The following is a 56519-nucleotide window of genomic DNA, read 5'->3' on the forward strand; positions in this document are numbered from 1 at the left end:
CCCCACCGCCACCTCACACCCCCACCCACACCGGGGGTGTGGGTGCGGGGCGGGGGGGGGGGGGGGGGGGGGTTGCGCGGGGGACGCCGTGAATCCGTCCGTGGAGGCTTAGCCGCGCCATCCATGGCGCGGATACCCCCGCGAACCCAACGCGCCCCACCTCTGACAGATTCCCGGTGACGGATCGAAGAGCATTGGGTTATCGGGACGGAATTTGAAAGAGGGACGCGGCTTCGCCGCGTCCCTCTTTGTTTGAGGGTCTTTTGTAAAGCCGAGCAAGCGCAGCGCGCGACCCGCTGTTGCCTTTGATTTTCTTCTTCCATTCCGTGGCGGGCCGCGCAGGAAACTGTCAGGGGCCGGGCGGGGGGGGGGGGCGCGGGGGGCGGGGGGGGGGGGCCCCCCCCCCCCCCGGGCCGGGGTCCCGGGGGGCCCCCCCCACCCCACCCGGCCGGCCCCAACTCAGCAGCCCAGTCGACTAACAGTCGACTCTACCCACCCACCCGCCACGAGGGGCTCCGCCGTTGGCCGGAACCCCGCGACAATCCCGCGCACGTGCGCAATTCCCACGAACGGCGGACAATGGAGATCTCAGGCGGCCCGCCGCGCCGCCCCTCCCGCTTTCCGCTGCAAGGATCTCCCCCATGGCCGCCCGCAAGTCCTCCCCCCCCCTCATCGAAGTTGCCGCCCGCCCCGGCCAGCCGCTGGGCATGGCGCCGGCCACCTTCCTGCGCGACTTCTGGCAGAAACGCCCGCTGCTGATCCGCAACGCCTTCCCCAACTTCCAGACCCCGGTGCAGCCGGAAGACCTGGCCGGGCTGGCCTGCGAGGAAGGCGTGCTGGCGCGCCTGATCGAGCACGACAAGACCCAGGACGGCTGGCGCGTGCGCACCGGTCCATTCCAGGAAGACGTGTTCCCCGCCCTGCCCGACCACGACTGGACCCTGCTGGTGCAGGACGTGGACAAGTGGGACCCGGACGTGCGCGCCCTGATCGAGCATTTCAGTTTCCTGCCGCGCTGGCGCATGGATGACGTGATGATCAGCTTCGCCGCCACCGGCGGCTCGGTCGGCGCCCACGTCGACCAGTACGACGTGTTCCTGCTGCAGGCCCATGGCCACCGCCGCTGGCAGATCGATGCCAGCGAATCGATCAAGGGCAAGCAGCCGCCGCTGGGCTTCCGCCCGGACGTGGAACTGAAGCTGCTGAAGGTGTTCAAGCCGACCCACGACTGGGTGCTGGCGCCGGGCGACATGCTGTACCTGCCGCCGAATGTACCCCACCACGGCGTGGCCGAAGACCCGTGCCTGACCTTCTCGTTCGGCATGCGCGCGCCGTCTTCGGCCGAGCTGATCAGCGACTACCTGGACACCCTGATCGCCGATGCCGACGAGAACATCCGCTACCAGGACGCCGACCTGAAGGTGCCGTCCGACCCGAACGAAATCGACACGGTGGCGATGGCGCGGGTGATCACCGCGCTCAACGCAATCCGCATGAACGACCCGGACAAGCTGGGTGACTGGTTTGGCCGCTTCATCACCACCTACCGCGCGGCCGGCGAAGTGATTGCCCACCAGGCCGCACCGGCACAGGAAGAAGTGGTCCAGGCCCTGGCCTCGGGCCTGCTGCTGCAGCGCCACCCGTGGGCACGCCTGGCCTGGCGCCGGGCCAAGCGCGGCGCCAGCCTGTACGTCAGCGGCCAGGACTTCGCGCTGCCGGTGAAGGACGCGCAGCGCCTGGCTGGCACCGAACAGCTGGACGCCGCCGCCTATCGCGGCCTGTCCGACAAGGGCCGTGCCGTGGTCCAGCAGCTGCTGGTCGGCGGTGTGTTCCAGCTGATCGACCCGAACGAGATTCATGACGCCGAAGAAGAGGATGACGGTGAGGACGCCGTGGTGCTCGGCGAAGTCGTCGAAGGCCGTGACCGCGTGGATGCGATCGACGCTGACGCGGTGTCCGACAATGTCCACTCCGTGACCGTGCACGACGACGGCATCGAGGTCATCGTCAACTTCGAGGACGACGAGGAAGACGACAGTGGTGCTGGCCGAGCCTGAGTCGCCACCATGATCCGGGTCCAGCAGGTCAGCCACGCCGATGCCCACGTTGCGATCCACGAGGTGCGCCAACGCGTGTTCGTGCAGGAACAGGGTATCGCCGCCGAACTGGAACGCGATGCGCTGGACCCGGTCAGTGCCCATGTGCTGGCGCTGGACAGTGACAACCAGCCGGTCGGCACGGGCCGGCTGGCCCCGGATGGCCGCATCGGCCGCATGGCCGTGCTGGCCAGCCATCGCAGCCGCGGGGTTGGCGAAGCCCTGCTGGAGGCATTGGTCGAGGCCGGGCGCCGGCTCGGCCTGGCCGAGCTGCATCTGCACGCCCAGCTGCCCGCCCGTGACTTCTATGCCCGCCAGGGTTTCCTGCCCGAAGGCGAGGTGTTCGAGGAGGCCGGCATCGGCCACCAGCAGATGCGCCGCCGGCTGGGCGCGGCCAGCGCCATCGACAGCCGCGCCGAGGCAATGGCCATCACCACGGCCATCATCCACCGCGCCCGTCGCCAGCTGTGGCTGCACAGCCGCCAGCTGGACCCCGGGCTGCTCGATGCGCCCCCGGTACAGGCCGCCCTGCGCCGCTTCGTCACCGCCCGCCACGACAAGCAGCTGCGGGTGATCGTGCACGACGCCGCCGCGATCGCCTCCAGCGCGGCGCCGCTGCTGGCGCTGGCCCAGCGCCTGCCCAGCGTGATCCAGTTCCGCGAGGTCACCGACCCGGTCGACCGTGCGCTGGCCTCGGCCTGCCTGCTCAACGATGCCGGCGACTTCTACTTTCGTCCGATCGGCCATCGCCTCGACGGCGAAGCCGGCATCGCGCTGCCAGCACGTTCGCAGCCGTTCGAGCAGCAATTGCAGCGCGTCTGGGACCGTTCGCGCGATTGCAGCGAACTGCGCGCGCTCGGCATCTGAGCGCGCACAGCGGACTCAACCTGTCTGGAACCGGCACCGGGGGACGCGGGATACCTCTGGCGGTGCCCCTTCGTGTCCGGTTGGGGGTACAATTTGGCTGTTTGAACGCGCCCGCGCAGGGCTATTCATCTTCCTGCCGGGTCCTTCTGAAGCCATACCCCACAAAGCGAATCAACACCCTCCATCGTGGACAATCAACTGAAGCAGTTTGCGCAATCTTCGCAACTCGCCGGCGGCAACGCCTCCTATGTCGAGGACCTGTACGAGCAGTACCTGGTCTCCCCGGATAGTGTCGATCCCAAATGGAAAACCTACTTCGACGGCTTCAAGGGCCGTGAAGCAGGTGACATTCCGCACTCGGCCGTCATCTCCCACATTGCGGACGCGGCCAAGGATGCGCTGAAGGCCGGTACCGGTAACGGTGCAGGCGACGAGCGCGAGCGCAATGTCGGTCGTCTGATCACTGCCTACCGTTCGCGCGGCCACCTGGACGCCCGCCTCGATCCGCTGGGCCTGGCCGCACCGGTCAACACCCCGGACCTGGGCCTGCCGTTCCACAGCCTGTCCGATGGCGACCTCAACACTGAGTTCAGCACCGGTGGCGTGGGCGGCCAGCCGCGCATGAAGCTGCGTGACCTGCTGGCACGCCTGAAGGCGACCTACACCGGCTCGATCGGTGCGGAGTTCATGCACATCTCCGAGGTCGAGCAGCGCCAGTGGATCTACAAGAAGCTCGAACTGGCCGGTGGCAACTACCAGCTGGATGCTGATACCCAGCGCCGCACCCTGGAGCGCCTGACTGCGGCTGAAGGCCTGGAGCGCTACCTGCACACCAAGTACGTCGGCCAGAAGCGCTTCTCGCTGGAAGGCGGCGACTCGCTGATCCCGATGATGGACACCATCATCCGCAGCGCCGGCAAGGATGGCGTCAAGGACGTGGTGATCGGCATGGCCCACCGCGGCCGCCTGAACGTGCTGGTCAACACCCTGGGCAAGAACCCGCGCAAGCTGTTCGACGAATTCGAAGGCAAGTTCGAGCACGACGAGCACGCCTCGGCCGGTGACGTGAAGTACCACATGGGCTTCTCCGCCGACGTCGCCACCGACGGCGGCCCGGTTCACCTGGCGCTGGCGTTCAACCCGTCGCACCTGGAAATCGCCGACCCGGTCGTGGCCGGTTCCGTGCGTTCGCGCCAGGAGCGCCGCAAGGACACCGCACGCAAGCAGGTCATGCCCATCCTGATCCACGGCGACGCGGCCTTCTCCGGCCAGGGCGTGGTCATGGAACTGTTCCAGATGTCGCAGGCCCGCGGCTTCGCCGTCGGCGGCACCGTGCACATCGTGGTCAACAACCAGGTCGGCTTCACCACCTCCAACCCGCTGGATACGCGTTCCACGCGCTATGCCACCGACGTGGCGAAGATGATCGCCGCCCCGGTGCTGCACGTGAACGGCGATGATCCGGAAGCCGTTGTGTTCGCCGCGCAGCTGGCCTTCGAGTTCCGCCAGAAGTTCGCCAAGGACGTGGTCATCGACCTGATGTGCTACCGCCGTTGGGGCCACAACGAGGCCGACGAACCGGCGATCACCCAGCCGCTGATGTACCAGGTGATCCGCAAGCATGCCACCACCCGCGAGATGTACGCCGAGCAGCTGGAAAAGGCGGGCGTGATCGCCGCCGGTGCCGGCAAGGCGATGGTCGATGCGTACCGCGAGAAGCTGGATGCCGGTGAAGTGACCACCGAGCTGGCCAAGGTCGAGAAGACCCCGCCGAGCAGCCCGCTGTTCGTCGATTGGCCGAAGCTGCTGGAAGGCAAGCTGTCCGACCCGGTCTCGACCAAGGTCGAGAAGAACAAGCTGGTCGAGCTGGCCAAGCTGATCAACACCATCCCGGACGAAGTGCAGCTGCACTCGCGCGTGGCCAAGGTCTACGACGACCGCCGCAAGATGGCCGCCGGCGAGATCCCGGGCGACTGGGGCTTTGCCGAGAACCTGGCCTACGCCACCCTGCTCGACGAAGGCAATGCACTGCGCCTGGTCGGCCAGGACGTGGGCCGCGGTACGTTCACCCACCGCCACGCGATCCTGCACGACCAGAAGACCGACAACTACTACATGCCGCTGCGGCAGCTGGTGGATTCGCCGGAGAAGGCCACCGTCATCGATTCGCTGCTGAGCGAAGAAGCGGTGATGGCCTACGAGTACGGCTTCTCCACCACCGATCCGAACACGCTGTGCATCTGGGAAGGCCAGTTCGGCGACTTCGCCAACGGCGCCCAGGTCGTCATCGACCAGTTCATCGCCGCCGGTGAAGCCAAGTGGGGCCGCATTTCCGGCCTGACCCTGCTGCTGCCGCACGGCTATGAAGGTCAGGGCCCGGAACACAGCTCGGCGCGCCTGGAGCGCTTCCTGCAGCTGTGCGCGCTGGAGAACATGCTGGTCGTGGTTCCGTCCACCCCGGCGCAGGCCTTCCACATGCTGCGTCGCCAGCAGCACCTGACCACCCGCAAGCCGCTGGTGGTGATGTCGCCGAAGTCGCTGCTGCGCCACAAGCTGGCCGTGTCGACCCTGGACGAACTGGCCAACGGCGAGTTCCAGCACCTGATCGGCGACGCCAATGCGGACGCCAAGAAGGTCAAGCGCGTGGTGCTGTGCTCGGGCAAGGTTTACTACGACCTGCTGGAAGACCAGACCAAGCGTGGCCAGGACGACGTGGCGATCATCCGCGTGGAGCAGCTGTACCCGTTCCCGCGTGCGCTGCTGGCTGCCGAACTGAAGAAGTACGGCAAGGCCACCGACGTGGTGTGGACGCAGGAAGAACCGCAGAACCAGGGTGCGTGGTACCAGATCCGCCACCACCTGCAGTTCTGCCTGGCCGATGGCCAGAACCTGCACTACGCCGGTCGCGCACGTTCGGCTTCGCCGGCTGCCGGTCACATGGCTGACCACGTCCGCGAACAGCAGCAGCTGGTTGCCGACGCACTGGTCAACCCGTTCAACGACACGTTCGCTGAATAATCCTCCCCCTATTTAGAAGACAAACCAGGAAGCTCCCGCAATGGCCACCGAAGTCAAAGCCCCGGTACTGCCCGAATCCGTCGCCGACGGCACCATCGCCACCTGGCACAAGAAGGTGGGCGACGCCGTCAAGCGCGACGAAAACCTGCTTGACCTGGAAACCGACAAGGTCGTCCTGGAAGTGCCGTCGCCGGTCGACGGCGTGCTCAAGGAGATCAAGTTCAAGGAAGGCGACACCGTGACCTCCAGCCAGGTCGTGGCGATCATCGAAGAAGGCGCCGTGGCTGCTGCCCCGGCCCCGGCCGCTGAAGAGAAGAAGGCCGAGGCCGCTCCGGCCGCTGCCGCTCCGGCCGCCGCTGCTGCTCCGGCCCCGGCTGCCAAGTCGGCCGCCGACACCCTGCCGCCGGGCGCCCGCTTCACCGCCATCACCGAAGGCGTGAACCCGGCCGACGTCGACGGCACCGGCCGCCGCGGCGCGGTGACCAAGGAAGACATCGTCAACTTCGCCCGCAACGGCGGCGCCGGCAAGGCCGGTGGCGCACGTCCGGAAGAGCGTGTGCCGATGACCCGCATCCGCAAGCGCATCGCCGAGCGCCTGATGGAGTCGAAGAACTCCACCGCCATGCTGACCACCTTCAACGAAGTCGACCTGTCCAAGGTCTCGGCTGCGCGCAAGGACCTGCAGGACGAGTTCGTCAAGGCACACGGCATCAAGCTGGGCTTTATGAGCTTCTTCGTGAAGGCCGCTGCCAATGCCCTGCAGCGCTTCCCGCTGGTCAACGCCTCGATCGACGGCGACGACATCATCTACCACGGCTACTCGGACATCTCGATCGCCGTCTCGACCGAGAAGGGCCTGGTCACGCCGGTGCTGCGCAACGTCGAGCGCATGTCGTTCGCCGACATCGAGAAGACCATCGCCGACTACGCCAAGAAGGCCCGTGACGGCAAGCTGAGCCTGGAGGAACTGCAGGGCGGCACCTTCACCGTGACCAACGGCGGCACCTTCGGTTCGCTGCTGTCGACCCCGATCATCAACCCGCCGCAGAGCGCCATCCTGGGCATGCACGCCATCAAGGAGCGTCCGATCGCCCAGAACGGCCAGGTCGTGATCGCGCCGATGATGTACCTGGCGCTGTCGTACGACCACCGCATCATCGACGGCAAGGATTCGGTGCAGTTCCTGGTGGACATCAAGAACCAGCTGGAAAACCCGGGCCGCATGCTGTTCGGCCTGTAAGACACCTCCCGCCCCTCCGCGCCTGCGCGGAGGGGTTCTGGTAATGCATCAAGGAATAATTCAATGGCTGAACAATTCGACGTCGTCGTCATCGGTGCCGGCCCGGCCGGTTACCACGCTGCCATCCGCGCGGCCCAGCTGGGCCTGAAGACCGCCTGCATCGACGCAGCGCTGGGCAAGGACGGCAAGCCGGCCCTCGGCGGCACCTGCCTGCGCGTGGGCTGCATCCCGTCCAAGGCGCTGCTGGATTCCTCGCGCCAGTTCTGGAACATGGGCCACATCTTTGGCGACCACGGCATCAGCTTCAAGGATGCCAAGATCGACGTCGAGGCGATGGTTGGCCGCAAGGACAAGATCGTCAAGCAGTTCACCGGCGGCATCGGCATGCTGTTCAAGGCCAACAAGGTCGCCGCCTACTACGGCTTCGGCGAACTGCAGCCGGGCAACGTGGTCAAGGTCACCCAGCATGACGGTTCCATCGTCGAGCTGAAGGGCACCAACGTCATCATCGCGGCCGGTTCGGATTCGATCGAACTGCCGTTCGCCAAGTTCGACGGCGAGACCATCGTCGACAACGTCGGCGGCCTGGACTTCACCGAAGTGCCGAACCGCCTGGCCGTGATCGGCGCCGGCGTGATCGGCCTGGAACTGGGCAGCGTGTGGAAGCGCCTGGGCGCTGAAGTCACCATCCTGGAAGCACTGCCGGAGTTCCTGGCCGTGGCCGACGCCGAAGTGGCCAAGACCGCTGCCAAGGAATTCAAGAAGCAGGGCCTGGACATCCGCCTCGGCGCCAAGGTCTCCAAGACCGAGATCACCGGCAAGGGCAAGAAGAAGGAAGTCGTTGTCACCTATACCGACAGCGAAGGCGAAAAGACCCTGACCGTGGACAAGCTGCTGGTGGCCGTTGGCCGTCGCGCCGCGACCAAGGGCCTGCTGGCCGAAGGCACCGGCGTCAAGATCAACGAGCGCGGCCAGATCGAAGTCGACGCGCACTGCCACACCGGCGTCAACGGCGTGTGGGCGGTCGGCGACTGCGTGCGCGGCCCGATGCTCGCGCACAAGGGCTTCGAGGAAGGCATCGCGGTGGCTGAGCTGATCGCCGGCCTGCCGGGCCACGTCAACTTCGACACCATCCCGTGGGTCATCTACACCGAGCCGGAACTGGCGTGGGTCGGCAAGACCGAAGCCCAGCTGAAGGCCGAAGGCATTCCGTACAAGGCCGGCAGCTTCCCGTTCGCCGCCAACGGCCGTGCCGTGGCGATGATCGAGCCGGCGGGCTTCGTGAAGATCCTGGCCCATGCCGAAACCGATCGCATCCTCGGCATGCACCTGGTCGGCGCCAACGTGTCCGAGCTGGTGCACGAAGGCGTGCTGACCATGGAGTTCAGCGGTTCGGCTGATGACCTGGCCCGTATCTGCCACGCCCACCCGTCGCTGTCGGAAGTGATCCACGACGCGGCGATGGCGGTCAGCAAGCGCGCCATCCACAAGGCGAACTGATCTGCATCCGGGTGGGTGCCGACCGTTGGTCGGCACACCTCTGCCAATAGAAAACCCCGCCTCGGCGGGGTTTTCTATTGGCCTTTATCATATAGAGCCGAGCATCCGCTCGGCGCTACACATTTCCAGCAGGCTTCTTCGGTGGATCCTCACAGACCCTGTGCTGCACCACCGTCTCGCCGACCTTCCATTCCTTCACCACCCTGCAGCGCTCCTTGGCTTTCGGCGCAGAGACCGCTGCAGCGTTCGCCTCGTCAGCACCGGCTGCCTGCTGGCGCTCCAGCCAGGCCGACGGTGGCGCCGGAGGTGCGGCCAGCACCGAGCCTGACAACAAGACCAGACCCACCAGCAGCACCGTCCTCATGCAGCCACCGCTCGGCCACCGAGCAGGCGCGCCGGCAGCATGAACAGCGCGTGCAGGAACGCGAACAGGGCCGAGAAGGTGATGCCGACCAGGCGGAATGGCAGGCTCAGCAGCCACACGAACGGCCAGGCGATCAGGGCGAGGATCGCCAGCGGCCAGCACATCACGAACAGCAGGCACCACACACCGAGCGCGAACAGGGTCTTCATCACGGTCTCCTTGGGGCGGCAACTTGCCGCCTGCGGACACCTTGGCGCCCCGCTCTGGCCGCCCGCAAACGGTTTGCGACGAAACCCGGGCTGGGGGCGATGAAACCGATTGTGGGGAAACCGGAGATTCAGGAGGTTGCCGGCCAGCGGCCGGCACTACCGCAGGAATTTACACCGGGACTGCGCCCGGGCGGCCATGGGTCACCTGGAAACGCGCCGCTGTACGCACCGCCGCTTCCGGGCGCAGCACGCTGTCGGCGAAGCGCAGCTCGGCGTCCACGGTCTGCCGGTTCAGCTGCAGCTTCCACCAGCCACGGCGGTCACCGTCGAAATAGCGGATATGCGGATTCTGCGGAATCGACGGCCCGTAGTACGGCCCGTACGGCGTGTCGTCGCCACCACTGCTGATCGCCGGGGCGATGAATTCGGTGGCCACGACCGGCGCACTGGCCACGTCGAAATCCAGCTTCAGATCGTTGACGAAAGAGGAATGCCAGTCACCGCCCAGCACGATGGCATTGCCCTGCCCGCCCGCCTGCATCGCCTGCAGCAACCGGTTGCGTGCGGCGGGATAGCCATCCCAGGCGTCATTCCAGAAGCGCTCGCGTGGCGTGCCGCCGTCCAGCCGCAGCTGCGCCATCAGCAACTGCTGCACCACCACGTTCCAGCGCGTGCCCTGCGCGGCCGCCATCGACTGCGCGAACCAGGCTTCCTGGCCCACGCCCAGCATGCTCATGCGTGGATCCAGTGCAGCATCACAGCGTGGCGACTCGCCCACGCCACAGGGATTAGCCGGGCGGAACTGGCGGCAATCGAGCAGGGTCAGATGTGCCAGATCGCCGTAACGCAGGCGCCGATGCACGCGCAGGCCGCCATTGCCCGCGGGCGTACTGCGCATCGGCAGGTGTTCGTAGAACGCGCGATAAGCTGCCGCACGACGCACGATGAAATCTTCGGTCGATACGCCGGGCTTTTCCGAGTGGACGCCGGAGTAGTCGTTCTGCACCTCGTGGTCGTCCCAGATCACCGCAAACGCGTGTGCGGCGTGCGCGGCCTGCAGGTCGGGATCGAGTTTGTACAGCGCGTACTGGTCGCGGCAGCGCTCCAGGCTGACGGTCTCGCCGCTGAAGCGCTCGGCATCCAGCGTGCGGCCACGCGCGTTCTGCAGCGGGCTGTACTCGTACAGGTAGTCACCGGCATGCAGCACCAGGTCGACATCGCTCTGCGCGATATCGCGCAGCACCGGGTAGTAGCCACTGTTCCAGGCCTGGCAGGTACACAGCGCCAGCCGCAGCTGCTGCAGCTGCGTGCCGGGCAGTGGCGCGGTGCGGAAGTGGCCGACCGCGCTTTCCTCATCGCCGTCGCAGGCGAAACGATAGTAGTAGTTACGGCCCGGGCGCAGGCCGTTGACTTCCACATGCACCGAGTGGGCCAGCTCGGGCACCGCGGCAGCAACGCCGCGCTGCACCAGCCGGCGCATGCCCGGGTCTTCGGCCACGAACCAGCGCACCGGCACCGCCCGCGATGGCATGCCGCCGCCGTTGAGCGGGTCCGGGGCCAGCCGCGTCCACAACACCGCGCCCTGCGGATCCGGATCACCGGCGGCGACACCGAGGGTGAAGGGATCACGCCCCAGCCGCGGCCGTGGGCCAGCCGTGGCCAGCCCCGGCATCGCCGCCAGTGCGATCGCCGCCCCCGTGCCCTGCCACGCCATGCGCAGCAGGCGACGACGGTTTTCCGGATCGACAGGCCCGCGCATCAGAAACGCACGGTAGCGGTGGCCATCACCTGGCGCGGCGCACCGACCTGCATGGTCGCCAGGCTGCGGGTCGGGTCGGCGGCGTAGGTACCGTTGGTGTTGATCGAGGACAGGTAGCGCTTGTCGGTCACGTTGGTCAGGTTCAGCGCTACGGTCAGGTTCTGCGCCGGGCCGAGCTTGCCGAAGTCATAGGCCGCCGAGGCGTTGACCAGCCAGTAGCTCGGCACCGACACATCGTTGGTATAGGTCACATAGCGCTTGCCGACATGGTTGGCGGCCAGGCGCAGGTCCCACGGGCCCGAGGTCCACGCCAGGGTGCTGGCGAACATCCATTCCGGGGTGTCGACGGTCGTCTTGCCGCGGGTCGGCACCACGCCGTTGTTCACGTAGTCGTTGTCGTAGGTGCTGTCATTCCAGGACAGCGCATTGGACCAGATCAGGTCCTGCATCGGCTTCAGCTGCAGGGTCGCCTCGGCGCCGCGGCTGGTCACCGAACCGACGTTGGAGAACAGCGCCGGGCAACCGAGGATGCCCACGCACTGCGCGATGGCCAGCAGGCGGTTGTCGAACTTGACGTCGTACACCGCCACCGAGGCTTCATAGCCGCGGCCGTAGCCACGCCAACCCAGCTCGATGGTGCGAGACTGTTCCGGCTTCAGGTTCTTCGCGCTGGCATCGAAGGCGGCCTGCGGCACATTGAACGGGCTACCCACGCCCAGCGCATAGGCGGCGATGTTCTTGGCGAACGAACCGAAGATCTCGTTGCCTTCGTTGAGCTTGAAGTTGAAGCCTGCCTGCGGCAGCAGGCCCTTCTTCGAGGTCAGGCTGCTGTTGTTGGCGTAGCTGCCCAGCGGCGTGTGCACACTGGTGCGGGTGTGCGGCGACTTCGCACCGATGTCGATGGTCAGGCGGTCGTCGAACAGGCGGAAGCGGTCCTGCACGTAGAACTGGCGGGTGATGGTGGTGTAGCGCTGGTGCCACACGCGCTGGTCCGGGTTGCGCAGGAAGAAGTCGTCGGTGATCGGGCCGTCGATGTAGTAGAAGTTGCGCTGCACGCTGTGGCCGTTGTCCTCGTACCAGAGGCCGGCTTCCAGTTCGTGGCCACCGACGTTCCAGGTGAACGCCGAGGTCACGCCGGTACGGTCGATCGCGTACTCGGTGGTGCGGATCGAGATCGGAATCTCGCGGCTGGTACCCGGGTTCGACGGATTGGACGGGCTGAACCAATGACCCTGGCCACGGTTGCTGTGGTTGTAGACGTTGGCCTTCAAGCGCATCGACTCGTTCAGGCCGAAATCGCCGGCAATGCTGGATAGGTCGTCATTGCGCAGGCCGTGACCGGAGTAATACGCGTCCCACGGGCTGTTGACACCGCCGCTGAATCTGCCGCGTGCGGCGGCGACGGCGCGATCCCAGTCCGGCGCGTAGTTGTCCCAGTCCCAGCCGAGGCGATCGATCATCTCCAGCGACAGATCCTGGTAATCGGCCTCGACGCGGCGCGAGGCATTGAACAGCGCGGTGATCCTGCTGTCCGTTCCGAAGTTGTAGGTGGCCTTGCCGTTGAACTGCTTCAGCTCCTGCGAGCCCTTGCCCTTCCACTTGTCACCTTCCGAGTATGCGCCGGACAGGTAGGCCGCAAAGCCCTGGTGATCGCCGCTATCGAGGCGCGCATAGCTGCGGCGCGCGTTGTCGCTGCCAAAGCCCTGTGCCAGAACCACGCCGTATTCGGTGGACGGATCGATCGAGTAGAACTGGAACACGCCGCCAAGGTTGCTGGTGGACGGTGTACCGAGTGCGCCAATGCCGGTGGAGACCTCCGCACCGCCCAGGTTCTCGCTGATCACCGCACGGCTGATGTGCAGGCCGTTGCTGTTGCCATAGGCCATGTTGCCCAACGGGATACCATCAAGGGTGTAGCCCAGGCGGTTCTGGTTGAAGCCACGCAGGCTGATGGTGGTGGACCATTCGTAGGCGCCGGTGGCATCGGCCGATTCGAAATGCACACCCGGTTTGGTTGCAAGCAGCTTCAGCGGATTGGCACCCGGCGGCAGCACCTTCATGTCCTCGGCGGTCACGCGCTGCACCTGGCGCGCTTCGCCGCGGCCGATCACCGAGATCGAGTCAAGGGTGGTGGCCGACTGCGTGTCGGGGGCGGGGGCGGTTTCAGCGGCGGCAAGCGACGGCAGCGAAGCACAGACCAGCAGGGCCAGCAGATTGCGGCGGAGCGGAGCGCGGGACGGCATGGGGGGCGGATTCCTTGGGCACGCTGGACGCCGAAGGGCGGCGTCGAAGGGCAGCAGCGGCGGAATCGTAGAAGCGTCGCGTTACATGTCATTTACACGCTACGTACGGACGTTTGGCGTTTCGAATGGTTTGCCGGCCGTTGGGTGGTTGCCGGCCAGCGGCCGGCACTACGGTTATTCGAAGGAACCGACCGAGTCGTGGGCCAGGTTGTCGAAGCGGGTGTATTCGCCGAAGAACTTCAGCTTGCACGAACCGGTCGGGCCACCACGGTGTTTGCCGATGATGATCTCGGCCAGGCCCTTGTCCGGCGAATTTTCCTTGTTGTAGTAATCGTCGCGGTAGATGAAGACAATCATGTCCGCATCCTGCTCGATTGCGCCCGATTCGCGAAGATCGGCCATCACCGGGCGCTTGTCGGTACGCGTTTCCAGCGAGCGGTTGAGCTGCGACAGCGCGATCACCGGCACGTGCAGTTCCTTGGCCAGGCCCTTCAGCGAACGCGAGATCTCCGAGATTTCCGTCGCGCGGTTTTCGCTGTTGCCCGGCACGCTCATCAGCTGCAGGTAGTCGATCACCACCAGGCCCAGGTCATGCTCGCGCTTGAGGCGGCGGCACTTGGAGCGCAGCACTTCCGGCGACACGCCGGGCGTGTCGTCGATGAAGATCTTGGTTTCCTTCAGCATCTTGATCGCGCTGGTGACGCGGCTCCAGTCCTCGTCTTCCAGCTGGCCGGTACGCAGGCGCTGCGCGTTGATGCGGCCGTTGGAGGAAATCAGGCGCATCGCCAGCTGCGATGCCGACATTTCCATCGAGAACACCGCCACGCCCTTCTTCGACTTGATCGCCGCGTACTCGGCGATGTTCAGTGCGAAAGTGGTCTTGCCCATGGCCGGGCGCGCGGCAAGGATGATCAGGTCGGTCGGCTGCAGGCCGGAGGTCATCGCATCGAAGTCGTTGTAGCCGGTCGGCAGGCCGGTGATGTTGCCGCCGTTCTCGAAGCGGCTGCGCAGCTCTTCGAAGGCATCCTTCAGAGCGCCGGGCATCGCCACGAAATCGGTACGGCCGCGTGCGCCCTGTTCGGCGATGGCGAACACGCTCTTTTCCGCCGATGCAAGCAGCTCGCTGCTCTCTCGTCCCTCGGGCTGGAAGCCGTCGTTGACGATGTCGGTACCCACCTGGATCAGCTGCCGCAGCACCGCCTTGTCACGCACGATTTCGGCATAGGCCACGATGTTGGCCGCCGACGGCGTGGTACTGGCCAGTTCGATCAGATAGGCACCATCGCCCACCAGTTCCATCTTGCCCTGCGATTCGAACCACTCGCCCAGGGTCACCGCATCGAACGGCCGCTCACGCTCGGACAGCTCACGGATCGCGCGATAGATCATCTGGTGGTCGCGGCGGTAGAAATCGCCTTCGGTCAGCTGGTCATTGACCCGGTCATAGGCCTCCGGGGCCAGCATCAGGCCACCCAGCACCGCCTGCTCGGCTTCCACCGAATGGGGCGGCACCCGCAACTGGTCGATGCGCGACTCGTCGCGATCACGATCGCGATCGAAGCCATCACCGCGCTCTCTGCGGTTGGAACGGAAGCCGGGGCGAGCGGACATGCTGCGGTGTTTCCTGCAAAAGTGGGCCAGACGAGTGTAGGCATGCGCCGACCCCGGCGGCCATGGACAAGCCTGTGGATAAGCCGTGGAGAAACGGGGGATATCCGCCGGTGCCTGGCCAGACTGGCGTGGGGGCGTCGCACTGCCTGCGACGGGCGCCGTTGCGGCACCCGAGCAGGCATTATCGCAGATGGGGGTGGCAACCGCTGGCGTCAATCGCCCTTGACGTGAACCGCGATCAGCGCCAGGAACCGGTCCACGTAGCCCTGCAGGAATTTCTGCGTGCCTTCATTGTGGACCGTGCCATCGGCATCGATCAGGCCGTCCTTGAAATGAATGAACGCCTCGGGCTGGCCGAGCACGTGCATGTCCAGGAAGGCCAGGCTGTTGCGCAGGTGCTGCTGGGCCACGGCGGTGCCGATCTGGCCGATGGAGGCGCCGATCACCGCCGCCGGTTTGCCGGCAAACGCGCTGTCACCGTACGGGCGCGAGCCGATATCGATGGCGTTCTTCAGCACGCCCGGCACCGACCGGTTGTATTCCGGGGTCACGAACAGCACCGCATCGGCGGCACGGACCTGGTCCTTCAGCCGGGTACCCTGCGCCGGATAGTGGCCATCGAAGTCCTGGTCGTACAGCGGCAGATCACCGATCTGCACGTACTGGAAGCGCGCACGGTCACCGGCAATCTTCTCCAGCGCATGGGCCAGTTTGCGGTTGCAGGAATCCTTGCGCAGGCTGCCGACGAACACGGCGATGGTGGGGACGGACATCGGGTTATACTCCTCACGGTGCGGGAGGCCCAGCCTAGTCGCCGGGCCCTTGCATGCCGGTGAAGATCAGCCGCCGGTCACACCCGCGCGCACCTGCCGCCAATGCGCCTGCCAGGCCTGGAACATCAGCACGTTCCACAGATGGGTATGCCACTTGCGTTGGCCGCCGAGGAACTGCTGCCACAGCGGCTGTACCGCGGCCGCCGACAACACGCCCTCCCGCTCCAGCCGCGCGGGCTGCAGCAGCTCTTCGGCCCACGGCCGCAGGTCGCCCTTCAGCCAGTCGCTCACCGGCGCGCCGAAGCCTCGCTTGGGCCGGTGCACCATCGACTGCGGCACATAACGGCCCAGCACGCGCTTGAGCAGCACCTTGCTGGTGGTTTCACTGCGCTTGAAGCCCAGCGGCAGCGACCAGGCGAACTCGGCCACGCGAGAATCCAACAGCGGTGCGCGGGCTTCCAGGCTGACCGCCATCGAGGTGCGGTCGACTTTGCACAGCAGGTCATCCGGCAGGTAGGTCACGTAATCGGCCAGCATCATCGCGTCGGCCGGAGTGCCGGCGCCGTGCAACGGGTCGGCCAGGTCGTAGAAGCTGCCCGCCGCCTGCGCCCCGGGCACTGCCGCCGCCGGGTCGCGCCAGCGCGAGATGCGGTTGCGGTACACGTCGCCGATGCCACGCGCGCCGGACTCGGCCAACAGCGCGGCCAGGCCGCCGGTACGCGAGGCTTCGCCCTGCTGCTGGGAGCGCGCGCCCATCCAGCGCCGCAGCGGCCCCGGCACACGGCCCAGCATCTGCCAGTTGCGCAGCGCGCGCACATAGCGGGTATAGCCGAAGAACAGCTCGTCGCCACCATCGCCGGACAGCGCCACGGTCACGCCCTGCCGCGCCAGGCGGGCGACCAGCGCGGTCGGTACCTGCGAGGCATCGGCGAAAGGTTCGTCGAACATCGCCGGCAACTGCGGCACCACCGCCAACGCATCGGCACCGCTGACGTAGAGTTCCGTGTGGTCACAGCCCAGATGCGCGGCCAGTTCCTTGGCCAGCGGCGCCTCGTCGTGGCCCGAACCGGTGAACCCGATACTGAAGCTGTGCACCGGCTGCCCACTTTGTGCCTGCATCAGCGCGGCCACCAGCGACGAATCGGTGCCGCCGGACAGGAACACGCCCACCGGCACGTCAGCCACCATGCGCAGCGCGACAGCGTCGCGCAGCAGCCCATCCAGCTGCTCCTCGGCTTCCTCGATGCGGCCCTGGAACGGCGCGGCCAGCGCCGCCTGCATGCGAGCACGCGCATCCCAGTACGGGCGCTGCGCCTGTTCCGGCCGGTGCGCTGCCGCACCCGCCGCTACGGCTTCCGCATCCAGGCGCAGCACGCGCCCGGGCATCAATTTGTAGCAGCGCTGGTGGATGCTGTGCGGCGCCGGAATGTAATCCAGCCGCAGCAACAGGGTCAGGGCGTCACGGTCGATGTCGTTGTCGAAGGCCGGGTGCTGCCACAGCGCCTTCAGTTCCGAACCGAACACCAGGGTGTCGCCGGCCCAGCCGTAGTACAGCGGCTTCTTGCCAACGCGGTCGCGGGCCAGCCACAGGCACTGCTCCTGGCGGTCCCATAGCGCGATGGCGAACATGCCGTTGCAGCGCTGCAGGGTGTCCTCGATGCCCCATTGCAGGATCGCTGCCAGCAGCACCTCGGTGTCGGAGTGGCCACGGAAGGCGTGCCCCAGCGGCTCCAGTTCGGCACGCAGGGCGGCGAAGTTGTAGACCTCGCCGTTGTAGGCCATCACGTAGCGACCATCGGACGAGGCCATCGGCTGGTGGCCCAGCGGCGACAGGTCGAGAATGCTCAGCCGACGGTGCGCCAGCGCGATGCCGGCCTCGGCATCGACCCAGCTGCCGCCATCATCCGGCCCGCGGTGGTGCAGCGCCTCGCCCATGGCCAGGACCTGCGCCTGCAGCACCTCGGCCGACGCCACCGGCGCCGGCAACAACATTCCCGCCAATCCACACATGCATCAAGGTTCCTGCGCCAGTTCAAGGGCGGCGCCAATCACCGCATTGTCGCTTGGAAGCCCGAACATTGCTGCCCCCGCCAGCGGCGTATAGGTATCGGCACCGCAGACCCGGCGCAATGGCAGGTGGCCGAAACCGGCCTCGACCAGGGCGGTGACCACGCCCTCGCCCACCCCGCCGCTATGGCGGCCCTCGTCCAGCACCAGCACGCGCCGGGCGCTGGCGGCCTGTGCGGCGATGAAACCGGCATCCAGCGGCACCAGCCAGCGCAGGTCGACCACCCGCACCTGCCAGCCCAGCTGCTGTTCGATAGCACGCGCCGCGCGCAGCGCCATCGGCACGCCGTTGCCATAGGTGTAGACGACCAGGTCGCCTGCCTCCGGCGCATAGATCCGCCCTTCACCCGGTACCAGCGCCTGGCCCTGCGCCGGGTAGTCGAACAGCCACTGGCCATCGCCCGCTTCGTGCAGGTCCTTGCTCATGTACAGCGCGATCGGCTCAAGGAACACGGCCACCCGCCCATCCACCCGCGCCAGCGCGGCCAGCGTGCGTAGCATCATCACCGCATCGTCGCCGCGCGACGGGCAACCGACCACCAGGCCGGGGATGTCGCGCAGCGCAGTGATCGAGTTGTCGTTGTGGAAATGGCCACCGAAGCCCTTCTGGTAGCCCAGCCCGGCCACCCGCACCAGCATCGGGTTGCGGTACTGGTCATTGGAGAAGAACTGCAGCGAGCACGCTTCGCCGCGCACCTGGTCGATGGCATTGTGCAGGTAGGCCAGATACTGGATTTCCGGGATCGGCAGCATGCCCATGTTGGCCAGGCCCTGCGCCATGCCCAGGATCATGGTCTCGTCCAGCAGGGTGTTGAATACCCGGCGTGGGCCGAAGCGGCGCAGCAGGTCCTTGGTGACGGTATAGACACCGCCCTTCTGCGCGACGTCCTCGCCGAACAGCAGGCTCTGCGGATACTTCGCCAGCAGTTCCTGCAGCCCGTGGTTGATCTGGATGGCGAGGTGCCGTGGTGGCTGCCGCTCAGGCAGGGTCTCCGCACCGCCATACAGCGCTTCGCGCGCATCGGCGGGCACCTCGCGCCGCGCCTCGGCCTGCACCGCTGCCGGCGTGTACGGCGCCAGCGGCGCCATCACCTCCTGCAGCGACTGCAGCGTCGGGCGGCCTTCGGCATCCGCCGCCGCGGCCATGCAGCGCGCGCGCATCGTCTCGTAGGCCACTTCGATGGCGGCCGCATCCATCCAGCCCGACTCCATCGCAATCTGCGCCGAACGCAGCAGCGGATCCTGCGCCTCGGCCGCGCACAGCTCCGGCAGCGCGCGCCATTCCACTTCGAAGTCGGTGCCGGCGTGGCCCATCAGGCGGGTGGTGCGCAGATGCAGGAAGGTGGGCCGCCGCGTGCGCCGGCAGTGCTCCACCGCCGCCTGCACCTGGGCGTGCCCGGTGGCCAGGTCGAGACCATCAGCGAAGAAATAGTCGAGCCCCGGCTGGCGGCTGAAGCGCTCGGCAATCCAGCCTTCCGGCGTCTTCACTGAAATGCCCAGCCCGTTGTCCTCGCAGACGAACAGGATCGGCGCCGGCAGCTTCTGGTAGGCCGACCACATCGCGGTGTTGAACGCGGTCTGCGCGGTGGCATGGTTGGCCGAGGCATCGCCGAACGAGCACAGCACAATGCTGTCGGCGGGAATCGGCAGCGCCTGCCCCAGCCGCTTGCCACTTTCGATGGCCAGCGCGGTGCCCAGCGCCTTCGGCAGGTGCGAAGCAATCGTCGAGGTCTGCGGCAGCACCCACAACGGCTTGCTGCCCCACACCTTATGGCGGCCCCCGCTGGCCGGGTCATCGGCGCTGGCGGCGAAGGACAGTGCGGCATCGCGCAGCGGATCGATGCCCGGCACCTGGCGCGAACGCTCGGCCATGAAGGCACCGGAGCGATAGTGCAGGAAGGCTGGATCGGTATGCCGGCAGGCCCGCGCCAGCAGCGCGTTGCCCTCGTGGCCGGAGGAACCGATGGTGTAGAAGACCTTGTTCTGCACGCGCAGCACGCGTGCCATCAGGTCCAGCTGGCGGCTGGCCAGCTGCGAATCGAACAGTTCGCCAAACGCTGCGGCAGTGAGCGTACTGCCCGGCTGGATCGGCGCATCCGGCGCCGGGCGCGGACGCGGGATTCCACGCCAACCCCGCACCGCATCGAGAAAGTTGACGTCGCACACTTCGGCGCGGTTGAGCACGCGCATGCGTGCGGGAATCGGATCTGGAACCACAGCGAACATCGAACACCCTCCGTGTCGTTGTTGCATTCCGCCCGGCGTTGGCCAGGCGCTACCCTGTGGGGGTCACCCTGGTGAGAGTCACGCGGCCTCGAATCGCGAGCGCACTTCGGCAGTCACGGCCGGCATCGGCAGGAAGCGCGGTTGTTCACGCACGCGCTGCAGCCAGCCGCGAACTTCCGGGAACGGCTCCAGGCTGATGCCGCCCTCGCCGGCCACGTCGGTATAGGCAAACAGCGCGATATCGGCGATGCCATATCCGTTGCCGGTGAACCACTGCGCCTGGCGCAGGTGCTGCTCCATCACCGCCAGCGCGATGGCGGCGCGCTCGTGCAGGCGCGGCAGTTCGGCACGGCGCGGCGAATCGGGTGCGGTCCAGCCGCGGATGAAGCGGGCCACTGCCACGCACGGCTCGTGCGTGTACTGCTCGAAGAACATCCAGCTCAACGCCTGCGCGCGCTCCCAGCCATCGGTGGGCAGGTACGGCGTGCCTTCGGCCAGCCAGAACAGGATCGCGTTGGATTCGGTCAGCACGCGGCCATCGTCGCGGACGATCAGCGGCACCTTGGCATTCGGATTCAACGCCAGGAATTCGGGGGTATGGGTCTGGCCATGGGCGCTGTCCACCTCCACCCAGCGGTAGCGGCTGCCGAGCTGCTCCAGCAGCAGGCGCACCTTGTGGCAATTGCCCGAGACCGACATGCCATGCACCGTCAACGGGACGCGCTCTTCCACCATCGCCTGCTCCATCGGATCCGGCCGGCGGCCGGCTGCGTGCAGTCTGGCAAGCGCGCCGGTGAATGCCAAGCGCGGGTGCAGCATGGCAACACGGTTGCCGGCCAGCGGCCGGCACTACCGGGCAACGCTCAGCGCGCGCGCTGCCGCCACTGCTCGCGCGACTGGCCCCAGATCTGCATCGGCTTGTCGTTGTACGGCGCTGGCAACTCCCCCATGCGCAGCAACGTGCTGCCGAGCTTGCGCGCGACCGCCCGTGAGTTGTCGTTGTTCTCGGCGATGGTGTGGATCACCTCGTCCCATCCGAGCGTGTCGAATGCCCAGTCGATCGCGGCGACCGCCGCTTCCGGCGCATAGCCCCGGCCCCAGCTGGCATGACGGATGCCCCAGCCGACCTCGGTACCCGGCCAATCCTGCGGCTGCCACGGACCCATCCGCCCGATCCAGTCACCACTGGACTTCTCGATCACGCTGAACATCGAGAAACCGAACAGCTGCCAGGCACCGGCCAAGCTGCAGAAGCCACGCCAGGCCACCGAAGGCGGCTGCACGCCACCAAGGGTGCGCATCGTCTCCTCGTCGGCGCAGAACGCCAGATACGGCTCGTAGTCCTCGCGCAGCAGGGGCCGCAGGATCAGCCGTTCGGTTTCGATGCGCAGGTCGAAGATGCTCATGCCGGTTCCATGTCGAAGGAAGCGTCCATGATGGTGGATTCGCGCCGTGCGTGGATGAATTCCGCCGGCTGCAACGAAACGGGCCGGCATGAGCCGGCCCGTCAGGTACTGCGTGCTGCGTCTGGATTACTGGCGCGTGCTGGCCGCAGTGGCACCGGCAGCAGCGGTCTGCGTGACCAGCTGGCCATCGACCACCGGCAGGCGATCGCTGGCCGGCTTGTTGTCCATGCGCACGGTCTTCTCGGCGCCGTCATAACGATAGGTCACGTTGTACCCCTTCACAACATCATTGGTACCCATGGCGATGCGGTTACCCGGCTTGCTGGCCATGCGCATGGTGCCGGTGGTGCCGTCTTCGTTGCGGTAGGTCACGTTGTAGCCGGTGACGCGGCTCGACTGGGAGGTCGCGGTCTCGGTGTGGCACTGGCGCTCGGTACGGTTGACCACGCGGCCACCCACATGGCGCTTGTCGACCTGGTTGCCGATGAAGCCACCGGCCACCGCGCCAGCCGCAGTGGCGGCCTTCTTGCCATTGCCGCCGCCGACCTGGTTGCCGAGCAGGCCACCCACCACAGCACCGACCACGGTGCCGCCGACGTTGCCGTCACGTTCCGGCAGGCGCTCCTGCACCGTCACGTCCTGGCAGACCTCATGCGGGGTCTGGGTGGTGGAGGTCTCACGCACCGCATCGGTGCCGATCACGGTGGCGTAGGCCTTCTGCTTCTCGGTGATCGGGTCGACCTTCAGCACGTCGGCGTATTCCAGGCCGCGCGGCGCAGACGGATCGAGCCTGTCACCACGTGCGCCATCGTCGGCGGCGATGCCATCGACCAAGCGCGATTCACCATTGGGGGTTCCGGCGCTGATGGAATCGGGCGATTTGTCGCCACTCTTCATGAAGGCGGCAGTGGCGATGCCACCGACCAGCAGCGCGCCCGCTGCGACCAGGACAGTTGTAGTTGTGCTTTTCATGACCTGCTCCTTGCGGACCATCCGCAACGTTCTCGAACCAGATTGCAGCATGCGCTGCCTGAACGGAATCTCCACATTTCCTGCTCATTCCCGTAACCCATTCAGCATCGGGAAATGCTGGGCCCGTGGTAGCGTTTGCATATTCCCCAGGAGGACCCCCGCCATGGCCAACCCGATGCTGCTGCCGGTACTGCAATGGGCGCGCCGGCTGCGCTACCCCACCCTCTTCAAGCTCACCGCGGGCCTGTTCGCGCTGACCCTGTTCATCCCGGACCCGATTCCGTTCGTCGATGAGCTGGTGCTCGGCTTCGGCACCCTGCTGCTGGCCAATTGGAAGCGCCGCAACGCCACCACGCCTCCGCCGCTGGAGCAGCATTGAGCCTGCTGGTCGACAGCCACTGCCATCTGGACGCCAGCGAGTTCGACCGCGACCGCGCCGCGGTGGTCGAGCGTGCGCAGGCCGCTGGCGTGCACCAGCAGGTGGTGCCGGCGGTGACCGCAGCAAGCTGGCCGAAGCTGCGCGAGGTCTGCCGGCAGGCGCCGGGGCTGTATCCGGCCTACGGCCTGCATCCGATGTTCCTGGCCGAGCACCAGCCTGGGCACCTGCCGTTGCTGCGCGAGTGGATCGAACGCGAACGCCCCTGCGCGATCGGCGAATGTGGTCTGGACTTCTTCGTTGAAGGCCTGGATGCCGAGGCGCAACAGGCATATTTCATCGGTCAGCTGGAACTGGCCCGTGAATTCGAGCTGCCGGTGATCGTGCATGCGCGACGCGCGGTGGATGCGGTGATCGCCGCGATCCGCCGCATCGGCGGCCTGCGCGGCGTGGTGCACAGCTTCTCCGGCAGCCCGGAGCAGGCTGCGCAGCTGCACAGGCAAGGCTTCCTGCTCGGCCTGGGCGGCCCGTTGACCTACGAACGCGCACAGCGCCTGCAGCGGCTGGTGCGCGAGATGCCGCTGGAACAACTGCTGCTGGAGACCGACGCGCCCGACCAGCCTGACGCCGGCATCCGCGGCCAGCGCAACGAACCGGCACGGCTGGCGATCATCGCCCGCCACGTGGCGGCGCTACGCGGGATGGAGCTGGACGCGGTGGCCCAGGCCACGACGGAGAACGCGCGGCGGCTGTTCGCGCTGCCCGCGATGCAACGGTAGGTGCCGGCCGCTGTCCGGCATCTGCACTGATTCAATCATTCCGGAATTGCCGGCCAGCGGCCGGCATTACGATCACGCGTCGGCGTGATCCTCGACCACTTCGGCCTTCACCTTCTTCGGCTCCAGCAGCATTTCCAGCGCCTTGCCTACCGCCGCGAACGCGAACGCACCGATGATGTGGGTCGCCGCACCCAGGCCCGCGCCGCAGTCCAGCTTCAATGCCGCATCAGCGCCCAGGTTCGGGCGGATGCCACAGACGCTGCCATCGGCCTGCGGGTACTTCACATTCTCCAGCGAATACACCGCCGGCACGCCGAAGTAGCGCTTGGCATTCTTCGGAAAGTTGAACTCGCTGCGCAGCTTCTTGCGGATCAGCGCCAGCATGGCGTCGTGCTCGGTGCGCGAGACATCGCGGATGCGCACCAGAGTGGGATCGGTACGGCCACCGGCGGCACCCACGGTCAGCAGCGGCAGCTTGCGGCGGCGGCACCAGGCAATCGTCTCGACCTTGACCCGGAAGCTGTCGCAGGCATCGATCACCAGATCAAAGCCACGGTCCAGCAGTTCGGCCATGTTCGACACCGTCAGGAACGCCTGTACGGCATCGACCTCGATGTCCGGGTTGATCGCGCGGCAGCGTTCGGCCATCGCCTCGGCCTTGTTGCGGCCGTAGTTGCCTTCCATCGCCGGTAGCTGCCGGTTGGTGTTGGAAACGCAGATGTCATCGGCATCGATCAGGGTCAGGTGACCGACCGCCGAACGGGCCAATGCCTCCACAACCCACGAGCCAACGCCACCCATGCCCACCACCGCCACGCGGCTGCCCTGCAGGCGCTCGAGTGCGCCCGCGCCATACAGCCGTTCGATGCCGGCGAAGCGTTGTTTGACCTGTTCGTTCATCCGGCTATTTTAACGTGCAGGCGCCAGCGCCTGCAGCGCGCCGGCATCGAATCCACCGTTGCACGTCCGGAGAGCCCGCCATGAACGCCAGCCCGCCCCGCCGCCCGTCCACCGCCTACCGCTATCTGTTCGTGCTCGGCCTGGGCCTGTTGATCGGCCTGATCGCCACGGTGATGGTCGGCCGCGCCCTGCAGGCCCGCCGCGATCCGTTCCCGGACAGCCTGATGCAGGTGATGCAACGGCAATCGCAGCTGCTGCAGCAGGCCCAGCAGCAGAACCGCTGCAGCCTGGCCGACAGCGTGCCGCGGTTGCAGGCGATGCGCCTGCTCTCCAACGACCTGGATCTGGCCTTTCCCGGGCTGAAGGACAGCGCGCAGTTCCAGCAGCATGCCAGCCAACTGCGCGGCAACCTCAATGCCGCTCTGGCTGCGCCGCCCAGCGACTGCACGGCCCTGGCCCAGGTGGTGGAAACGGTGCAGGCCGACTGCCGCGCCTGCCACCAGGACTTCCGCTGAGCCGCATTCATCCTGCAGCCGGACAAGGCCTGCGCGGTTGGCGCCTTGTTCACGTTCAAAAGGGGACGATTCGTCCACCCTGCTGCATGACGCAGTACCACCCCAGACACCCGCCTTCACGGCCAGGAGACGCCCCATGAAGATCCAGCTCATCGCCGCCAGCGCCATCGCCACCCTTGCCCTGGCTGGCTGTGCCACCTCGCCCGGCTACGGCGGTGGTGGTTACAACAACGGCTACAACAATGGCGGCTACGGCAACAATGGTGGCTACAACCAGGGCCGCTGCGCCGACTGCGGCATCGTGACCCGCATCAACACCGTGCAGTCCGGCCGTACCGCGCCCAGCGCGACCGGCGCGATCCTGGGCGGCATCGTCGGCGCCGTGGCCGGCCACGAGATCTCCGACCACACCGGCGGCAGCCGTGGCAACAAGAACATCGCCGCTGCTGCAGGCGCGGTCGGTGGCGCACTGGCCGGCAACCAGATCCAGAAGAACGTGACCAGCGATACCTACGACATCAGCGTGCGCATGGACGATGGCCGCACCATCGTGGTCAACCAGCGCGACCTCGGCGGCATCCGCGAGAACACCTACGTGCGCGTAGTCAACGGCAAGGTCATCCTGCGCTGACCTGCATCGGGCCGACGGCAAAGAAAAGGCCCGCTTACGCGGGCCTTTTCATTTGACGGCATGCAGCGCGATCAGGTCGGCTGAACGGCGTCTGCCTGCAGGCCCTTCTGGCCCTGCACGACGGTGAAGGTGACCTTCTGGCCTTCCTTCAGGCTCTTGAAGCCCTGGGTCTGGATGGCACGGAAGTGCACGAACACGTCTTCGCCGTTTTCACGGCTGATGAAGCCGAAGCCCTTTGCATCGTTGAACCACTTGACGGTACCGGTCTCGCGATCAGACATCTCACTAACTCCCTGGTGACTCTCTCTTGTTGTAGGAAACGCCTGGTGGGCGGCTGACAAGCAAGGGGGAAGCGAGGTGCATCGATGCAGCGGATCGGGAAGATCTTGCTTCATCAGGCCACGATCCACGGTGACCTTGCCAAGCTCAGCGACTGCAACTTAACCCGCCCAAAACGAAAAAGCAACTGGCAAAATCTTTCACTGTCAACCCCAAAACGACCACCATACGGGACAGCATGGGACTCTCATTCATCTTATATCTGCTAGCGGTCATTTTTGTCCTCGTCGGCATCGCCGGAATCATCCTTCCGGCCCTCCCCGGCATCCCGCTGGTGTTCATCGGACTGCTGCTGGCGGCGTGGGCCGACGGCTTCGCCCACGTCGGCTGGCCGACCCTGGTCGCGCTGGGCGTACTGACCCTGCTCTCGCTGCTGGTGGACGCGCTGGCCACAGTGGTGGGTGCGCAGCGGGTCGGTGCCAGCCGCAAGGCGCTGTGGGGCACGTTCGTCGGCAGCATCGTCGGGCTGTTCTTCATGCCGATCGGCCTCTTTGCCGGGCCCCTGATCGGCGCCTTGGCCGGCGAGTACTGGCACACCCGTGAACTGGGCCGCTCGACCAAGGTGGGTCTGGCCACTTGGCTCGGCATCCTGCTCGGCCTGGCGCTGAAACTGGCGGTGGTGATCGCGATGCTCGGCCTGTTCGCCTTCGCCTGGTTCCTGTAACCCGCACCGTCTTCACGCCGCGCGCACGCGGTGGCCGTGCATAAACCGTGGGGGCTGGCCGCGATGCGGTACAGCCGCCACACTGTGCGATTCCCGTATTCACCGAAGGGCCTGCTGGAATGACCCTCCCCTCGCTGCTTCCCCGCCTTGCGCCGCTGGCGCTGGCCCTGGCCAGTGCCCCATTGGCCGCGCAGGAATTCGTGCCCAGCACCGATACCTCGCCGGCGGCGTGTGCCGCCATCACCACTGACGCGGCGCGCCTGGCCTGCTATGACCGGCTGTTCGCACACACGCCGCAGGCCACGGCGGCGGCCGACGCCGCTGCCGAGGCAGCCGCGCAGGCCCGCCGCGAAGAGCGCCAGACCGCACGCGTAAGCCAGGGCGAAGAGAAGCTGCGCGAGCGGGTCAGCGACCTGTTCCGCCCCGCTGCGCCGGACAGCGCGCTGGCCAATGCCGGCCGCGGTTCGCTGCTGGACAGCCGCTGGGAACTGGCCGAGGACTCCAAGCTCGGCCCATTCCAGCTGCGTGCCTACAAGCCGGTGTACCTGCTGCCGGCGTTCTGGACCAGCGACCGCAACACCACGCCGCACTCGCCGAACCCGGCCAACACGGTCACCACGCCGCAGGTGCTGGACAGCGCCGAACTGAAGTTCCAGATCAGCTTCAAGACCAAGATCGCCGAGAACCTGTTCGGCGACAACGGCGACATCTGGGCCGGCTATACCCAGAGCTCGCGCTGGCAGGCCTACAACGGCGAGGATTCGCGCCCGTTCCGCGAAACCAATTACGAGCCGGAAGTGATGATGGTGTTCCGCAACGGCTACTCGATCGGTGGCTGGCGCGGCCGCATGACCGGCATCGCGCTGAACCACCAGTCCAACGGCCGCGCCGATCCGCTGTCGCGCAGCTGGAACCGGGTCATGCTCAACATCGGCCTGGACCGCGAGAACTGGGCGCTGGTGCTGCGCCCCTGGTACCGCATTCCCGAGTCCCGCAGCGATGACAACAACCCGGACATCGAGGACTACATGGGCCGCGGTGATGCGACCCTGACCTGGAACCGCAACGGCCACGAAGTCTCGTTGATGGCACGCCATTCGCTGCGCACCGGCAGCCGCTCACACGGTGCCCTGCAGCTGGATTACGGCTTCCCGATCAGCAACCTGCTGCGCGGCCACGTGCAGATCTTCGACGGCTACGGCGAAAGCCTGATCGACTACAACCACAAAGCCACCTACGTGGGCGTGGGCGTGTCGCTGCTGGAGTGGTTCTGATGGACGTGACGATCTGGCACAACCCGGCCTGCAGCAATTCGCGCGGCGCATTGAAGCTGATCCGCGATGCGGGCTTCGATCCGGAGGTGATCGAGTACCTGGGCAATCCACCCGATGTGACCACACTGCGCCAGGTGCTGGCCGAATCCGGCCTGGACGCGCAGGCGCTGGTGCGCAGCAAGGAAGCACAGTTCACCGAACTGGGCCTGGAGGATGCGGACGAGGCCACGCTGCTGGCCGCGATGGCCGCACACCCGCGCCTGATCAACCGCCCCGTGGTGCGCACGCCCAAGGGCACCCGGCTGTGCCGTCCACCGGAAACGGTGCTGGAGATCCTGTAACCCGCCCCGCCGCCGCGTAGCGGAGCCTGTTGGTAGAGTCGACTGTTAGTCGACTCCCCCATCCTTCATATGCTTCTGCGGAACGGCCCGCACTGCGTGCGATAGTCGACTGACAGTCGACTCTACCCGGACGCCTCTCCCCCGGCTGGCTTACCGCCAGTCGGTGATGCCTTCGCGGCGGTAGACCTCGGCGAATGCAGGGCGCTCCTTCATTGTTGACGCGTGCGCCTTCAGCAGAGGCCAGGTGTCGCTGGGCTTCGGCATGTTGCGCGACCAGCGCATCAGCATCACCAGCATGTAGTCGACCACGCAGGGCGTGGTGCCCAGCAGGTACGGGCCATGCGCCTGCAGGTGCGTGGCGACATGCTGCCAGGCCGCTTCAAGGCGCTGACGGGCCATCTCGCGGCTCGCTTCGATATTTGCCTCGCCCGCCATTTCATGCGGATAGAACCAGGCACGATAGGCCGGCTGCAGCGTATTGGCACACCAGAACATCCAGCGGTAGGCGTCGGCGCGCTGCGGCGTGCCCAGTGCGGGCAGCAGGTTGGCCTCCGGATGGCGGTCAGCCAGATACAGTGCGATCGCCGCCGCTTCGGTCAGTACCAAGCCATCGATCAGCAGTGTCGGCACCACACCGGCCGGATTCAGCGCCAGGTACTCCGCCGACTTGTGCTCGCGCGCGTCGAAATCCAGCAGCACCAGTTCGTGCTCGATGCCCAGCTCGATCAGCAGCCAGTGCACCACCAGCGCGGCGGTACTGGTTGAACCATACAGCGTGGTGCTCATGCGGAAGATCCTGTGCAGGTGGATCAGCCGATTATGCGCCCACGCGCGCAATCGTTGCTCAGCTGCAGCTGCTCATGCAGGAATCCCGGCTTTCGCCACAGGACATGATCGGCGTGCGTATCGCGCAGTCGTGCGTCTTCAGTTCACAGGAACGGCGCAGCTCGGGGTTGGCAACGTCCTTGCAGCGTTTGTCCGGCGCCGGCACCATCTGTTGTTCGCAGCTGAAGTCGTTGCTGCCGATACTGCCCCGCGCCATGCAACTGCGATAGCTGGCCTGGCATTGCATGCGGCACTGCGAAGAGGCGGAGAAATCCGCACCTTCATAGGATGACGTTGTGCTGCAGCCGGCCAGGACCAGCAGGAACACAGCCGCGAGGGATCGATGCAGGCGCATGGGCACATCCAGTGCAGGGGTGTGCCGACCCTAGCAGACTACGGTTACTCGTGCAGGCCCCGACGCGCGCCCCCGATCAGTACACGGGAATACCGGTGTCGGTACGGACTTCATTCACGGTGCCGCCGCAGGAGAGCAGGCATTGGGCGTACGGAGCACTGCATGAAGGAAGCGCTGGGGAACCGCAGTAGTTGCCGGCACCGTTGCCCCCTTCGCAATTGTGCCGCTGCTTGTCGTCGGCGATACCACTGCAACGGCTGATGATCCGGCTCTTCTCGCTTTCGCAGCTGCGCTGATCCGATTCGGCACGGGCGCGGTTGTGGAAGTCGCACGTCGCCTTCTGGCTCTCGCAGACCGACGCGCAGATCCTCCCCGCTTCGTGGGTTGGCGGCTCGACGAAGTAACGAGGACCACAGGCACTGCACGCCAGCGCAGCGACCAGCAACACGAAAACACGCGACCACTGCAGCACGATGGACTCCCTTCCAATACTTCAGACAGCGCACGTTAGCAGAGCACACCATCCACGGGCAGGCTGCATGCAACAACGGCGCCACACGGGCGCCGTTGTCTGGACCGGAACGGGAGGAATTACTCCACCACCACCGGAATCTTGCCGATGCGGGCCTGCCATTCGCGCGGGCCGGTCTTGTGCACCGATTCGCCGGTGGAGTCGACCGCCACGGTCACCGGCATGTCCTGCACGGTGAACTCGTAGATCGCTTCCATGCCGAGGTCGGCGAAACCAACCACCTTGGCCGCCTTGATCGCCTTGGACACCAGGTAGGCCGAACCGCCGACCGCCATCAGGTAGGCCGACTTGTTGTCACGGATCGCCTCGATCGCCGCCGGGCCGCGTTCGGCCTTGCCGACCATGCCCAGCAGGCCGGTCTGTTCCAGCACCTGACGGGTGAACTTGTCCATGCGGGTCGCCGTGGTCGGACCAGCCGGGCCCACCACTTCGTCGCGCACCGGATCGACCGGGCCGACGTAGTAGATGAAGCGGCCCTTCAGATCGACCGGCAGTTCCTCGCCCTTGTTGAGCATGTCGACCATGCGCTTGTGCGCGGCATCGCGGCCGGTCAGCAGCTTGCCGTTGAGCAGCAGGGTCTGGCCCGGCTTCCAGCTCGCCACGTCTTCCGGAGTGATCGTATCCAGGTCCACGCGGGTGCCCTTGGAGGCGTCGTAGGTCAGCTTCGGCCAGTCTTCCAGCGACGGCGGGTCCAGCATCACCGGGCCGCTGCCATCCAGGGTGAAGTGCGCATGGCGGGTGGCCGCGCAGTTCGGGATCATCGCCACCGGCAGGTTGGCCGCATGGGTCGGGTAATCCTTGATCTTGATGTCGAGCACGGTGGTCAGGCCACCCAGGCCCTGCGCGCCGATGCCCAGCGCATTGACCTTGTCGTACAGCTCCAGGCGCAGCTCTTCGATGCGGTTGGACGCACCGCGGGCCTGCAGCTCGGTGATGTCGATCGGCTCCATCAGCGCTTCCTTGGCCAGCAGCATCGCCTTCTCGGCGGTGCCACCGATGCCGATGCCGAGCATGCCCGGCGGGCACCAGCCGGCGCCCATGGTCGGCACGGTCTTCAGCACCCAGTCGACGATGGAGTCGGACGGGTTGAGCATGGCGAACTTGGTCTTGGCTTCCGAACCACCGCCCTTGGCGGCGACGATGACCTCGACGGTGTTGCCCGGCACCACCTTCACGTTGACCACGCCCGGAGTGTTGTCCCTGGTGTTGATGCGCTTGCCGGCTGGATCAGCCAGCACCGAAGCGCGCAGCTTGTTGTCCGGGTGCATGTAGGCGCGGCGCACGCCTTCATTGGCCATGTCCTCCACGCCCATGGTGGCGTCTTCCCAGCGCACGTCCATGCCGATTTCCAGGAACACGGTGACGATGCCGGTGTCCTGGCAGATTGGACGGTGGCCTTCGGCGCACATCCGCGAGTTGATCAGGATCTGGGCCATCGCTTCCTTCGCGGCCGGCGACTCCTCGCGCTCGTAGGCGGCGGCAAGGTTCTTGATGTAGTCGACCGGGTGGTAGTACGAGATGTACTGCAGCGCGTCGGCGATGGACTGGATGAGGTCTTCCTGCTTGATCGATGTCACGGCTTGCTCGCTTGCTCGAGGCTGGCGGGGGTAATCCGCCCATTTTAACCCCTCCCCCGGCCGCAGGGTGGTAGTGCCGGCCGCTGGCCTGCACTATCCACGCACACCCTCTGTCACGCCACGCGCCACTGCGGCGTCCTTGCCCACATGAACGCTGAAACCGCTTTCCAGACCCACCGTCCGCGCCTGATGGCGCTGGCCTACCGCCTGCTCGGCAGTCGCGCCGACGCCGAAGATGTGGTCCAGGATGCCTGGTTGCGCTGGTCCGGCGCCGACCCGGCGGCCGTCCGCGACCCCGAAGCCTGGCTGGTCACCACCACCACCCGGCTCGGCCTGGACCGGCTGCGCGCCGCCAAGCGCGAGCGCGTGCACTACGTCGGCCCGTGGCTGGCCGAGCCGCTGGCGGTCACCCTGGAACCGGATCCGGCACCCGGCCCGGCACAGCTGCATGCGCTGGCCGACGATGTCTCGGTGGCCTTCCTGACCCTGCTTGAACAGCTCGGTCCCGAGGAACGCGCTGCGTTCCTGCTGAAGGAAGCATTCGACCACGATTACCGCGAGATCGCCGAGCTGATCGGGCAGAGCGAGGCCAACTGCCGGCAGCTTGTGCATCGTGCCCGGCAGCGCCTGCAGGCCGGGCGGCCGCGCTTCAACGCCGACGCCAGCCAGCACCGGCAACTGCTCACGCGCTTCATGGACGCTTCCCAGCGCGGCGACAGCGAAGCGATCCAGGCCCTGCTGCACGCCAACGCGGTACTGGTTTCCGACGGCGGTGGCGTGGTTACCGCGGCGGTGCGGCCCCTGCTGGGCGCCGAGCGCATCGGCCGCCTGTTCTGGGCCATCGCCCGCCGTGGCGCGGCGCATCCGGCGCAGTTGGGCTATGTCAACGGCGAGCCGGCGATCCTGCGCTTCCAAGGCGATCGCCTGCACTCGATCACCACCATCGAAGTGGTCGATGGCCGCATCGCCAACGTGTACAGCGTGTTGAATCCGGAAAAATTGCCTGGAGTTGTCACGAACGCAAACGACGCGGCGTCCTGGTAATGAAAGGCGGCCACCGTGGCCGCCCTGGAGCCGAAAATGTCCGACCACGCCTCTCCCCGCGTTCCCTATACCCGCCTCGCCGCCGAAGCCTTCAAGGGCCTGCTGGCCACCAGCCGGGCCGTGCATGACAGCTCGATCGATCCGACCCTGATGGAACTGGTGTTCCTGCGCGTATCGCAGCTCAACGGCTGCGGCTACTGCATGGACATGCACGGCACGGCACTGCGCAAGGGCGGCATCGAGCCGCGCAAGCTCGATACCCTTCCTGCCTGGCACGAAAGCCGCTTCTTCGATGCACGCGAGCGTGCGGCGCTGGGCTGGGCCGAGGCGCTGACCCGGCTGACCGACGGCGCGCCGTCGCAGGCGGCGTTCGATGCGCTGGCACCGCATTTCGACGAGAAGGGCATCAGCGACCTGAGCATGGGCATCGCGGTCATCAATGCCTGGAACCGGCTGGGCGCCGGGCTGCTGCCGCCGCTGCCCTGAGCGCTTCGTTGACAGTGCCTGGACCGCCGGGCACTGTACCTGCCCCGCAGGAAGCATTCGAGCGTCATGGCCGACGAAGCCCCCGGCACGCCCAGCAAGGAGGCGCTGAAGGCGCTGACCCAGTACCGGGAGCGGGACACCGCGTCGCCCGAACTGCTGTCGACGCTTGAACGGCATGGACTCTTGTGGCCCGTCGAACATCCGGGCCATGAGGCCCTGCAGATGCGGATGTTCGCCGCCTATGCCCGCGCCGACCGCCAGCATGTGGCAGACAACTTCATCCTCGGTGTGCAGGAGAACCGCAGCGACCTGCGCGCCGGGCTGTCGGCGTATGCGTTCATGGTGCACTTCCCCAGGCATCAGGAGCAGCCACATCCCAACCTCGCCTGTGCGGTCTGCGGCCAGGTCCGCGAAGGGAGATTCGACCCGACCACCTGGGCGCGCGTCCGCCACAACATCGGGGTCGTGCTCGGCGGAAGCGTAAACGCCATCACCTTCCTGTTGGAACAACACAATCTGACGCCCAGGCGGGCGCCCGGCGACATGAGCACACTGGTGGCACTGCTGCGGCTGCTGCACCACGAGAGCGACGCCAAGGACACTCCGTCGACCATCGTCAAACGCGTCCGCGCGCTGCCGGGCCTGAAACTGTCCGTTGAGCAGGCGCGTCACCTGCTGGATGCCCTGGGCCATGCCGGGCTGCTGCAGACCCCCGAGCATCCTGGCTTGGCGCAACGCTTCACCCGGGTCGGTCTGGCACCGCGCACGTCGCGCTCTTCGGACTGGGGCTATCCCGTCGATTTCTGGAAAGGCGCCTACGGCATCGACAGCGGGGCCCTGCGTTTCTGGTTCGCTCACCATCCCGCGCTGCTGGCTGCGCTGGACTGAGCGCGCAGGCGGCGCCCGCGCTGCCTTGCCGGCGCATGGCAGGCATGCGTCCCGTTCATGCCTCCGCCACGCGCAGGGCGCGCACAATACGCGCATGCCTGCTTCCCCCAACGCTGGCGCAGCCAGCGCAAAGAAACCCAGCCTGCGCCAGCGCTTCAAGGCGATGCGCAACCTGCCGCCGTTCCTGCGCCAGGTGTGGCAGACCAGCCCGGCCCTGACCCTGGCCAGCCTCGGGCTGCGCCTGATCCGTGCGCTGCTGCCGGTGGCGATGCTCTACGTCGGCAAGCTGATCATCGACAGCGCCCTGCACCTGAGCCAGCACGACGCTGGCTTCCCGCCGCTGGGCGAAGCGCTGTCCAGCGGCATACTGAATCCGCTGCTGGGCCTGCTGGCGCTGGAATTCGGCCTGGCCATCGCCTCGGATCTGCTCGGCCGGCTGGTCAGCTACGCCGATGCCCTGCTCTCGGAACTGTTCGCCAACGTCACCAGCATCCGGTTGATGGAACACGCGGCAACGCTGGATCTGGAGGACTTCGAGGACCCGGACCTGCAGGACAAGCTGGACCGTGCGCGGCGCCAGACCATGGGCCGGATGAACCTGATGAGCCAGTTGTTCGGCCAGGTGCAGGACGCGATCACCGTGGCCAGCCTCGCCGTCGGCCTGCTGGTCTACGCGCCGTGGCTGATCCTGCTGCTGGCGCTGGCACTGGTGCCGGCCTTCATCGGCGAATCGCACTTCAACGCGGCCGGCTACAGCCTCAACTTCCAGTGGACGCCCGAGCGCCGCCAGCTCGACTACCTGCGCCAGCTCGGCGCCAGCGTGGAAACGGCCAAGGAAGTAAAGATCTACAACCTGCACCGCTTTCTGGTGGAGCGCTACCGGCGGCTGTCGGTGGCGCTGTTCCAGGCCAACCGCGCCCTGGCCCGGCGCCGCGCGTTCTGGGGCACGCTGCTGGCCGCACTGGGCACGCTGGGCTACTACACCGCCTACGCCTACATCGCCTGGCGCACGGTGCGCGGCGACTTTTCGATCGGCGACCTGACCTTCCTCGCCGGCAGCTTCCTGCGCCTGCGCCAACTGCTGGAGGGCCTGCTGATCGGGTTCTCGCAGGTGGCCAGCCAGGCGCTGTACCTGGATGACCTGTTCTCGTTCTTCCAGATCCAGCCGGAAATCCACTCGCGCGAAGGTGCAGTGCGCGTGCCGCAGCCGATCCGGCAGGGCTTCGTGTTCGAGAACGTCGGCTTCCGCTATCCCGATGCCGAGCAATGGGCCGTGCGCCACCTTGATTTCCAGCTGCAGGCCGGCGAAGTACTGGCCCTTGTCGGTGAAAACGGCGCCGGCAAGACCACCCTGGTGAAGCTGCTGGCGCGGCTGTACGAACCGGACGAGGGCCGTATCCTGCTCGATGGCCGCGACCTGCGCGACTACGACCTGGATGACCTGCGCGCCAATCTCGGGGTGATCTTCCAGGACTTCGTGCGCTACAACCTCAGCGCCGGCGAGAACATCGGCGTCGGCCAGGTCGAGGCGATGGACGACCAGGCACGCATTGCCGACGCCGCCCGCCGAGGCATGGCCGAGGAAGTGATCGACGACCTGCCCGGCGGCTACGACCAGCTGATCGGCCGCCGCTTCAAGCAGGGCGTGGACCTGTCCGGCGGCCAATGGCAGAAGATCGCCATCGCCCGCGCATGGATGCGCAATGCGCAGGTGATGATCCTGGATGAGCCAACGGCGGCGCTGGATGCGCGAAGTGAGTTCGAGGTGTTCCAGCGGTTCAGGGAACTGGCGGATAATCGCACCGCAGTGCTGATTTCCCACCGTTTCTCCTCGGTACGCATGGCCGATCGCATCCTGGTGCTGGCCGATGGCCGGATCGAGGCCAGCGGCACCCATGAAGAGCTGATGGCCCAGGGCGGCCGCTACGCCGAGCTGTTCGAGCTGCAGGCGGCCGGTTACCGCTGAGAACGCCTCTCGTTCCGCCTAATGAGAACCTGTCTCATTTGAGATAGAATCACCCCGACGACTTCCGATAGATACGCCCATGTCCTCCGCTTTTGGCGCCGAAACGGTGCTTGAGGTCCGTCACTGGACCGATGCCTACTTCAGCTTCACCCTCACCCGCGACAGCGGTTTCCGCTTCGAGAACGGCCAGTTCGTGATGATCGGCCTGGAAACCGAGGCGCGGCCGCTGCTGCGTGCGTATTCCATCGCCAGCGCCAACTGGGAAGAGCACCTGGAGTTCTTCAGCATCAAGGTGCAGGACGGCCCGCTGACCTCGCGCCTGCAGCACATCAAGCCGGGTGACAAGGTGCTGGTCGGCAAGAAGCCCACCGGCACCCTGCTGATCAGCGATCTGCACCCCGGCAAGAACCTGTATCTGCTGGGCACCGGCACCGGCATGGCGCCGTGGCTGTCGGTCATCAAGGACCCGGAAACCTACGAGCGCTTCGAGAAGGTGATCCTCTGCCACGGCGTGCGCTACGAGAAGGACCTGGCCTACCGCGACTACTTCGAGAAGGAACTGCGCGAGCATGAGTTCCTGGGCGAGATGATCGGCGACAAGCTGCTGTACTACCCGGCCGTCACCCGCGAGCCGTTCGCCAACCAAGGCCGCCTGACCCAGCTGATGGAAAGCGGCGAGATGCAGCGCACCCTCGGCCTGCCGGAGCTGAGCCCGGAGAACGACCGCGCGATGATCTGCGGCAGCCCGCAGATGCTGGCCGACCTGCGCAGCGTGCTCGATGCCCGTGGCTTCCAGGTCTCGCCGCGTATCGGCCAGCCGGGCCATTACGTGTTCGAGCGCGCGTTCGTCGAGAAATAAGCAAAAAAGGGGGCGGAGGGGATCAAGTCGTTTGTGCACAAACGACTTGATCCCCTCCGCCCCCATTTTGGGTTCATCTCACAGCAGCGCTTCGATCTCGCCGCGCAGCTGCTCCGGCCTGGTGGTGGGCGCGTGGCGCGACACCACCTGCCCCTGGCGGTCGACCAGGAACTTGCTGAAATTCCACTTGATGCGGGCGCTACCCAGCAGGCCGCGCTTTTCGCGTGACAGCCATGCCCACAACGGATCAGCCCCCTCGCCATTGACCTCGATCTTCTCCGACAGCGGGAAGCTGACCGGGTAGTCCAGCGAACAGAACTGGCGGATCTGCGCGGCGTCGCCCGGTTCCTGCGCACCGAACTGGTTGCATGGGAACCCGATCACCACCAGGCCACGCTCGCGATACTCCTGCCACAGCTGTTCCAGCCCAGTGTACTGCGGGGTGAAGCCACAGCGGCTGGCGACATTGACCAGCAGCAACGGATGCCCCTGGTACCGGGCCAGGGCCTGCGGCTGGCCGTCGAGGTCGCGGAAGCTGAAATCGTAGGCAGTGGTCATGGCAGCGGGCCGTAGGCGGTGAATGCATGGTACTCGCGCCCGGCCCCGGCAACATGCCTTTTGACACAAGTGCGGGCGCCGCCGGCCGGGTTACCCTCGGGCCCTTGTTTGCCTTACCGGAGTTCCTACCTTGACCACTCGCCTTGCCCTTGCCGTGGCCATGTCCCTCGGCCTTGCCCTGCCCGCCTTCTCGGCCGGCGCCGCCACCCCGGCTGCCAGTACCAATGCCCAGCAGGCCAATCCGTTCTTCGCCGAAAGCCCGCTGCCGCTGCATTTCCCGCAGTTCGACAAGATCAAGGACAGCGACTTCGCCCCGGCCTTCGACGCCGGCATGGCGCAGCAGCTGAAGGAAGTGGAGGCGATCGCCAACAACAAGGCCAAGCCGACCTTCGACAACACCATCATCGCCCTGGAAAAGAGCGGTGACATCCTCGACCGTGCGACCACCGTGTTCTTCAGCCTGGTCGGCGCCGACACCAACGACACCCGCAAGAAGCTGCAGGCCGACTACTCGGCGAAGTTCGCCGCGCATAGCGATGCGATCGCGCTGAACGGCAAGCTGTTCGCCCGCATCCAGGCGCTGTATGACTCCCGCAGCCAGCTGGGCCTGGACGCCGAAGGCGTGCGCCTGGTCGAGAAGTACTACGACAACTACGTGCGCGCCGGCGCCAAGCTGTCCGAGGCCGACAAGGCCACGCTGAAGGAGATGAACGCCGAGCTGGCCAACCTGGGCACCAAGTTCAGCCAGAACGTGCAGTCGGAAGTGAACGCTTCGGCGATCACCGTTGACGACGTCAAGGAGCTGGACGGCCTGTCCAAGGAACAGATCGCTGCCGCCGCCGAAGCCGCCAAGGCCCGTGGCCTGGAAGGCAAGTACGTGATCACCCTGCTCAACACCACCGGCCAGCCGCCGCTGACCAACCTGGCCAACCGCGCCCTGCGCCAGAAGATCTACGAAGCCTCGACCACCCGCGGCAGCCGCGGCGGTGAGTTCGACAACACCGCGCTGGTCTCGCGCATCATGCAGCTGCGTGCCGACAAGGCCAAGCTGATGGGCTTCCCGAACTTCGCCGCCTACAACCTGACCAACCAGACCGCCAAGACCCCGGAAGCGGTCAACGCGATGCTGGGTAAACTGGCTCCGGCCGCCGTGGCCAACGCCAAGCGCGAAGCCGCAGACCTGCAGGCGATGATCGACAAGGAACAGAAGGCCGCCGGCAAGCCGACCTTCAAGCTGGAGCCGTGGGACTGGGCCTTCTACAGCGAGAAGGTGCGCCAGGCCAAGTACAACTTCGACGAGTCGCAGCTGAAGCCGTACTTCGAGATGAAGAACGTGCTGGAGAACGGCGTGTTCTATGCGGCTGGCCAGGAATTCGGCCTGACCTTCAAGCAGCGCACCGACCTGCCGGTCTACCACGATGACGTCACCGTCTACGACGTGTTCGACGCCGACGGCAGCCAGCTGGCGATCTTCATCTTCGACCCGTACGCACGTGCCTCCAAGCGCGGTGGCGCGTGGATGAACTCCTACGTCTCGCAGTCCAAGCTGACCGGCTTCAAGCCGGTGGTCGCCAACCACCTGAACATCCCGAAGCCGCCGGCCGGCCAGCCGACCCTGCTGACCTGGGATGAGGTGAACACCACCTTCCACGAGTTCGGCCACGCCCTGCACGGCATGTTCTCCAACGTGAAGTACCCGTACTTCTCGGGCACCTCGGTGCCGCGTGACTTCGTCGAGTTCCCCTCGCAGGTCAACGAGATGTGGTCGGACAACCCGGTCATCCTGAAGAACTACGCCAAGCACTACCAGAATGGTTCGGCGATGCCGCAGGCACTGCTGGACAAGGTGCTGGCAGCGGCCAAGTTCAACCAGGGCTTCGCCACCACCGAGTACCTGGGCGCGGCCATGCTCGACCAGCGCTGGCACCAGATCGGCGCCGACCAGGTGCCGGCCGCCAAGGACGTGATGGCCTTCGAGCGCGCCGCGCTGGAAAAGGACGGCATCTACTACGCGCCGGTTCCGCCGCGCTACAAGACCCCGTACTTCAGCCACATCATGGGCGGCTACTCGGCCGGCTACTACGCCTACATCTGGTCGGAAGTGCTCGACGCCAACACCCAGAAGTGGTTCAAGGACAACGGTGGCCTGAGCCGCAAGAACGGTGACCACTTCCGCGCCACCCTGCTGTCCAAGGGCGGCAGCGTGGATGCCATGCAGCTGTTCCGCGATTTCGCCGGCCACGAGCCGCAGATCGAGCCGCTGCTTGAAAAGCGTGGCCTGACCGGCGCCGGCAACTGATCGCCCGCGCGGTAGCCTGAAACGAAAACCGCCCGGGTGACCGGGCGGTTTTTTGTGGGGGCATCCAGATCAACGCGGCGCCACGTACCCACCCGGCACGCCTTCCGGCGACAGCACCAGCTGCCACAGCTGCGCGTGCCGGCAACGGAAGGTGGCCATCGACCCGGCCAGGTAGAAGCGCCACATGCGCCGGAAGTGCTCGTCGTAGCGCGCATCCAGCCGCGGCCACGCCGCTTCCACATTGCGCCGCCAGGCCTGCAGGGTCAGGTCGTAGTCGGTGCCGAAGTTGTGCCAGTCCTCCAGCACGAAGCGGCCCTCGAACGCCTTGGTGATCTGTACCGCCGACGGCAGCATTGAATTGGGGAAGATGTAGCGCGCGATCCACGGATCGGTACGATGCCGCGAGATGTTGGTGCCGATGCTGTGCAACAGCAGCAGGCCGCGCGGCGACAGGCAACGCCTGGCCACCTCGAAGAAGCTGGCGTAGTTCTTGTCGCCGACATGCTCGAACATGCCGATCGAGAAGATCGCATCGAACGGTTCGTGCAGTTCGCGGTAGTCCTGCAGGCGGATCTCGATCGGCAGGCCAGCACACAGTTCGCGGGCGAACCCGGCCTGCTCCTGCGAAATGGTCACGCCGACGCCACTGACACCGTAGCGCTCGGCGGCGAACTTCAGGGCTTCGCCCCAGCCACAGCCGATATCCAGCACACGCTGCCCCGGGCGCAGGCCCAGCTTGCGGCAGACCAGGTCAAGCTTGGCTTCCTGCGCGGCGTCGAGATCGCCGGCATTGCGCCAGTAGCCACAGCTGTAGACCAGGCGCTGGCCCAGCATGACCTGGTAGAGATCATTGCCGAGGTCGTAGTGGCGGCGGCCCACCTCGTAGCTGCCCTGCCCCACCTGCAGGTTGAACAGGCGCGCCTTCAGTGCATCGGCCACTTCGCGCCAACCGTGCACCCGTTCGTCCAGGTGCGCCTGCATCAGGTGGACAAGGAAGTCGTCCAGGACGTTGGCATCCCACCAACCGTCCATGTAGCTCTCGCCGAGGCCAAGCGAGCCGTGCGCCATGACCCGCGCGAAGAAGCGCGGGTCATGCACCTGGATATCCTGTGGCTGGGTACCGCCGATGCGGACCCCGGCTTCCTGCAGCAGGCCGGCGACCCGCTCCTGCAACCCTGTATCCACGCCACCTCCTCGACTGCGGTCAACCGCGTGCGAACAGCTCCACGTAGTCCTTGGCCACGTGCGGCAACAGCACCGCCGCCGGTACGTCGGCGGTCTGGGTGCCGTCCGAGTATGGACCCACCTGGTACGGCGGGAAAACAAAGCGCAGCGCGGTGATCTGCCCCTTGTCGTCGGTCAGCGGCTGGAACTGGCTGAAATTGTCGGCCTGCGGGCCGGTGCCGTCGGCGATCATGCGCGATGCGTTGCGCAGCGATTCCTGCAGCTGGGCCGGGTCCATGTCTTCCCCACTGAGGCGGGTCGCCACGCGTTCGCGCAGCTGGTCGGCGACGAAATCGCTGATCGCCTTCCAGCCCTTGGCATCGGCCACCAGCTTCTCGGCGCTGAGCATCTGCTGCTGCTGCGGCAGCCACACGAATCGGGCCACCAGCGGTTCGCCATGGGCGCCACCGGTGTAGCGGCTGCCATCGGCACTGACCACCACCAGCTGCGGGGTTTCCAGCAGCTTCTCGAAGCTCAGCGACAGCTCGTAGGGCATGGTCGGCTTGTCATTGCCCAGCCCGTCCAGCGCCTGTTGCAGGTCACTGCGCGCACTCGTCGCATAGCTCTGCAGCGCGCGGGCCAGGCCCGGGTAGCGGTCGATGCCAGCCGGGTAGCTGATACCCACCACTTCGCGCTCGTTGTTCTCGATCACGTCGCGCAGGTCCAGCGGCGCTTCCGTGGCCGGCGTCTCGACTGCGGCGGTGGCCTCGGCGGCAGGCGCCGCGTCGGTCGCCGGTGCCGGCTCGCTTTCACGCTGGCAGCCGGCCAGCAACAGCACGCCCACCACGCCGGCCAGCACACTGCCGTGCAATGGCCGGTTGTTTCCAATCTTCATCGGGATCCCCTGTTCATGTTTGTACATCATCGCCTGCCATGGCTGAAGCGTGGCCCGCTGGCATTCAGCCAACGAGCAGGTCGTGATACTCCTCATGCCGCTGCAGGAAGGCCTCGGCGTAGGAACACGCCGGCACCACCTTGTACTTCTGCTCACGGGCAAAACGCAGCGCCACACGGGTCAGCTCACCGGCGATGCCTCGGCCGGCAATCGGCTCGGGCACCTCGGTATGCGTGATGACCATGCGCCTGCGTTTGATCTGGTAATCCAGCACCGCCAGCTGTCCGCGCACACGGGCGGTGAAGCGATGGTTGGCCAGGTCGTGTTCGACCTCGTAGGCCAGACCGGGGGGCGTGACCGAAGCCATGGAACTGTCTCCTGCGGCGACTGCGTGGATGGTGCGCAGCCGGGCGCCATGATCGCGTGAAGCCTGAACAGGGGCAAGTCCGATCCATTCACGTCAGTTTGCGACCCTCAAGCTGGAGCGCTGGCGGCCGCTATCGCCTGTGGAGGGGTACGGCCAGGCTGGCACGGCCCTTGCGACCGTTGATCATGCGCACCACCGCGGAGGCTCCGATGCACCCCAGCGATTCCCATTCAGATACCGACCGCGCCCTGCTGGAGGGCCTGCTGCAACTGGCGGTGGAGGGGCAGACCCAGGACCAGGATTTCCAGCGCATCGGCGAAGAAGTGTTCGCCCGCCTGCTGGATACCTACGGTCAGCAGCCCACGCTCTGAAACAGCGGGGGCGGATCGCTGCCGATCCGCCCCGCTCCCGTCATCAACCGCCGCCGAGGCGGAAGGTCGGGTTGGAGAGTTCGCGCAGGAAGTGAGTGAAGATGCTCGGCTGCATGGCCAGCATGAAGATCACGCCGAACGCCGCGCCTGCCAGGTGCGCGCTGTGGTTGATGCGGTCACCGCCGCGCCTGTCCATCCAGATGCTGTAGCCGACGTAGAACGCGGCGTAGACGATGGCCGGCGCCGGGATGAAGAACACCAGGATGATCGACCACGGCTTGATCAGGATGAAGGCGAACAGCACCGCCGACACCGCACCGGACGCACCCAGGCTGAGGTAGTTCGGGTTCTTCTGGTTCTTCAGGTAGCTGGGCAGGATCGAGACCAGCAGCGCACCGATGTAGAACGCCGGGTAGGTCAGGTAGCTGCCGGTCAGCTGCACCATCACGCTTTCGATGAATCCCCCGAAGAAGAACAGGGTGATCATGTTGAAGATCAGGTGCGACCAGTCGGCGTGGATGAAGCCATAGGTCACCAGCCGGTCGTACTGGCGGTGACGGTCGATGGCCGGCGGCCACAGGATCAGGCGGTCGGCCAGCTTGCGGTTGTTGAACGCCATCCACGACAGGATGGCGGTGATGGCGATCAACAGCAGATTGACGGGGGTCATGTCAGGCTCAGGCGCTACGGTAGTTGTCGACCATACGATAGCGTTTCGCATACCAACCGAAGGCCAACGCCGCGACGAAGGCGAAACCGGCGAAGAAGAACATCAGGAACGCCGCTTCACTCAGGCCCGTACTGGCGATCTTGTGGGTCACCGCATCGTTGCGCACAGCAGCGTTGGACAGCAGCACCCACAGGTTGCCGATGGTGGTGGTCAGGTTCCAGAAGCTCATCACCACGCCCTTCATCGCCTGCGGCGCCTGGCTGTAGGCGAACTCCAGGCCGGTGGCCGAGACCAGCACCTCACCGAAGGTCAGCAGCGCGTACGGCAGCATCTGCCAGAAGATCGACATGGCGTTGCCCCCGTCCATCACCACCTGGATGCCGCCGACCACGATCCAGGCCAGGCCGCTGAAGGCGATGCCGGCGGTCATGCGGCGCAGCGCGGTCGGCTCGAAGCCGAAGCGGCGCAGGGCCGGGTACAGCACCAGGTTGTTGAACGGAATCAGGATCATCACCAGCAGCGGGTTCAATGCCTGCATCTGCGAGGCAGTGAACCAGCTCGGCATCTGCATCTGCTGGCCCTGCAGGACCCAGGTCGAGGCCTTCTGGTCGAACAGCGAGAAGAACGGCGTGGTCAGCGCGAAGATCACCAGCACCCGCAGCACCGAGCGCACGCCTTCCACGGCTTCGGCCGGATGCTGGCCACGGGCGCGATCGAGCTGCAGCCAGGTGCCACCGCCGATACCGGCCAGGATCGATACCAGCGCCAGGCACAGGCAGATGACAATGCCCAACGAGCCGACCAGACCGAACGAGGCCACTGCCAGCACCAGGCCGAGCACGGCGATCACCAGGCCCGGACGGCCTTGGCCGGCTACGCGCGTGGTCAGTGCGGTACGCACCACGTTGGCGAACGAATGCGGATCCTTCGGCGGCAGCGGCACCAGCACGTAGCGCTTGCGGCCCAGCCAGAACACGAAGGTGGCGATGAACATCAGGATGCCCGGGATGCCGAACGCCCACTGCGGGCCCCAGTTCTTCAGCACCAGCGGGATCAGCAGCGAGGCGAACAGCGAGCCGAAGTTGATGATCCAGTAGAAAGCGTCGAAGACGATCTTGGCCAGGTGCTTGTTGCTCTGGTCGAACTGGTCGCCCATGAACGAGGCCACCAGCGGCTTGATGCCACCGGCACCCAACGCGATCAGGCCCAGGCCGAGGAAGAAGCCCTCGCGGCTGTTCTCGAACAACGCCAGGCACAGGTGGCCGGCGCAGTAGACCAGGCTGAACCAGAGGATGGTGTGGTACTTGCCGAAGAACCTGTCGGCCAGCCAGCCACCGAGCAGCGGGAAGAAATACACGCCGATCATGAAGCTGTGCATGATGTCCTTGGCTTCACCGGCACGGCCTTCCGCCGTGATTTCCTGCAGCAGCAGCGAGGTGATCAGGAACTGCACCAGGATGTTGCGCATCCCGTAGAAACTGAACCGCTCGCAGGCCTCATTGCCGATGATGTACGGGATCTGGCGCGGCATCTTTCCCTGGCCGGCGATGGGGGCAACTGCGTCGTGGCTCATCCTGTAAGGCAATCCTGCAAAGCGAAAGGCGCAAGATTACCGGAACCAGGGCTTGCGAAGCACGCTGCAGGGCTGCATGACAACGGTGCCAATCCATGGCAGGCAGCGACACTCCGTGTCGGAAGTCACGGCACCTGCACGACAAAAGCGTAAACTTATCGTTATGCGCCCCCTCGCCCCCGCCCGCCTCCTGCTCAGCTGTCTTGCGCTGTTGCTGGCGTTGCAGGCCCAGGCGCGGCCGCAGGCGCCGGCGTCCGCCACTGGCGGGGACGAGCCCCGGCAGCTGACCGTGGCCGCGCTGGAACTGCCCAGCCGCGATGATACGCAATGGAAACAGCGCCGCGAGCAGGTCGCGCAGCTGCTGACCGACCTGCAGCCGGACGTGATCTCGGTGCAGCAGGTGCTGCAGCAACAGGGCCGCAATCCGGCCTGCTGGCTGGCCAGCCGGCTGCGCTACAGCTGCGACTTCGTTACCGCCGATCCGCCCAGCCAGCCGCTGCGGCATGGCAACGCGATGCTGACCCGGCTGCCGGTCAGCGAGGATGGCGTGACCCTGCTGCACCCACCCGGCACCTTCAGCGCCGCCGGCATGATGCGGCTGAAGCTGGGCGAGGCACTGGTCAACATCTATGTGGCACGGCTGCGCCCGGACCCGGACGAGGCCACCGCCCGCCAGCATCAGACCAGCGACCTGATGACCTGGATCGGCGCCACCGCCGAGGGCATGCCCAGCCTGATCGCCGGCGATTTCTCCGCCAACACGGTGGAACTGGTGCGCAGCACGCCCGGCTTCCAGCCGGCCCGGCGCAATCCCGGCGGCCGCGCCGAGGCGCCTGCGGCCAGTGGCGGTGGCAGCAGCGGCCACGGCCTGGATGTGCTGTTCCAGGTCAAGCACTTCGGCGGCATCCGCCAGCAGCCGATCCTGCTGCCAGCCGACGGCGACCTGCCCGGCCTGCGCCTGGGCGTGATGGCCACCCTGCGCCTGCAGGGCGAAACGGCCACCGCGGAATAGGTAGTGCCGGCCGCTGGCCGGCCCTCCTGGCACCCCCCGGGTGCCCGCCCCCGGGCGCCCCAACCCCAGAGCAACACGCCCCCCAAAGGCCGGGTCTCCCCGGCCTTCTCATTTCATTCCGTCACGCAATCAGGCGATCGCTTCCTGGTAACGGCGCTCGACTTCATTCCAGTCGATGACGTTGAAGAACGCGCCGATGTATTCCGGACGACGGTTCTGGTACTTCAGGTAGTACGCGTGTTCCCACACGTCCAGGCCGAGGATGGGGGTGTTGCCTTCCATCAGCGGGCTGTCCTGGTTGCCGGTGCTCTCGACCACGACCTTCTTGTCCGGGGTCACGCTCAGCCACGCCCAACCGCTGCCGAAACGGGTCAGCGCCGCCTTGGTGAAGGCGTCCTTGAACTTGTCGAAGCCGCCCAGGTCCTTGTCGATGGCCTTGGCCACGTCGCCCACCGGGTTGCCGCCAGCATTCGGAGCCATCACGGTCCAGAACAGCGAGTGGTTGGCATGGCCGCCACCGTTGTTGCGCACCGGACCCTGCAGGTTCTCCGGCAGCGACTTGAGCTTCTTCACCAGTTCTTCGACCGGCAGGTCAGCGTACTCGGTGCCTTCCAGAGCCGCGTTGACGTTGTTGATGTAGGTCTGGTGATGCTTGGTGTGATGGATTTCCATCGTCGCCGCATCGATATGCGGTTCCAGCGCGTCGTAGGCGTAGGACAGCTTGGGCAGGGTATAGGCCATGATGCATCTCCTGATTGCGAGGGCACCCGACGGTGTCGGGCGTGCGCGGTGAATGATGGGGACAGACCGCCAGATTACCAAGGGGGATGTAAAGGAAATTGCGTCCTGCCAGTGAGCACGACGGCAATTGTTACGCAGCAGTGACGCGACGCCGTCCTCATGCACCGTGCAGCGCACAGGCGCTACAGTGCCCGCACCACCCTCGCCCGCCCCTGCCCATGCGCAACCCCCGGCTGCTGATCACCGCCATCGCCCTGCTGCTGCTCGGCCTGGTCGCCAACCATTTCATGCAGCGCCCGCCGGCGCCGCAGTTCGCGCCGGCCCTGCAGGGTGCGCCTGCCGCGCGCGCGCCGGCCACGACCGCAACCGGTAACGACAGCGGCCTGCCCGCGTTCCTGCCCGCCGAAGCCCGGCAGACCATCGCCCTGATCCAGCGTGGCGGCCCGTTCCCGCACCGCCAGGACGGCAGCACCTTCGGCAACCGCGAACAGCAGCTGCCGCAGCGCCCGCGCGGCTACTACCGCGAATACACCGTCGACACCCCCGGTGCGCGCACCCGTGGCGCTCGCCGCATCGTCACTGGCGGCGATCCGCCAGAAGCGTGGTACTACACCGACGACCACTACGAATCGTTCCGCAGCTTCACCGTACCGGCCCAGGGAGCGCAGTGATGAGCCACGATGATTTCGGCCTCGGCCTGCATGACATCAACAACGCTGGCGTCTACGCCATCGACAGCGACGACATCAGCGCATTGGCCGCCGCGATGCGCGACGCCGGGCTGAAGGTGGTCCGCATCGATCTGGAAGGCGTGGCCGACAAGCGCACTCTGCTGGCCCGGCTGGCCGCGCAACTGGATTTCCCGGCGGGCTTCGGCGGCAACTGGGATGCGCTGTCGGACAACCTGCGCGACCTGCAGTGGCTGCCGGCCAACGGCTACGCGCTGTTCCTGGCCGACGTGGACACGTTGCGCGCCTCCACCCAGAAGGATTTCGACACGTTGCTGGACGTGATGGACGAAGCCAGCCGCGACTGGGTTGGCCGCGACGTGCCGTTCTGGGTGTTTCTGTCGCAGAGCGCGTGAAGTCACCGCCCAGGTAGATGCCGACCCTGGCCGGCGCACGTGCTCTGGTAGATGCCGACCTTGGTCGGCGCACGTGCTCCGGTAGATGCCGACCTTGGTCGGCGCTTCTGTGCCAACCAAGGTTGGCACCTACCAAAGCGCGAGCCGGCCAACGTGTGGGGCGCGCGCCCTGCCTAGCGGCTGCCGTTATCTTCCTGCAGCTCTTTCTTGAACGGGATGTCCGGCGGGGGCCGTGCCACCGCCGGCTGGTCCTGCATGTTGGGATTGGTCAGTCCACAGCCACCGCCGGCCTGCAGGATCGAGATCACGCAGGAAATCTTCGTGCTGGTGCCCGGCAACGGAATCTCCATGGCCTTGACGCCCTTGCGCACCCACTCGGCCAGCAGCGATTCCTGCGGCACCCAGTACTTGTCGAACGAGGTAGGCGTGTAGTCGTAAGGCGGTCGCTTCAGCCAGGTGCCCGATTGCGCGATGCGTTCCTTGCTCCAGCCGTCGTTTGCCCCACCTGGCGCACCGCGCTCGGCACGACCCTCGCCTTCCTGGCCCGGCACGCGGACGCTGCCATCGGCATTGAACAGGCCACTGCCCTTGCCGCTGGTACTGGCCTGGCGGGCGCCCTTGTCGGCGCCGTCCTGGTTGCGGCTCGATGCACCCCAGTCATCGCCCTTGGCGGGCGTGGCCCAGTTGCCCGGATTGGGGGCCGGGCGCGCTCCGGCCTGGGCCGGGTTCGTGCTGGATGCAGCAGGCCGCGCGGCGCTGCTGCTCGCCTGCGCCACACTGCCATTGGCTGCCGGCGTGGGCGTTGCCGCGGGTGCGTTGCCACTCGAAGACGAAGGAGCTGCCGCCGGTGCCGAGGCTACTTCACGCTCGCGAACCTGTACGTCACGACCCGCCGGCGCATGCACCGCCGGTTCACGACCGGCGACGGTCGCCATCCGCACCTGCGGATCGACCACCGCCTGCACTTCACGCTCGCGCACCTGCACGTCACGCTGCGGCACGCGCACCTGCACATCGGCCGTGCGCAGCGGCTGCGACACCACCGGTGCATCGACCGTAATGACTTCGCGCTCCTGCACCGGGATGTCGGGCAGCTGCGGCGTCCGCACTGCGACCTGCGGCGCACGCATCGCGGTTGGGGTTGGCGGCGCCTGCACTGGCTGTACGCTGCGCTCGCGCACCGTGGGTGTGGTGTCACGCGGCACGATGCTGACCTCGGTGCGCGGCACGCTGACCGGCGGCACCACGAAATCCGTGCTGGCCTGCGCCACTTCGGTGGCCTGCACCGGCGAGGGTGGCGGGGCCGCAAGCGGGGCCGGCTCGGCTTCGGCCGGCGGCGACGGCACGCTGGCTGTCGGTGCTGGAGCCGGTGCGGGCGCAGGCGCCGACGAGGCCGCAGGACGCGGCTCAGGTGCAGTCGCTGCCCCCCCTTCCTGGCCGGCTGCAACCTGGCCGGCCGGTGCCGCCGCAGCCGCCTCGGCACCCGGCTGATCGCCCCCACCTTCCTGGGTGGCGCGACCGACGAATTCCACCTGCACACGCTCGCCTTCGGCGCCTTCTGCTTCCGGTGCCGTGGTGCGGATCACCGCAACCCACAGCAGCAGCATGAAGAACAGCAGGTGCAGCAGCGCGCTGGCCAATGCCGAGGCCCAGCGCATCCAGCGCTGATCGCGCGGCGCAGCGTCCCAGTCCTGCCAGAACAACCGGCGCAGCGACTGCCACGTTGACAGCCGGGGCGATTCGCCCGGCGGTCCAGGCAGTGGGCGCGGCAGCAATACCGCAATCACTTCGCGGGCGTGGAACGGCCGCGGCAGCGGCCCCAGCGAGCGCAGCCACAGCGCCCAGCCATAGGGCAGGCGCGTGGACTTCTCGAGGACGGCGCGTGGCTGCTGGCGGGCCAGCAGCAGGTCGATGAGTTGCTCGGCCCGGGTCAGAGGCACGCGTCAGCGATCAGGCGGCGTTGCCGCGAGGGATGTACGGCGCGTGGCCACTGTCGTGGTCGGTCGCGTCGCGCACGGCAGTCACGCCCGGCACACGGCCCATCAGGGTCTTTTCAATGCCCTGCTTGAGGGTCACATCGGCCATGCCACAGCCCTGGCAGCCACCACCGAAGCGCAGCAGCACCACGCCTTCGGCCGAGACTTCCTGCACGGCCACCTTGCCACCATGCGAGGCCAGCTGCGGATTGATTTCGTTCTCGACCACCCAGTGCACGCGCTCGACCAGCGAGGCGGCATCGCCGGGCGCTTCGCCCTTGATGCGCGGTGCCTTGATGGTCAGCTGCTGGGCGCCCGCGGTGCCGGCGACGATGTCGATCTCGGCGCCATCGAGCCAGCCGACGCTGCCGGCATCGACGTAAAGGGTGAAGCCATCGCAGTCCACCGCCCACTCATCACCGAGCAGGTCGGTCGGTTCAGCGAACTCAAGCCGGGCATCGGCGCGCGGGGTGCCGGGGTCGACCGCACTCAAGCGCACGCCCATGCCGGGCACGCCCTCGCGTTCGATCAGCTTGCGGAAATGGGTCTGGGCAGTGTCGGAGATCTGGATCATCAGGCTATTCTAGCCAAGTAAGCGTCAGCCGCTCATTCGGTTTATACACCGTCCGGCGCATTGTTCAGTCAACACGAGGTGGAGATTCCCATGGCCGACCTGATTCCACTGGCCCAGGCCCGTTGCGTGCCGCGCAAAGGCAGCGACCACAAGCTTGGCGAGGCCCGCCTGGCCGAACTGCTGCCGCAGGTGCCGGGCTGGGAGCTGGCCGAGGCCGGCCAGGCGCTGGTGCGCACCTTCCGCTTCAAGGATTACTACGCCACCATGGCCTTCGTGAACGCGCTGGCCTGGATCGCTCATCGCGAGGACCACCATCCGGACCTGGGCGTCCACTACGACCGCGCGGTCGTGCGCTTCTCCACCCATGACGTGGGCGGCCTGAGCGAGAACGACTTCATCTGCGCGGCAAAGACTTCGGCCCTGACGGAGCAACTGCCATGAACATACGTTTGCTGAGCCTGTCCCTGATCGCTGCGACCGGCCTGGCCGGCTGTGGCCCGTCCGAACCGCCGGCACCGCCACCGCCGCCGCCGACCGAGGTGGCCGCGGTGAAGACGCCGCCGCCGCAGTACCCGCTGGAACTGGCCTGCATGGGCGTGGGTGGCACCAGCACCTTCAAGGTGACCATCGGCACCGACGGCAAGCCGAGCGAAGTGGCTCTGCTGACCGGCGCCGGCAATCCGCAGCTGGACGAACTGGCCAAGACCGCCGTGCAGGGCTGGCAGTTCAACGCCGCCACCCGCAACGGCCAGCCGGTGCCGGCCACCATCCAGGTGCCGGTCAGCTTCAACCCGCCGCAGCCTAAGCCAGACCAGTGCTTCGCCATCGAAGAACGCCTGCGTCGCGGCGGCTGATCGCCCGCGCCCCGACGAGGCCAGCCGACGCCCGCCTCGCCCTCCCCGCCCCGGGCTCATCCGGGGCGGTTGTCTTTTGACCAGGACCGCGTCGGTACATGCTGCATATTCCCCCCGAAAATGTATGGATCGCACTGGCGGTCACCCTCGCGGCCGGCCTGGCCACCGCCATCGGCAGCCTGCTGGTGCTGTTCTCGCGCCGCCCCAACCCACGCCTGCTGGCGTTCGGCCTGGCTTTCGCCGGCGGTGCGATGGTCTATGTGTCGCTGTCGGAGATCCTCAACAAGTCCATCGCTTCGTTCGCCCTGGCCTATGGCGAGCGCACCGGCTTCACCTACGGCACCCTGGCCTTCCTGCTGGGCGTGATCGTGATCGTGCTGATCGACCACTTCATTCCCAACCCGCATGACAGCCTGGACAAACAGGACCCGGCGTTCCGCGAGAACAGCCGCGAGTACCTGAAGCGTGTTGCCCTGCTGACCTCGGTCGCGATCACCGCGCACAATTTCCCGGAAGGCCTGGCGACGTTCTTCGCCACGCTGGAAAGCCCATCGGTGGGCATGCCGCTGGCCTTCGCCATCGCCATCCACAACATTCCCGAGGGCATTGCGATTGCGGTGCCGGTGTACTTCGCCACCCAGAACAAGTTCTATGCATTCAGCGCCAGCCTGCTGTCGGGCCTGGCCGAACCGGTGGGCGCGGCGCTGGGCTACTGGCTGCTGTCCGGGTCGCTGTCGCACGCCACCTTCGGCTGGGTGTTCGGGCTGATCGCCGGCGTGATGGTGTTCCTGGCGCTGGACGAACTGCTGCCGGCGGCCAAGCGCTATGCCAAGGGCCACGAGACGGTGTACGGGCTGGTGGCAGGCATGGGCACGCTGGCGATCAGCCTGGTGCTGTTCAAGTGGTGAGGGGTTTGCGGCCAACGGGCTGAGCCCCCCCCTCGCGGCTGGTACGTCCCACGGTATCGAGAGGTCACGGGCGGGGCCGGCTTGCAGGGGACGCCGTGAATCCATCCATGGAGGCTTGGCCGCCGCATCCATGCGGCGGACTGATCTGGCCCCCTGCAAGCCGCCCCCGCCCGTGCCCCGTCATTTTTCCGTGCGTGCCAGCCAGCCGCGCGATGAAAGAATGAGAAAGCGAAGCCCGCGCTGCGCGCGCGAGTCGAGCGTCGCTCGACTCTACAAAGGCTGCGTGCGGGTGTGGGTCTACGCTGCGGCTGTCTGGTCCGCCTTGTAGCGAGCCGAGCACCGCAGGTCCGGCGAGGGCGAAGAGGCGCGGGTGTCTGAGCGCAGCGAGTTCCGCGCCGTCCCTCGGCGAACCGAGGAGCGCAGCGCCGGCTCGCGGATGGCGGCGTGTTTCTTTGGTTACTTTCTTTGCACGAGCAAAGAAAGTGACAAGCCCACTCATCGCAGGGAAGCGACGGCGCCGACCAATCACCCGGCGGCGCCGAACCGCCGTCAGCGCAGCCGGTCCAGCGCCTCGACCAGCTCATCGGCCAGCGGCGCGTTCAGCACGTACGGGCTCTTGCCGTCGTCCAGCGCGAACTCCAGCGAGGCCGCGTGCAGAAACAGACGTTTCAGGCCGATCTGCTCACGAAGCCGCTTGTTGACCGCAGGATCGCCGTACTTGTCGTCACCGGCTACTGGATGACCGAGGTGCTGGGCGTGTACGCGGATCTGGTGGGTACGGCCGGTCTCGATGCGCACTTCGCAGTACGAATGGCCGCCCTTGCGCTCCAGAACCCGGAAGTGGCTGATCGATTCCTTGCCGATCGCGTTCACCTGCACATGGCGCTCGCCGCCCTGGCGCAGGCCCACGTGCAGCGGCGCATCGACCGTCATCACGCCGTCGGGCATGCGTCCGGCCAGCAGGGTCAGGTAGCGCTTGCGGATGCCGGCACCGTGGTCTTCACGCAGCAGCGCCTGCAGTTCGCTCAGCGCGGAACGCTTCTTGGCCACGATCAGCAGGCCCGAGGTGTCGCGATCCAAACGGTGGACCAGCTCCAGGGTCTGCCCCGGGCGCAGCGCGCGCAGGGTCTCGATGGCGCCGAAGCTGATGCCGCTGCCGCCGTGGCTGGCCACGCCGGTGGGCTTGTTCAGGGCCAGCAGGCGGGCATCCTCGAACACGATGGCCTGCTCGAGGCGGCGCATGAACGCCTCCGGCGGACCGGCCTTGTCTCCTTCCTCACTGAGACGGACCGGCGGCACGCGCACCTCATCGCCCACCTCCAGCTTGCGCTCGGCCTTGGCACGGCCGCCATTCACCCGCACCTGGCCGCTGCGCACCAGCTTGTAGACCAGGCTGCGCGGGGCTCCCTTCAGCTGGCCGAGCAGGAAGTTGTCCAGACGCTGGCCGGCACGGTCGGCGGGAACGGTGATCATGCGCACGGAAGGCTTGTCGCCAGCGGGCTTGGTGGGGTCTTGGGCGGTCATCAGGCTGTTTATTCTGTTACACTCGGGGGGCGAGATAAGGGATTGATTTCGTTGGAAGTTACTCAGGGCCAGAAGCCCAGCTTCCGACGAATCCGGCACAGTGCGCGACCACCGCCCGCGGGGCGGCCATGTTAGCGGCTCACCGGCCTTCCCGGCCATCGCCGGATGCCTGACACGCAACCGTGCTGAACATGTCCCGCGTGGCGCTCCAGCCTGGCTGACAGCTGCCTGCGGCCTGTAACACCCCAAAACCCATAAGAGTGAAGCGCTCCCGCGGCCTGCCGTGGTGTCGTAGCGCTGGAAACCCAAGCCGCCCTCCCCGCGCTTGCGCGAATGGGCGGCGAACCGTGTCCAGAGGCGAAACCCCATGGCGTTCCGCGCGGTAGCCGCTTGCGAGGAACGCAACAATGAAGCGAATGCTGATCAACGCCACGCAGGCTGAAGAGCTGCGTGTTGCCATCGTGGATGGCCAGTCGTTGTATGACATCGACATCGAGCAGCCGTCGAAGGAACAGAAGAAGTCCAACATCTACAAGGGCCGGATCTTCCGCATCGAGCCTTCGCTGGAAGCGGCCTTCGTTGAATACGGTGGCGGCCGCCATGGCTTCCTGCCGCTGAAGGAAATCTCCCGCGATTACTTCCAGGCCGGTGTCGACCACAACAAGGCCGGCATCCGCGAACTGCTGAAGGAAGGCCAGGAGATCGTTGTCCAGGTGGACAAGGAAGAGCGTGGCAACAAGGGCGCGGCCCTGACCACGTTCATCTCGCTGGCCGGCCGTTACATGGTGCTGATGCCGAATTCGCCCAGCGCCGGCGGCGTCTCCCGTCGCATCGAGGGCGAAGACCGGGCCGCGCTGAAGGACGCGCTGGACAAGCTGAACATCCCCGACGACATGGGCGTGATCATCCGTACCGCCGGCGTTGGCCGCGATGCGGAAGAGCTGCAGTGGGATCTGGACTACCTGCTCAACGTCTGGCGTGCCATCGCCGAAGCCGCGCTGAGCAAGCCGGCCCCGTTCCTGATCTACCAGGAATCGCGCCTGATCGTGCGTGCCCTGCGTGACTACCTGCGCGCCGACATCGGCGAGATCCTGGTGGACACCGAGGAGATGTACGAGCACGCCCGTGAGTTCATGCAGCAGGTGATGCCGCAGACCCTGCGCAAGCTCAAGCACTACAAGGACGACATCCCGCTGTTCAACCGCTTCCAGATCGAATCACAGATCGAAGGTGCCTACGAGCGCAACGTGCGCCTGCCGTCGGGCGGCTCGATCGTGGTCGACCAGACCGAAGCGCTGACTGCGGTCGACGTGAACTCCTCGCGCGCCACCAAGGGCAGCGACATCGAGGACACCGCGTTCCAGACCAACCTGGAAGCGGCCGAGGAAGTGGCCCGCCAGCTGCGCCTGCGCGACCTGGGTGGCCTGGTGGTCATCGATTTCATCGACATGGCCTCCAACAAGCACCAGCGCGAGGTCGAGAACCGCCTGGCCAACGCGCTGAAGTACGACCGCGCCCGCGTCCAGGTCGGCCGCATCTCGCGCTTCGGCCTGCTGGAAATGAGCCGCCAGCGCCTGCGCCCGAGCCTGGGCGAGTCAAGCCAGATCGTCTGCCCGCGTTGCGACGGCCACGGCCGCATGCGCAGCGTCGAGTCGCTGTCGCTGTCGATCATCCGCGTCGCCGAAGAGCATGCGATGAAGGAGAACACCGGGCAGGTGCTGGTGCAGGCCCCGGTGGAGATCGCCAACTACCTGTTGAACGAAAAGCGCAGCGCCCTGCGTGAGATCGAGCAGCGCCACGAGGCGCCGATCGTGATCGTCGCCGACGAGCAGCTGCACACCCCGCACTACACCGTCACCCGCCTGCGTGAGAACGAGCTGGGTGAAGAGAGCAACAAGCCCAGCTACCAGCGCGGCACCCCGCGCAAGCTGCCGGTGCACGCGCTGACCAAGGGCCAGCTGAACATCCCGCCGCCGGCGGTGACCCAGGTCAAGCACACCTCCCCCGCCCCGGTGCGCGAGGAAGTGGAGCCGGCCGCAGCGGCCCCGGCCCCGGTCGTGGCAGCGCCGGTGGCGCCGGCACCGAGTGGCGGCGTGATCGGTTGGCTCAAGCGCGTGTTCGGTGGCGAACCGGCCCCCGCGCCGGCGCCTGCAGCCCCTGCTGCACGCCAGCAGCAGGACGGCGGCCGCAGGGACCGCAACAAGGATCGCAACAAGGACCGCAAGGATCGTCGCGACGACAATCGTGGCAATGGCGGCAACGGCAACGCGCAGCAGCAGAAGGACGGCGGCAACCGCAAGGACCGCGGTGAGCAGCGCAGCAAGGACGGCCGCAACGGCAACAACGGCAATGCCCAGCAGCAGCCGCAGCAGGGCAAGCAGAAGGAGCCGCAGCAGAAGGATGGCCAGCAGCAGCCGCAGCAGCAGAACAAGCCGCGCAACGAGCAGCAGGGCCAGAACCAGCAGCAGCCGAAGCTGAAGCAGCCGAAGCAGCCGCGCCCGCAGCAGGACGCTGACAAGCCGGCCGAGAAGCCGCAGCGCAACGCCGCCGAAGCACCGGCCGAAGCCGTGACCGCGGCTGCAGCCGTGGCCGCCACCGCCGTCGCCGCCAATGTGGTGACCGCGCAGGAAGCCACCGCGCCGATCGCCCCGGTTGCGCCGGTGGCCGCCGCTCCGGTGGACACCGCAGCACCGGCCGAGACTGCTGCCAACACTGCCAGCGAGGCCGAGGTGGTTGTGGTTGCCGGTGAAGAGGCTGCAACCGACGCCAATGGCGAGCAGGCAGGCGAAGGCGCGACCCGCCGTCGTCGTGGCCGTCGTGGTGGCCGTCGTCGTCGTCGCGGTGGCGCCGAGAACGCCGCCGGCAGCGACGCCCTGGGCGATGACCAGGACGATGGTGACGACGGTGATGACGCCGAGCCGAACGTCGACAGCACTGCCGGCACTGCGCCGGTCGCTGCTGCGCAGCCGGCCCGTTCGCAGCCGGAGTTCGACTTCGATGACGAAGCCGAGCCGGCCGCTGCCGATGCCGCGAAGCCGGTCCGTGCTGCCGCCGCTGTTGCCGCCGCACCGGTTGCCGTGGTGAGCAGCGCCGTAGTCGAAGCCGCCGCGCCGACCGTGGCCGAAACGCAGGCCCCGGTGGAAGCAGCTGCCAAGGCTGAGGCGGTGTCCTCGCCGGTGCAGACCAGCATGCTCGATGCCATCGACGCTGCGACCCCGGCCCAGCCGGTAGCCGCTGCCGCGCCGGC

At 66.7% G+C, this 56519-nt stretch carries 53 protein-coding genes (1 of these 53 cut by a window edge); 26 read left to right on the forward strand and 27 right to left on the reverse strand.

Annotated elements, in window-relative coordinates; genetic code table 11:
• Positions 1-641: 641 nt before the first annotated feature.
• The 5 genes from V3B46_RS02920 to lpdA all read left to right on the forward strand — a co-directional run bounded on the left by V3B46_RS02920 (position 642) and on the right by lpdA (position 8721).
• Entirely contained in the window at positions 642-2057 is a 1416-nt protein-coding gene (locus V3B46_RS02920; protein ID WP_329891088.1) for a ribosomal protein uL16 3-hydroxylase, read from the forward strand.
• 9 nt (positions 2058-2066) lie between these two features.
• A complete protein-coding gene (locus V3B46_RS02925; RefSeq protein ID WP_329891089.1) occupies positions 2067-2963 on the forward strand; it encodes a GNAT family N-acetyltransferase in 897 nt (298 codons plus the stop codon).
• A 186-nt stretch (positions 2964-3149) separates the two neighbouring features.
• Positions 3150-5981, forward strand: coding sequence for a 2-oxoglutarate dehydrogenase E1 component (locus V3B46_RS02930; protein ID WP_329891090.1), 2832 nt, complete (start codon positions 3150-3152; stop codon positions 5979-5981).
• Between the two features lie 40 nt (positions 5982-6021).
• Positions 6022-7221: a dihydrolipoyllysine-residue succinyltransferase gene (gene sucB, locus V3B46_RS02935; protein ID WP_154352940.1), complete on the forward strand. Its 1200-nt coding sequence runs from the start codon at positions 6022-6024 to the stop codon at positions 7219-7221.
• Between the two features lie 63 nt (positions 7222-7284).
• On the forward strand, positions 7285-8721 hold the full coding sequence (lpdA, locus tag V3B46_RS02940; protein WP_008264626.1) for a dihydrolipoyl dehydrogenase: 1437 nt from the start codon (positions 7285-7287) through the stop codon (positions 8719-8721).
• Between the two features lie 115 nt (positions 8722-8836).
• Here the strand turns inward: lpdA and V3B46_RS02945 are convergent, their stop codons facing one another.
• The 11 genes from V3B46_RS02945 to V3B46_RS02995 all read right to left on the reverse strand — a co-directional run bounded on the left by V3B46_RS02945 (position 8837) and on the right by V3B46_RS02995 (position 22351).
• A complete protein-coding gene (locus tag V3B46_RS02945; RefSeq protein ID WP_154264001.1) occupies positions 8837-9085 on the reverse strand; it encodes a hypothetical protein in 249 nt (82 codons plus the stop codon).
• Positions 9082-9294, reverse strand: a complete 213-nt coding sequence (locus V3B46_RS02950) for a hypothetical protein (RefSeq protein WP_329891091.1) — start codon at positions 9292-9294, stop codon at positions 9082-9084. The genes V3B46_RS02945 and V3B46_RS02950 overlap by 4 nt, the downstream gene beginning before the upstream one ends.
• A 169-nt stretch (positions 9295-9463) precedes the next feature.
• Positions 9464-11053, reverse strand: coding sequence for an alkaline phosphatase D family protein (locus V3B46_RS02955; protein ID WP_329891092.1), 1590 nt, complete (start codon positions 11051-11053; stop codon positions 9464-9466).
• On the reverse strand, positions 11053-13296 hold the full coding sequence (locus V3B46_RS02960) for a TonB-dependent receptor family protein (RefSeq protein WP_329891093.1): 2244 nt from the start codon (positions 13294-13296) through the stop codon (positions 11053-11055). Before V3B46_RS02960 ends, V3B46_RS02955 begins: the two co-directional genes overlap by 1 nt.
• A gap of 174 nt (positions 13297-13470) precedes the next feature.
• Positions 13471-14907, reverse strand: a complete 1437-nt coding sequence (locus V3B46_RS02965; protein ID WP_032129633.1) for a replicative DNA helicase — start codon at positions 14905-14907, stop codon at positions 13471-13473.
• Positions 14908-15119: 212 nt separating this feature from the next.
• Positions 15120-15680 (reverse strand): NADPH-dependent FMN reductase, encoded by a 561-nt coding sequence (locus V3B46_RS02970; protein ID WP_032129634.1) that lies wholly within the window; start codon positions 15678-15680, stop codon positions 15120-15122.
• Between the two features lie 66 nt (positions 15681-15746).
• Positions 15747-17690 (reverse strand): asparagine synthase (glutamine-hydrolyzing), encoded by a 1944-nt coding sequence (gene asnB, locus V3B46_RS02975; protein WP_329891094.1) that lies wholly within the window; start codon positions 17688-17690, stop codon positions 15747-15749.
• A 3-nt stretch (positions 17691-17693) separates the two neighbouring features.
• Positions 17694-19973: a thiamine pyrophosphate-dependent enzyme gene (locus V3B46_RS02980; RefSeq protein ID WP_329891095.1), complete on the reverse strand. Its 2280-nt coding sequence runs from the start codon at positions 19971-19973 to the stop codon at positions 17694-17696.
• A 78-nt stretch (positions 19974-20051) separates the two neighbouring features.
• The gene (locus V3B46_RS02985) at positions 20052-20708 is read right to left on the reverse strand and encodes a glutathione S-transferase family protein (RefSeq protein WP_329891191.1); all 657 of its coding nucleotides are present in this window, start codon (positions 20706-20708) and stop codon (positions 20052-20054) included.
• 128 nt (positions 20709-20836) lie between these two features.
• A complete protein-coding gene (locus V3B46_RS02990; protein WP_049460564.1) occupies positions 20837-21379 on the reverse strand; it encodes a GNAT family N-acetyltransferase in 543 nt (180 codons plus the stop codon).
• A 126-nt stretch (positions 21380-21505) separates the two neighbouring features.
• Entirely contained in the window at positions 21506-22351 is an 846-nt protein-coding gene (locus V3B46_RS02995; protein WP_329891096.1) for a glycine zipper 2TM domain-containing protein, read from the reverse strand.
• A 163-nt stretch (positions 22352-22514) separates the two neighbouring features.
• Here V3B46_RS02995 and V3B46_RS03000 point away from each other — a divergent pair, with 163 nt between their 5' ends.
• Together V3B46_RS03000 and V3B46_RS03005 are read left to right on the forward strand one after the other, a co-directional pair.
• Positions 22515-22730 carry a DUF6116 family protein gene (locus V3B46_RS03000; protein WP_032129638.1) on the forward strand — a complete coding sequence of 72 codons (216 nt, stop codon included), beginning with the start codon at positions 22515-22517 and terminating at the stop codon, positions 22728-22730.
• Positions 22727-23506: a TatD family hydrolase gene (locus V3B46_RS03005; RefSeq protein WP_329891097.1), complete on the forward strand. Its 780-nt coding sequence runs from the start codon at positions 22727-22729 to the stop codon at positions 23504-23506. Before V3B46_RS03000 ends, V3B46_RS03005 begins: the two co-directional genes overlap by 4 nt.
• Positions 23507-23578: 72 nt before the next feature.
• On the opposite strand, the gene V3B46_RS03010 is transcribed toward V3B46_RS03005, so the two are convergent.
• Positions 23579-24406, reverse strand: coding sequence for a tRNA threonylcarbamoyladenosine dehydratase (locus tag V3B46_RS03010; RefSeq protein ID WP_329891098.1), 828 nt, complete (start codon positions 24404-24406; stop codon positions 23579-23581).
• Positions 24407-24486: 80 nt separating this feature from the next.
• Between V3B46_RS03010 and V3B46_RS03015 the strand changes: the two genes are divergently transcribed.
• Both V3B46_RS03015 and V3B46_RS03020 read left to right on the forward strand, forming a co-directional pair.
• Positions 24487-24921, forward strand: a complete 435-nt coding sequence (locus V3B46_RS03015) for a cytochrome c (protein WP_049420899.1) — start codon at positions 24487-24489, stop codon at positions 24919-24921.
• A gap of 136 nt (positions 24922-25057) precedes the next feature.
• Positions 25058-25552 (forward strand): glycine zipper 2TM domain-containing protein, encoded by a 495-nt coding sequence (locus tag V3B46_RS03020; RefSeq protein WP_010486804.1) that lies wholly within the window; start codon positions 25058-25060, stop codon positions 25550-25552.
• 71 nt (positions 25553-25623) lie between these two features.
• On the opposite strand, the gene V3B46_RS03025 is transcribed toward V3B46_RS03020, so the two are convergent.
• Positions 25624-25833, reverse strand: coding sequence for a cold-shock protein (locus V3B46_RS03025; RefSeq protein ID WP_005410290.1), 210 nt, complete (start codon positions 25831-25833; stop codon positions 25624-25626).
• A 236-nt stretch (positions 25834-26069) separates the two neighbouring features.
• Here V3B46_RS03025 and V3B46_RS03030 point away from each other — a divergent pair, with 236 nt between their 5' ends.
• The 3 genes from V3B46_RS03030 to arsC all read left to right on the forward strand — a co-directional run bounded on the left by V3B46_RS03030 (position 26070) and on the right by arsC (position 28170).
• Positions 26070-26555, forward strand: a complete 486-nt coding sequence (locus V3B46_RS03030) for a DUF456 domain-containing protein (RefSeq protein WP_154352950.1) — start codon at positions 26070-26072, stop codon at positions 26553-26555.
• Positions 26556-26674: 119 nt separating this feature from the next.
• On the forward strand, positions 26675-27829 hold the full coding sequence (locus V3B46_RS03035) for a phospholipase A (protein ID WP_329891099.1): 1155 nt from the start codon (positions 26675-26677) through the stop codon (positions 27827-27829).
• Positions 27829-28170: an arsenate reductase (glutaredoxin) gene (gene arsC / locus V3B46_RS03040; protein ID WP_154352952.1), complete on the forward strand. Its 342-nt coding sequence runs from the start codon at positions 27829-27831 to the stop codon at positions 28168-28170. The genes V3B46_RS03035 and arsC overlap by 1 nt, the downstream gene beginning before the upstream one ends.
• A 150-nt stretch (positions 28171-28320) precedes the next feature.
• On the opposite strand, the gene V3B46_RS03045 is transcribed toward arsC, so the two are convergent.
• From V3B46_RS03045 to V3B46_RS03060, 4 genes are all read right to left on the reverse strand, one after another.
• Positions 28321-28956, reverse strand: a complete 636-nt coding sequence (locus tag V3B46_RS03045; RefSeq protein ID WP_154352953.1) for a glutathione S-transferase family protein — start codon at positions 28954-28956, stop codon at positions 28321-28323.
• A 58-nt stretch (positions 28957-29014) separates the two neighbouring features.
• Entirely contained in the window at positions 29015-29350 is a 336-nt protein-coding gene (locus V3B46_RS03050) for a hypothetical protein (RefSeq protein WP_329891100.1), read from the reverse strand.
• Positions 29351-29426: 76 nt separating this feature from the next.
• The gene (locus V3B46_RS03055; RefSeq protein WP_154352955.1) at positions 29427-29822 is read right to left on the reverse strand and encodes a hypothetical protein; all 396 of its coding nucleotides are present in this window, start codon (positions 29820-29822) and stop codon (positions 29427-29429) included.
• A 119-nt stretch (positions 29823-29941) separates the two neighbouring features.
• Positions 29942-31459 (reverse strand): fumarate hydratase, encoded by a 1518-nt coding sequence (locus V3B46_RS03060; protein ID WP_329891101.1) that lies wholly within the window; start codon positions 31457-31459, stop codon positions 29942-29944.
• 147 nt (positions 31460-31606) lie between these two features.
• On the opposite strand from V3B46_RS03060, the gene V3B46_RS03065 reads away from it, so the two are divergent.
• From V3B46_RS03065 to V3B46_RS03085, 5 genes are all read left to right on the forward strand, one after another.
• A complete protein-coding gene (locus V3B46_RS03065; RefSeq protein WP_154352957.1) occupies positions 31607-32503 on the forward strand; it encodes an RNA polymerase sigma-70 factor in 897 nt (298 codons plus the stop codon).
• 36 nt (positions 32504-32539) lie between these two features.
• Positions 32540-32989, forward strand: coding sequence for a carboxymuconolactone decarboxylase family protein (locus tag V3B46_RS03070; RefSeq protein WP_154352958.1), 450 nt, complete (start codon positions 32540-32542; stop codon positions 32987-32989).
• A gap of 66 nt (positions 32990-33055) precedes the next feature.
• On the forward strand, positions 33056-33877 hold the full coding sequence (locus V3B46_RS03075; protein ID WP_329891102.1) for a hypothetical protein: 822 nt from the start codon (positions 33056-33058) through the stop codon (positions 33875-33877).
• 94 nt (positions 33878-33971) lie between these two features.
• The gene (locus V3B46_RS03080) at positions 33972-35843 is read left to right on the forward strand and encodes an ABC transporter ATP-binding protein (protein ID WP_329891103.1); all 1872 of its coding nucleotides are present in this window, start codon (positions 33972-33974) and stop codon (positions 35841-35843) included.
• 79 nt (positions 35844-35922) lie between these two features.
• A complete protein-coding gene (locus tag V3B46_RS03085; RefSeq protein ID WP_046984352.1) occupies positions 35923-36702 on the forward strand; it encodes a ferredoxin--NADP reductase in 780 nt (259 codons plus the stop codon).
• A 78-nt stretch (positions 36703-36780) separates the two neighbouring features.
• On the opposite strand, the gene V3B46_RS03090 is transcribed toward V3B46_RS03085, so the two are convergent.
• Positions 36781-37260 (reverse strand): glutathione peroxidase, encoded by a 480-nt coding sequence (locus V3B46_RS03090; protein ID WP_012511597.1) that lies wholly within the window; start codon positions 37258-37260, stop codon positions 36781-36783.
• A gap of 130 nt (positions 37261-37390) precedes the next feature.
• Between V3B46_RS03090 and V3B46_RS03095 the strand changes: the two genes are divergently transcribed.
• Entirely contained in the window at positions 37391-39559 is a 2169-nt protein-coding gene (locus tag V3B46_RS03095; protein ID WP_329891104.1) for a M3 family metallopeptidase, read from the forward strand.
• Between the two features lie 69 nt (positions 39560-39628).
• On the opposite strand, the gene cfa is transcribed toward V3B46_RS03095, so the two are convergent.
• Genes cfa through V3B46_RS03110 form a run of 3 tightly spaced genes read right to left on the reverse strand, consistent with a single transcriptional unit; the run spans position 39629 to position 41985 of the window.
• Positions 39629-40744: a cyclopropane fatty acyl phospholipid synthase gene (gene cfa, locus V3B46_RS03100; protein ID WP_329891105.1), complete on the reverse strand. Its 1116-nt coding sequence runs from the start codon at positions 40742-40744 to the stop codon at positions 39629-39631.
• A gap of 19 nt (positions 40745-40763) precedes the next feature.
• On the reverse strand, positions 40764-41645 hold the full coding sequence (locus V3B46_RS03105; protein ID WP_329891106.1) for a DUF3298 and DUF4163 domain-containing protein: 882 nt from the start codon (positions 41643-41645) through the stop codon (positions 40764-40766).
• Between the two features lie 37 nt (positions 41646-41682).
• Positions 41683-41985: a GNAT family N-acetyltransferase gene (locus tag V3B46_RS03110; RefSeq protein ID WP_006455911.1), complete on the reverse strand. Its 303-nt coding sequence runs from the start codon at positions 41983-41985 to the stop codon at positions 41683-41685.
• Between the two features lie 185 nt (positions 41986-42170).
• On the opposite strand from V3B46_RS03110, the gene V3B46_RS03115 reads away from it, so the two are divergent.
• Positions 42171-42356, forward strand: a complete 186-nt coding sequence (locus V3B46_RS03115; protein ID WP_049421514.1) for a hypothetical protein — start codon at positions 42171-42173, stop codon at positions 42354-42356.
• Positions 42357-42399: 43 nt separating this feature from the next.
• On the opposite strand, the gene V3B46_RS03120 is transcribed toward V3B46_RS03115, so the two are convergent.
• Both V3B46_RS03120 and V3B46_RS03125 read right to left on the reverse strand, forming a co-directional pair.
• On the reverse strand, positions 42400-43026 hold the full coding sequence (locus V3B46_RS03120) for a rhomboid family intramembrane serine protease (protein WP_329891107.1): 627 nt from the start codon (positions 43024-43026) through the stop codon (positions 42400-42402).
• A 7-nt stretch (positions 43027-43033) separates the two neighbouring features.
• Positions 43034-44599: a POT-type proton-dependent oligopeptide transporter gene (locus V3B46_RS03125; RefSeq protein WP_032129657.1), complete on the reverse strand. Its 1566-nt coding sequence runs from the start codon at positions 44597-44599 to the stop codon at positions 43034-43036.
• Between the two features lie 163 nt (positions 44600-44762).
• Between V3B46_RS03125 and V3B46_RS03130 the strand changes: the two genes are divergently transcribed.
• The gene (locus V3B46_RS03130) at positions 44763-45611 is read left to right on the forward strand and encodes an endonuclease/exonuclease/phosphatase family protein (protein ID WP_154352965.1); all 849 of its coding nucleotides are present in this window, start codon (positions 44763-44765) and stop codon (positions 45609-45611) included.
• A gap of 129 nt (positions 45612-45740) precedes the next feature.
• Here V3B46_RS03130 and V3B46_RS03135 read toward each other — a convergent pair whose 3' ends face one another.
• A complete protein-coding gene (locus V3B46_RS03135; protein WP_005410310.1) occupies positions 45741-46352 on the reverse strand; it encodes a superoxide dismutase in 612 nt (203 codons plus the stop codon).
• A gap of 218 nt (positions 46353-46570) precedes the next feature.
• On the opposite strand from V3B46_RS03135, the gene V3B46_RS03140 reads away from it, so the two are divergent.
• Entirely contained in the window at positions 46571-47023 is a 453-nt protein-coding gene (locus tag V3B46_RS03140) for a guanyl-specific ribonuclease (RefSeq protein ID WP_329891108.1), read from the forward strand.
• Entirely contained in the window at positions 47023-47436 is a 414-nt protein-coding gene (locus V3B46_RS03145) for a barstar family protein (RefSeq protein ID WP_329891109.1), read from the forward strand. Before V3B46_RS03140 ends, V3B46_RS03145 begins: the two co-directional genes overlap by 1 nt.
• Before the next feature lie 173 nt (positions 47437-47609).
• Here the strand turns inward: V3B46_RS03145 and V3B46_RS03150 are convergent, their stop codons facing one another.
• Together V3B46_RS03150 and V3B46_RS03155 are read right to left on the reverse strand one after the other, a co-directional pair.
• Entirely contained in the window at positions 47610-49376 is a 1767-nt protein-coding gene (locus V3B46_RS03150) for a hypothetical protein (RefSeq protein ID WP_154352967.1), read from the reverse strand.
• 10 nt (positions 49377-49386) lie between these two features.
• Complete coding sequence (locus V3B46_RS03155) at positions 49387-49986, reverse strand: NfuA family Fe-S biogenesis protein (protein WP_154352968.1); 600 nt, start codon at positions 49984-49986, stop codon at positions 49387-49389.
• Between the two features lie 90 nt (positions 49987-50076).
• On the opposite strand from V3B46_RS03155, the gene V3B46_RS03160 reads away from it, so the two are divergent.
• The 3 genes from V3B46_RS03160 (at position 50077) to zupT (ending at position 51748) form a co-directional block, all read left to right on the forward strand.
• On the forward strand, positions 50077-50427 hold the full coding sequence (locus tag V3B46_RS03160) for a 4a-hydroxytetrahydrobiopterin dehydratase (protein ID WP_049424015.1): 351 nt from the start codon (positions 50077-50079) through the stop codon (positions 50425-50427).
• Positions 50424-50840: an energy transducer TonB gene (locus V3B46_RS03165; RefSeq protein WP_088026554.1), complete on the forward strand. Its 417-nt coding sequence runs from the start codon at positions 50424-50426 to the stop codon at positions 50838-50840. Before V3B46_RS03160 ends, V3B46_RS03165 begins: the two co-directional genes overlap by 4 nt.
• 98 nt (positions 50841-50938) lie before the next feature.
• Positions 50939-51748 (forward strand): zinc transporter ZupT, encoded by an 810-nt coding sequence (gene zupT, locus V3B46_RS03170; protein WP_049424010.1) that lies wholly within the window; start codon positions 50939-50941, stop codon positions 51746-51748.
• A 549-nt stretch (positions 51749-52297) separates the two neighbouring features.
• Here zupT and V3B46_RS03175 read toward each other — a convergent pair.
• Positions 52298-53272, reverse strand: a complete 975-nt coding sequence (locus V3B46_RS03175; RefSeq protein WP_329891110.1) for an RluA family pseudouridine synthase — start codon at positions 53270-53272, stop codon at positions 52298-52300.
• Between the two features lie 407 nt (positions 53273-53679).
• Between V3B46_RS03175 and V3B46_RS03180 the strand changes: the two genes are divergently transcribed.
• A protein-coding gene (locus V3B46_RS03180; RefSeq protein WP_329891111.1) for an Rne/Rng family ribonuclease crosses the window boundary here: on the forward strand, positions 53680-56519 show its 5' portion. Its footprint extends 427 nt past the window's final position; the window shows 2840 of its 3267 coding nt (coding positions 1-2840); the start codon lies at positions 53680-53682; the stop codon falls past the right edge of the window.

The organism is Stenotrophomonas sp. SMYL11 (assembly GCF_036320005.1).
In the GTDB taxonomy this organism is placed as follows: Bacteria; Pseudomonadota; Gammaproteobacteria; order Xanthomonadales; family Xanthomonadaceae; genus Stenotrophomonas; species Stenotrophomonas maltophilia_A.

Coding starts and splice junctions, on each gene's coding strand:
- V3B46_RS02920 (WP_329891088.1), top strand. CDS start 642: ATGGCCGCCCGCAAGTCCTCCCCCCCCCTCATCGAAGTTGCCGCCCGC.
- V3B46_RS02925 (WP_329891089.1), top strand. CDS start 2,067: ATGATCCGGGTCCAGCAGGTCAGCCACGCCGATGCCCACGTTGCGATC.
- sucB (WP_154352940.1), top strand. CDS start 6,022: ATGGCCACCGAAGTCAAAGCCCCGGTACTGCCCGAATCCGTCGCCGAC.
- lpdA (WP_008264626.1), top strand. CDS start 7,285: ATGGCTGAACAATTCGACGTCGTCGTCATCGGTGCCGGCCCGGCCGGT.
- V3B46_RS02945 (WP_154264001.1), bottom strand. CDS start 9,085: ATGAGGACGGTGCTGCTGGTGGGTCTGGTCTTGTTGTCAGGCTCGGTG.
- V3B46_RS02950 (WP_329891091.1), bottom strand. CDS start 9,294: ATGAAGACCCTGTTCGCGCTCGGTGTGTGGTGCCTGCTGTTCGTGATG.
- V3B46_RS02955 (WP_329891092.1), bottom strand. CDS start 11,053: ATGCGCGGGCCTGTCGATCCGGAAAACCGTCGTCGCCTGCTGCGCATG.
- V3B46_RS02960 (WP_329891093.1), bottom strand. CDS start 13,296: ATGCCGTCCCGCGCTCCGCTCCGCCGCAATCTGCTGGCCCTGCTGGTC.
- V3B46_RS02965 (WP_032129633.1), bottom strand. CDS start 14,907: ATGTCCGCTCGCCCCGGCTTCCGTTCCAACCGCAGAGAGCGCGGTGAT.
- V3B46_RS02970 (WP_032129634.1), bottom strand. CDS start 15,680: ATGTCCGTCCCCACCATCGCCGTGTTCGTCGGCAGCCTGCGCAAGGAT.
- asnB (WP_329891094.1), bottom strand. CDS start 17,690: ATGTGTGGATTGGCGGGAATGTTGTTGCCGGCGCCGGTGGCGTCGGCC.
- V3B46_RS02980 (WP_329891095.1), bottom strand. CDS start 19,973: ATGTTCGCTGTGGTTCCAGATCCGATTCCCGCACGCATGCGCGTGCTC.
- V3B46_RS02985 (WP_329891191.1), bottom strand. CDS start 20,708: ATGGTGGAAGAGCGCGTCCCGTTGACGGTGCATGGCATGTCGGTCTCG.
- V3B46_RS02990 (WP_049460564.1), bottom strand. CDS start 21,379: ATGAGCATCTTCGACCTGCGCATCGAAACCGAACGGCTGATCCTGCGG.
- V3B46_RS02995 (WP_329891096.1), bottom strand. CDS start 22,351: ATGAAAAGCACAACTACAACTGTCCTGGTCGCAGCGGGCGCGCTGCTG.
- V3B46_RS03000 (WP_032129638.1), top strand. CDS start 22,515: ATGGCCAACCCGATGCTGCTGCCGGTACTGCAATGGGCGCGCCGGCTG.
- V3B46_RS03010 (WP_329891098.1), bottom strand. CDS start 24,406: ATGAACGAACAGGTCAAACAACGCTTCGCCGGCATCGAACGGCTGTAT.
- V3B46_RS03015 (WP_049420899.1), top strand. CDS start 24,487: ATGAACGCCAGCCCGCCCCGCCGCCCGTCCACCGCCTACCGCTATCTG.
- V3B46_RS03020 (WP_010486804.1), top strand. CDS start 25,058: ATGAAGATCCAGCTCATCGCCGCCAGCGCCATCGCCACCCTTGCCCTG.
- V3B46_RS03025 (WP_005410290.1), bottom strand. CDS start 25,833: ATGTCTGATCGCGAGACCGGTACCGTCAAGTGGTTCAACGATGCAAAG.
- V3B46_RS03030 (WP_154352950.1), top strand. CDS start 26,070: ATGGGACTCTCATTCATCTTATATCTGCTAGCGGTCATTTTTGTCCTC.
- V3B46_RS03035 (WP_329891099.1), top strand. CDS start 26,675: ATGACCCTCCCCTCGCTGCTTCCCCGCCTTGCGCCGCTGGCGCTGGCC.
- arsC (WP_154352952.1), top strand. CDS start 27,829: ATGGACGTGACGATCTGGCACAACCCGGCCTGCAGCAATTCGCGCGGC.
- V3B46_RS03045 (WP_154352953.1), bottom strand. CDS start 28,956: ATGAGCACCACGCTGTATGGTTCAACCAGTACCGCCGCGCTGGTGGTG.
- V3B46_RS03050 (WP_329891100.1), bottom strand. CDS start 29,350: ATGCGCCTGCATCGATCCCTCGCGGCTGTGTTCCTGCTGGTCCTGGCC.
- V3B46_RS03065 (WP_154352957.1), top strand. CDS start 31,607: ATGAACGCTGAAACCGCTTTCCAGACCCACCGTCCGCGCCTGATGGCG.
- V3B46_RS03070 (WP_154352958.1), top strand. CDS start 32,540: ATGTCCGACCACGCCTCTCCCCGCGTTCCCTATACCCGCCTCGCCGCC.
- V3B46_RS03075 (WP_329891102.1), top strand. CDS start 33,056: ATGGCCGACGAAGCCCCCGGCACGCCCAGCAAGGAGGCGCTGAAGGCG.
- V3B46_RS03080 (WP_329891103.1), top strand. CDS start 33,972: ATGCCTGCTTCCCCCAACGCTGGCGCAGCCAGCGCAAAGAAACCCAGC.
- V3B46_RS03085 (WP_046984352.1), top strand. CDS start 35,923: ATGTCCTCCGCTTTTGGCGCCGAAACGGTGCTTGAGGTCCGTCACTGG.
- V3B46_RS03090 (WP_012511597.1), bottom strand. CDS start 37,260: ATGACCACTGCCTACGATTTCAGCTTCCGCGACCTCGACGGCCAGCCG.
- V3B46_RS03105 (WP_329891106.1), bottom strand. CDS start 41,645: ATGTACAAACATGAACAGGGGATCCCGATGAAGATTGGAAACAACCGG.
- V3B46_RS03110 (WP_006455911.1), bottom strand. CDS start 41,985: ATGGCTTCGGTCACGCCCCCCGGTCTGGCCTACGAGGTCGAACACGAC.
- V3B46_RS03115 (WP_049421514.1), top strand. CDS start 42,171: ATGCGCACCACCGCGGAGGCTCCGATGCACCCCAGCGATTCCCATTCA.
- V3B46_RS03120 (WP_329891107.1), bottom strand. CDS start 43,026: ATGACCCCCGTCAATCTGCTGTTGATCGCCATCACCGCCATCCTGTCG.
- V3B46_RS03125 (WP_032129657.1), bottom strand. CDS start 44,599: ATGAGCCACGACGCAGTTGCCCCCATCGCCGGCCAGGGAAAGATGCCG.
- V3B46_RS03130 (WP_154352965.1), top strand. CDS start 44,763: ATGCGCCCCCTCGCCCCCGCCCGCCTCCTGCTCAGCTGTCTTGCGCTG.
- V3B46_RS03135 (WP_005410310.1), bottom strand. CDS start 46,352: ATGGCCTATACCCTGCCCAAGCTGTCCTACGCCTACGACGCGCTGGAA.
- V3B46_RS03140 (WP_329891108.1), top strand. CDS start 46,571: ATGCGCAACCCCCGGCTGCTGATCACCGCCATCGCCCTGCTGCTGCTC.
- V3B46_RS03145 (WP_329891109.1), top strand. CDS start 47,023: ATGAGCCACGATGATTTCGGCCTCGGCCTGCATGACATCAACAACGCT.
- V3B46_RS03155 (WP_154352968.1), bottom strand. CDS start 49,986: ATGATCCAGATCTCCGACACTGCCCAGACCCATTTCCGCAAGCTGATC.
- V3B46_RS03160 (WP_049424015.1), top strand. CDS start 50,077: ATGGCCGACCTGATTCCACTGGCCCAGGCCCGTTGCGTGCCGCGCAAA.
- V3B46_RS03165 (WP_088026554.1), top strand. CDS start 50,424: ATGAACATACGTTTGCTGAGCCTGTCCCTGATCGCTGCGACCGGCCTG.
- zupT (WP_049424010.1), top strand. CDS start 50,939: ATGCTGCATATTCCCCCCGAAAATGTATGGATCGCACTGGCGGTCACC.
- V3B46_RS03175 (WP_329891110.1), bottom strand. CDS start 53,272: ATGACCGCCCAAGACCCCACCAAGCCCGCTGGCGACAAGCCTTCCGTG.